53 protein-coding genes (1 of these 53 cut by a window edge) are annotated in these 56438 nt (G+C 60.6%); 25 read left to right on the forward strand and 28 right to left on the reverse strand.

Annotated elements, in window-relative coordinates:
- Positions 1–773 precede the first annotated feature (773 nt).
- The gene (locus ACIQV9_RS09345) at positions 774–1145 is read left to right on the forward strand and encodes a DUF6124 family protein (RefSeq protein ID WP_403100326.1); all 372 of its coding nucleotides are present in this window, start codon (positions 774–776) and stop codon (positions 1143–1145) included.
- 60 nt (positions 1146–1205) lie between these two features.
- Here ACIQV9_RS09345 and ACIQV9_RS09350 read toward each other — a convergent pair whose 3' ends face one another.
- From ACIQV9_RS09350 to ACIQV9_RS09360, 3 genes are all read right to left on the reverse strand, one after another.
- Positions 1206–1802, reverse strand: a complete 597-nt coding sequence (locus ACIQV9_RS09350) for a superoxide dismutase (RefSeq protein ID WP_010457614.1) — start codon at positions 1800–1802, stop codon at positions 1206–1208.
- Positions 1803–1978: 176 nt separating this feature from the next.
- On the reverse strand, positions 1979–2581 hold the full coding sequence (locus ACIQV9_RS09355) for a LysE/ArgO family amino acid transporter (RefSeq protein ID WP_403100329.1): 603 nt from the start codon (positions 2579–2581) through the stop codon (positions 1979–1981).
- A 6-nt stretch (positions 2582–2587) separates the two neighbouring features.
- Complete coding sequence (locus ACIQV9_RS09360; RefSeq protein WP_403100331.1) at positions 2588–2989, reverse strand: ACT domain-containing protein; 402 nt, start codon at positions 2987–2989, stop codon at positions 2588–2590.
- Positions 2990–3085: 96 nt separating this feature from the next.
- Here ACIQV9_RS09360 and ACIQV9_RS09365 point away from each other — a divergent pair, with 96 nt between their 5' ends.
- The 4 genes from ACIQV9_RS09365 to ACIQV9_RS09380 all read left to right on the forward strand — a co-directional run bounded on the left by ACIQV9_RS09365 (position 3086) and on the right by ACIQV9_RS09380 (position 7200).
- Positions 3086–3979 carry a LysR family transcriptional regulator ArgP gene (locus tag ACIQV9_RS09365; RefSeq protein WP_403100334.1) on the forward strand — a complete coding sequence of 298 codons (894 nt, stop codon included), beginning with the start codon at positions 3086–3088 and terminating at the stop codon, positions 3977–3979.
- A gap of 54 nt (positions 3980–4033) precedes the next feature.
- Positions 4034–5026 carry an NAD-dependent epimerase/dehydratase family protein gene (locus ACIQV9_RS09370; protein ID WP_403100338.1) on the forward strand — a complete coding sequence of 331 codons (993 nt, stop codon included), beginning with the start codon at positions 4034–4036 and terminating at the stop codon, positions 5024–5026.
- A 121-nt stretch (positions 5027–5147) separates the two neighbouring features.
- Complete coding sequence (locus ACIQV9_RS09375) at positions 5148–6026, forward strand: ATPase (RefSeq protein WP_403100343.1); 879 nt, start codon at positions 5148–5150, stop codon at positions 6024–6026.
- 325 nt (positions 6027–6351) lie between these two features.
- Positions 6352–7200 (forward strand): cache domain-containing protein, encoded by an 849-nt coding sequence (locus ACIQV9_RS09380; protein ID WP_403100345.1) that lies wholly within the window; start codon positions 6352–6354, stop codon positions 7198–7200.
- Positions 7201–7324: 124 nt separating this feature from the next.
- On the opposite strand, the gene ACIQV9_RS09385 is transcribed toward ACIQV9_RS09380, so the two are convergent.
- A complete protein-coding gene (locus ACIQV9_RS09385; RefSeq protein ID WP_403100348.1) occupies positions 7325–8842 on the reverse strand; it encodes an MDR family MFS transporter in 1518 nt (505 codons plus the stop codon).
- Between the two features lie 349 nt (positions 8843–9191).
- Positions 9192–10376, reverse strand: coding sequence for a 4-hydroxybenzoate 3-monooxygenase (pobA, locus tag ACIQV9_RS09390; protein ID WP_403100508.1), 1185 nt, complete (start codon positions 10374–10376; stop codon positions 9192–9194).
- Between the two features lie 188 nt (positions 10377–10564).
- Between pobA and ACIQV9_RS09395 the strand changes: the two genes are divergently transcribed.
- On the forward strand, positions 10565–11461 hold the full coding sequence (locus ACIQV9_RS09395) for a helix-turn-helix domain-containing protein (protein WP_403100351.1): 897 nt from the start codon (positions 10565–10567) through the stop codon (positions 11459–11461).
- 9 nt (positions 11462–11470) lie between these two features.
- Here ACIQV9_RS09395 and ACIQV9_RS09400 read toward each other — a convergent pair whose 3' ends face one another.
- Positions 11471–11647, reverse strand: a complete 177-nt coding sequence (locus ACIQV9_RS09400) for a hypothetical protein (protein WP_176457761.1) — start codon at positions 11645–11647, stop codon at positions 11471–11473.
- Between the two features lie 220 nt (positions 11648–11867).
- Complete coding sequence (locus ACIQV9_RS09405) at positions 11868–12773, reverse strand: LysR family transcriptional regulator (protein WP_403100353.1); 906 nt, start codon at positions 12771–12773, stop codon at positions 11868–11870.
- 115 nt (positions 12774–12888) lie between these two features.
- Between ACIQV9_RS09405 and ACIQV9_RS09410 the strand changes: the two genes are divergently transcribed.
- Both ACIQV9_RS09410 and ACIQV9_RS09415 read left to right on the forward strand, forming a co-directional pair.
- Positions 12889–13776, forward strand: coding sequence for an MBL fold metallo-hydrolase (locus tag ACIQV9_RS09410; RefSeq protein ID WP_403100356.1), 888 nt, complete (start codon positions 12889–12891; stop codon positions 13774–13776).
- 142 nt (positions 13777–13918) lie between these two features.
- Positions 13919–14533, forward strand: a complete 615-nt coding sequence (locus tag ACIQV9_RS09415) for an NAD(P)-dependent oxidoreductase (RefSeq protein WP_403100359.1) — start codon at positions 13919–13921, stop codon at positions 14531–14533.
- Between the two features lie 196 nt (positions 14534–14729).
- On the opposite strand, the gene ACIQV9_RS09420 is transcribed toward ACIQV9_RS09415, so the two are convergent.
- The gene (locus ACIQV9_RS09420) at positions 14730–15611 is read right to left on the reverse strand and encodes a LysR substrate-binding domain-containing protein (RefSeq protein WP_403100361.1); all 882 of its coding nucleotides are present in this window, start codon (positions 15609–15611) and stop codon (positions 14730–14732) included.
- A gap of 159 nt (positions 15612–15770) precedes the next feature.
- Here ACIQV9_RS09420 and ACIQV9_RS09425 point away from each other — a divergent pair, with 159 nt between their 5' ends.
- The 6 genes from ACIQV9_RS09425 (at position 15771) to ACIQV9_RS09450 (ending at position 23484) form a co-directional block, all read left to right on the forward strand.
- Positions 15771–17408, forward strand: coding sequence for a 5-guanidino-2-oxopentanoate decarboxylase (locus tag ACIQV9_RS09425; RefSeq protein ID WP_403100364.1), 1638 nt, complete (start codon positions 15771–15773; stop codon positions 17406–17408).
- Positions 17405–18853 carry an aldehyde dehydrogenase family protein gene (locus ACIQV9_RS09430; protein WP_403100367.1) on the forward strand — a complete coding sequence of 483 codons (1449 nt, stop codon included), beginning with the start codon at positions 17405–17407 and terminating at the stop codon, positions 18851–18853. Before ACIQV9_RS09425 ends, ACIQV9_RS09430 begins: the two co-directional genes overlap by 4 nt.
- A gap of 295 nt (positions 18854–19148) precedes the next feature.
- Complete coding sequence (locus ACIQV9_RS09435; RefSeq protein ID WP_403100370.1) at positions 19149–20252, forward strand: extracellular solute-binding protein; 1104 nt, start codon at positions 19149–19151, stop codon at positions 20250–20252.
- A 266-nt stretch (positions 20253–20518) separates the two neighbouring features.
- A complete protein-coding gene (locus tag ACIQV9_RS09440; protein ID WP_403100373.1) occupies positions 20519–21427 on the forward strand; it encodes an ABC transporter permease in 909 nt (302 codons plus the stop codon).
- A complete protein-coding gene (locus tag ACIQV9_RS09445; RefSeq protein WP_403100376.1) occupies positions 21424–22272 on the forward strand; it encodes an ABC transporter permease in 849 nt (282 codons plus the stop codon). Before ACIQV9_RS09440 ends, ACIQV9_RS09445 begins: the two co-directional genes overlap by 4 nt.
- Before the next feature lie 156 nt (positions 22273–22428).
- Positions 22429–23484 carry an ABC transporter ATP-binding protein gene (locus ACIQV9_RS09450; protein ID WP_403100379.1) on the forward strand — a complete coding sequence of 352 codons (1056 nt, stop codon included), beginning with the start codon at positions 22429–22431 and terminating at the stop codon, positions 23482–23484.
- Between the two features lie 125 nt (positions 23485–23609).
- On the opposite strand, the gene ACIQV9_RS09455 is transcribed toward ACIQV9_RS09450, so the two are convergent.
- Positions 23610–24539 (reverse strand): AraC family transcriptional regulator N-terminal domain-containing protein, encoded by a 930-nt coding sequence (locus ACIQV9_RS09455; RefSeq protein ID WP_403100382.1) that lies wholly within the window; start codon positions 24537–24539, stop codon positions 23610–23612.
- 335 nt (positions 24540–24874) lie between these two features.
- Between ACIQV9_RS09455 and ACIQV9_RS09460 the strand changes: the two genes are divergently transcribed.
- A complete protein-coding gene (locus ACIQV9_RS09460) occupies positions 24875–25228 on the forward strand; it encodes a putative quinol monooxygenase (RefSeq protein WP_403100384.1) in 354 nt (117 codons plus the stop codon).
- 41 nt (positions 25229–25269) lie between these two features.
- Positions 25270–25500 carry a hypothetical protein gene (locus ACIQV9_RS09465; RefSeq protein WP_403100387.1) on the forward strand — a complete coding sequence of 77 codons (231 nt, stop codon included), beginning with the start codon at positions 25270–25272 and terminating at the stop codon, positions 25498–25500.
- Here ACIQV9_RS09465 and ACIQV9_RS09470 read toward each other — a convergent pair whose 3' ends face one another.
- The 5 genes from ACIQV9_RS09470 to ACIQV9_RS09490 all read right to left on the reverse strand — a co-directional run bounded on the left by ACIQV9_RS09470 (position 25501) and on the right by ACIQV9_RS09490 (position 32778).
- Positions 25501–26130, reverse strand: a complete 630-nt coding sequence (locus tag ACIQV9_RS09470) for a flavin reductase family protein (protein ID WP_145311023.1) — start codon at positions 26128–26130, stop codon at positions 25501–25503.
- A 244-nt stretch (positions 26131–26374) separates the two neighbouring features.
- The gene (locus ACIQV9_RS09475; RefSeq protein WP_219095530.1) at positions 26375–27694 is read right to left on the reverse strand and encodes an MFS transporter; all 1320 of its coding nucleotides are present in this window, start codon (positions 27692–27694) and stop codon (positions 26375–26377) included.
- A gap of 305 nt (positions 27695–27999) precedes the next feature.
- Positions 28000–29331, reverse strand: a complete 1332-nt coding sequence (locus ACIQV9_RS09480; RefSeq protein WP_403100390.1) for a sigma-54-dependent transcriptional regulator — start codon at positions 29329–29331, stop codon at positions 28000–28002.
- Entirely contained in the window at positions 29325–31091 is a 1767-nt protein-coding gene (locus ACIQV9_RS09485) for an ATP-binding protein (RefSeq protein WP_403100392.1), read from the reverse strand. The genes ACIQV9_RS09480 and ACIQV9_RS09485 overlap by 7 nt, the downstream gene beginning before the upstream one ends.
- A gap of 163 nt (positions 31092–31254) precedes the next feature.
- Positions 31255–32778, reverse strand: coding sequence for a fumarate hydratase (locus ACIQV9_RS09490; RefSeq protein WP_131062231.1), 1524 nt, complete (start codon positions 32776–32778; stop codon positions 31255–31257).
- 493 nt (positions 32779–33271) lie between these two features.
- Here ACIQV9_RS09490 and ACIQV9_RS09495 point away from each other — a divergent pair, with 493 nt between their 5' ends.
- The 3 genes from ACIQV9_RS09495 to ACIQV9_RS09505 are packed head-to-tail and all read left to right on the forward strand — an operon-like array spanning position 33272 to position 36087.
- Positions 33272–34378, forward strand: coding sequence for a GGDEF domain-containing protein (locus tag ACIQV9_RS09495; RefSeq protein ID WP_403100396.1), 1107 nt, complete (start codon positions 33272–33274; stop codon positions 34376–34378).
- A complete protein-coding gene (locus ACIQV9_RS09500; protein WP_403100398.1) occupies positions 34371–35306 on the forward strand; it encodes an iron-sulfur-binding ferredoxin reductase in 936 nt (311 codons plus the stop codon). Before ACIQV9_RS09495 ends, ACIQV9_RS09500 begins: the two co-directional genes overlap by 8 nt.
- Positions 35307–35337: 31 nt before the next feature.
- Entirely contained in the window at positions 35338–36087 is a 750-nt protein-coding gene (locus ACIQV9_RS09505; protein WP_403100400.1) for an enoyl-CoA hydratase-related protein, read from the forward strand.
- A gap of 171 nt (positions 36088–36258) precedes the next feature.
- On the opposite strand, the gene pyk is transcribed toward ACIQV9_RS09505, so the two are convergent.
- Positions 36259–37710 (reverse strand): pyruvate kinase, encoded by a 1452-nt coding sequence (gene pyk, locus ACIQV9_RS09510; RefSeq protein WP_131062235.1) that lies wholly within the window; start codon positions 37708–37710, stop codon positions 36259–36261.
- 157 nt (positions 37711–37867) lie between these two features.
- Here pyk and ACIQV9_RS09515 point away from each other — a divergent pair, with 157 nt between their 5' ends.
- Both ACIQV9_RS09515 and ACIQV9_RS09520 read left to right on the forward strand, forming a co-directional pair.
- Positions 37868–38254, forward strand: coding sequence for a tol-pal system YbgF family protein (locus ACIQV9_RS09515; RefSeq protein WP_403100402.1), 387 nt, complete (start codon positions 37868–37870; stop codon positions 38252–38254).
- A 245-nt stretch (positions 38255–38499) separates the two neighbouring features.
- Complete coding sequence (locus ACIQV9_RS09520) at positions 38500–38859, forward strand: PilZ domain-containing protein (RefSeq protein ID WP_403100405.1); 360 nt, start codon at positions 38500–38502, stop codon at positions 38857–38859.
- A 145-nt stretch (positions 38860–39004) separates the two neighbouring features.
- Here ACIQV9_RS09520 and ACIQV9_RS09525 read toward each other — a convergent pair whose 3' ends face one another.
- The 8 genes from ACIQV9_RS09525 to ACIQV9_RS09560 all read right to left on the reverse strand — a co-directional run bounded on the left by ACIQV9_RS09525 (position 39005) and on the right by ACIQV9_RS09560 (position 46910).
- Complete coding sequence (locus tag ACIQV9_RS09525; RefSeq protein WP_403100408.1) at positions 39005–39388, reverse strand: DUF6124 family protein; 384 nt, start codon at positions 39386–39388, stop codon at positions 39005–39007.
- Between the two features lie 259 nt (positions 39389–39647).
- Positions 39648–39866: a hypothetical protein gene (locus tag ACIQV9_RS09530; protein WP_403100411.1), complete on the reverse strand. Its 219-nt coding sequence runs from the start codon at positions 39864–39866 to the stop codon at positions 39648–39650.
- 136 nt (positions 39867–40002) lie between these two features.
- Positions 40003–41334 (reverse strand): DUF58 domain-containing protein, encoded by a 1332-nt coding sequence (locus tag ACIQV9_RS09535; RefSeq protein WP_403100415.1) that lies wholly within the window; start codon positions 41332–41334, stop codon positions 40003–40005.
- Between the two features lie 187 nt (positions 41335–41521).
- Positions 41522–42523, reverse strand: a complete 1002-nt coding sequence (locus ACIQV9_RS09540; RefSeq protein WP_403100418.1) for an AAA family ATPase — start codon at positions 42521–42523, stop codon at positions 41522–41524.
- A complete protein-coding gene (locus tag ACIQV9_RS09545; RefSeq protein ID WP_403100420.1) occupies positions 42520–43683 on the reverse strand; it encodes a DUF4350 domain-containing protein in 1164 nt (387 codons plus the stop codon). The genes ACIQV9_RS09540 and ACIQV9_RS09545 overlap by 4 nt, the downstream gene beginning before the upstream one ends.
- The gene (locus tag ACIQV9_RS09550) at positions 43680–45224 is read right to left on the reverse strand and encodes a DUF4129 domain-containing protein (RefSeq protein WP_403100423.1); all 1545 of its coding nucleotides are present in this window, start codon (positions 45222–45224) and stop codon (positions 43680–43682) included. The genes ACIQV9_RS09545 and ACIQV9_RS09550 overlap by 4 nt, the downstream gene beginning before the upstream one ends.
- Positions 45211–46188, reverse strand: a complete 978-nt coding sequence (locus ACIQV9_RS09555; RefSeq protein ID WP_403100426.1) for a stage II sporulation protein M — start codon at positions 46186–46188, stop codon at positions 45211–45213. Before ACIQV9_RS09555 ends, ACIQV9_RS09550 begins: the two co-directional genes overlap by 14 nt.
- Positions 46185–46910 (reverse strand): RDD family protein, encoded by a 726-nt coding sequence (locus ACIQV9_RS09560; RefSeq protein ID WP_403100429.1) that lies wholly within the window; start codon positions 46908–46910, stop codon positions 46185–46187. The genes ACIQV9_RS09555 and ACIQV9_RS09560 overlap by 4 nt, the downstream gene beginning before the upstream one ends.
- 182 nt (positions 46911–47092) lie before the next feature.
- Here ACIQV9_RS09560 and sbcB point away from each other — a divergent pair, with 182 nt between their 5' ends.
- Positions 47093–48523: an exodeoxyribonuclease I gene (sbcB, locus tag ACIQV9_RS09565; RefSeq protein WP_403100431.1), complete on the forward strand. Its 1431-nt coding sequence runs from the start codon at positions 47093–47095 to the stop codon at positions 48521–48523.
- A 99-nt stretch (positions 48524–48622) separates the two neighbouring features.
- Here the strand turns inward: sbcB and mvaT are convergent, their stop codons facing one another.
- Positions 48623–49000, reverse strand: a complete 378-nt coding sequence (mvaT, locus tag ACIQV9_RS09570) for a histone-like nucleoid-structuring protein MvaT (RefSeq protein WP_007933316.1) — start codon at positions 48998–49000, stop codon at positions 48623–48625.
- A gap of 340 nt (positions 49001–49340) precedes the next feature.
- Here mvaT and purU point away from each other — a divergent pair, with 340 nt between their 5' ends.
- Entirely contained in the window at positions 49341–50189 is an 849-nt protein-coding gene (purU, locus tag ACIQV9_RS09575) for a formyltetrahydrofolate deformylase (protein WP_403100435.1), read from the forward strand.
- Between the two features lie 146 nt (positions 50190–50335).
- Positions 50336–50512 (forward strand): hypothetical protein, encoded by a 177-nt coding sequence (locus ACIQV9_RS09580; RefSeq protein WP_403100438.1) that lies wholly within the window; start codon positions 50336–50338, stop codon positions 50510–50512.
- On the opposite strand, the gene ACIQV9_RS09585 is transcribed toward ACIQV9_RS09580, so the two are convergent.
- The 4 genes from ACIQV9_RS09585 to ACIQV9_RS09600 form a co-directional block, all read right to left on the reverse strand.
- Positions 50499–51494: a YbhN family protein gene (locus tag ACIQV9_RS09585; protein ID WP_403100441.1), complete on the reverse strand. Its 996-nt coding sequence runs from the start codon at positions 51492–51494 to the stop codon at positions 50499–50501. The two genes, ACIQV9_RS09580 and ACIQV9_RS09585, sit on opposite strands and share 14 nt — an antisense overlap.
- Positions 51491–52267 (reverse strand): DUF2334 domain-containing protein, encoded by a 777-nt coding sequence (locus ACIQV9_RS09590; protein ID WP_403100444.1) that lies wholly within the window; start codon positions 52265–52267, stop codon positions 51491–51493. Before ACIQV9_RS09590 ends, ACIQV9_RS09585 begins: the two co-directional genes overlap by 4 nt.
- Positions 52260–53381 carry a glycosyltransferase family 4 protein gene (locus ACIQV9_RS09595; RefSeq protein WP_403100447.1) on the reverse strand — a complete coding sequence of 374 codons (1122 nt, stop codon included), beginning with the start codon at positions 53379–53381 and terminating at the stop codon, positions 52260–52262. The genes ACIQV9_RS09590 and ACIQV9_RS09595 overlap by 8 nt, the downstream gene beginning before the upstream one ends.
- 193 nt (positions 53382–53574) lie before the next feature.
- Positions 53575–55464, reverse strand: coding sequence for a methyl-accepting chemotaxis protein (locus tag ACIQV9_RS09600; RefSeq protein WP_403100450.1), 1890 nt, complete (start codon positions 55462–55464; stop codon positions 53575–53577).
- 188 nt (positions 55465–55652) lie between these two features.
- Here ACIQV9_RS09600 and ACIQV9_RS09605 point away from each other — a divergent pair, with 188 nt between their 5' ends.
- Positions 55653–56438, forward strand: partial view of a helicase HerA-like domain-containing protein gene (locus ACIQV9_RS09605; RefSeq protein ID WP_403100452.1) — the 5' portion only. 702 nt of this gene lie beyond the right edge of the window; the window shows 786 of its 1488 coding nt (coding positions 1–786); its start codon is at positions 55653–55655; its stop codon lies off the right edge, out of view.

Raw genomic sequence — 56438 nt, forward strand, 5'->3', positions numbered from 1 at the left:
GCGGCCTGACAGCCGACCAATCTCTAGGGTGTACACCAATTCCCTGTGGGAGCTGGCTTGCCAGCGATGGCGGCCTGACAGCCGACCAATCTCTAGGGTGTACACCAATTCCCTGCGGGAGCTGGCTTGCCAGCGATGGCGGCCTGACAGCCGACCAATCTCTAGGGTGTACACCAATTCTCTGTGGGAGCTGCCTTGCCAGCGATGGCGGCCTGACAGCCGACCAATCTCTAGGGTGTACACCAATTCCCTGTGGGAGCTGGCTTGCCAGCGATGGCGGCCTGACAGCCGACCAATCTCTAGCGGGTGTACACCAATTCCCTGCGGGAGCTGGCTTGCCAGCGATGGCGGCCTGACAGCCGACCAATCTCTTTCTGCTGCCCCCGATTGATCGTTCCCTACGCTCCGCGTGGGAATGCCGCCAGGGACGCTCCGCGTTCCATTTTTGTGTGTTGAAAGATGTGTAAGAAACACAGCGATTTCCCACGCATTTTTCAGGTTGCCGGGTAGGAAGCAGTCTCTCTAACCTCTGGCTGTCGCTGAAAACTCAGCGACCGGGTGTGAGAGCCCGGCAACTTATGGTCATCCAGTGTCTGTACACGCATAATCGCCGCCAGCTTACTCGGTGCCAGTATTTGCGTTATGGCGGCTGTGTGCGGGCGGACTTCGGTCCGGCCGGGTGTCCATAACCGGTCTTCTCACCTCGCACATAGCTGCCACCTCTTTGCCGTGTGAGAAGCGGCAAGTGGAGGCTCCAACGCTGGAGAAATTCAATGGACAAATTGATTCCCGACCCACCCGTTAACATCGCACCCGCCGCCGAAACCACCGAAGCCGAAGCGCTCCTCAGAGACCGCGAAGCCATAAAACGCGCCCTCGACTACTACCTCGATCCGCCGGACCCATACCTCGAAAAACCCCGTCGCCCCAGCACGATGTTCATGATCGCCCCGGACATGGACACGGAAAGCCTCCTCGCCCAGGCCTGCGAGTCATTGGCCTCCGCCAGCGTCATGGCCAGCGATTTCGCCACGAACCTCATCGGTCCGCAGCGCAACACCGTGATGGCGATCCAGCAGATCATCATGCTGGCGGAGTTAGCCGTGAACCGGGCATTGGATAACGTCGATCCGCAAGCGGCCTGACTTTCTCCAGCCCATAAAAAAACCCGGCGTAAAAGCCGGGTTTCTTGTCTGGCGTCGAGCTTAAGCCTTGAAGGTTTTGCCTTCGAATTGCTCAGCCACGAATTTCCAGTTGACCAGGTTCCAGAACGCTTCGACGTATTTCGGACGAACGTTGCGGTAGTCGATGTAGTAAGCGTGTTCCCAGACGTCGCAGGTCAGCAGCGGGGTGTCGCCGCTGGTCAGCGGGTTGCCGGCGCCGATGGTGCTGGCCAGAGCCAGGGAACCGTCAGCCTTTTTCACCAGCCAGCCCCAACCGGAACCGAAGGTGCCGATGGAGGTTTTGCTGAATTCTTCTTTGAACTTGTCGAACGAACCGAAAGAAGCGTTGATGGCTTCAGCCAGTGCGCCGGTTGGTTGACCACCGGCGTTTGGCGCCAGGCAGTTCCAGTAGAAAGTGTGGTTCCAGACCTGCGCGGCGTTGTTGAAGATGCCGCCCGAGGAAGATTTGACGATTTCTTCCAGGGTCTTGCCTTCGAACTCGGTGCCTGGCACCAGGTTGTTCAGGTTCACGACGTAGGTGTTGTGGTGCTTGTCGTGGTGGTATTCCAGAGTTTCCTTGGAAATGTGCGGCTGCAAGGCATCGTGTGCGTAAGGCAGCGGCGGCAATTCGAAAGCCATGATGATTCTCCTAATCAGGTCAGTTGCGGTGAGCGCAAGGCCGATCACGGGCGGCCAGACAAGCGCCGGGGAGTTTGTACTCTTTGCGGCGCATCGGATCGGATCATAGCACCGGGGGTGCGGCATAACCACGCAACAACTGTGTGGGATAGAGGTTCCAGAGCCTTTTGGAATAATTAGGGCGCGACGATTAATTGAAACGCCACGGCAAACATCATCACCGCCACCAGCAGGTCGAGAATCCGCCAGGTACTCGGCCGGGCCAGCCAGGGTGCCAACCATGCCGCGCCCAGTGCCAGGGTGAAAAACCACAACAACGATGCACTGGCTGCGCCCACGACATAAGCGCCGGGCTCGGTTTGTTGCGCGCCGAGGGAGCCGATCAACAACACCGTATCCAGATAAACGTGCGGGTTAAGTAACGTCACTGCCAAAGCACTGAGCATCACCGCACGCAGCGAGCGCACCGTCTGGTTTTCGCCTTGCTGCAGGCTTTGTTTCGAGCACGCCCGGCGTAACGCCTGACTGCCATACCAAATCAGAAACACCGCGCCGCCCCAGCGGGCAACCGCCAGCAATGTCGGGTTGTGCGCCAGTACCGTTGCGAGCCCGAATACCCCGGCAGCCACGAGCAAGGCATCGCAAACCACGCACAGTGCCGCCACCGGCAGGTGATGTTCGCGCCGAAGGCTCTGCGCCAGTACAAATGCATTCTGAGTGCCGATCGCCATGATCAGCCCCGCGGCCACCAGCAGGCCGTTCACATAGCTTTGCCACATAAGGTTTTACTCCGCGTTGGCTGCCAGATCCCGCAGGACTTGTACGGCGCGTTGGGCGTCGGCCTGACCGACAAATAAATGGTCGTGGTAATAACCGGCGATCACGTTGCAACTGATGCCGGCCTGGCCCAATGCCGTGGCGAAGGCCGCGGTGAGGCCGACGGCTTCGAGGGCTGAGTGCACGTTCAAGGTGATCCAGGCCGCGACGTAGTCGAAGCTGAAACCAGCCTGTTCCGCGTGGGAACGTTCCAGAATCACTGTCAGCCCTTCCTGCTCGCGAAAGCTGCCGACGATCTCAAGGCCAGCGGGCAACTTACCGTCGCGCAGGGTGCAGAACACGTATTCGCCGTCGTTGAGCTGCGGGCTCATGCTGCGCAGCAGTGTTGCCAATGAAGTTTCGCCAGCCATGTCGGTGATCCTTGTTCAAGAGTGCTTGCTGGCTATTCTCCGGTGCAACGCGGTATAAGAAAAACCAATCATGCTGATCGCTCATTAGGAAAACTGATGTTCGACTATAAATTGCTTTCTGCCCTGGCTGCGGTGGTGGAGCAGGCCGGTTTCGAGCGCGCCGCGCAGGTGCTGGGCTTGTCGCAATCGGCGATTTCCCAGCGCATCAAGTTACTGGAAGCGCGGGTCGGCCAGCCGGTGTTGGTGCGGGTCACACCGCCGGCGCCTACCGAAATTGGTCGGCGGCTGCTCAACCATGTCCAGCAAGTGCGATTGCTGGAGCGGGATCTCCAGACGCTGGTGCCCGCGCTGGACGAAGAAGGTCTGCCGGAACGCCTGCGCATCGCCCTGAACGCCGACAGCCTCGCCACGTGGTGGGCCGCAGCCGTCAGTGATTTCTGCGCCGAGCAACACCTGCTGCTGGATCTGGTCGTCGAAGACCAGACGGTCGGCCTCAAACGCATGCGCGCTGGCGAAGTGGCTGCGTGCATCTGCGCCAGTGAGCGCCCGGTAGCTGGCGCGCGCAGCGTGTTGTTGGGCGCCATGCGTTATCGAGCGCTGGCCAGCCCGGCGTTCATCGCGCGGCATTTTCCCGAAGGCGTGCGTGCTGAACTGCTGGCCAAAACCCCGGCGCTGGTGTTCGGCCCGGACGATTTCCTACAGCATCGCTACCTCGCGTCCCTCGGTGTCGATGGCGGTTTCGAACACCATTTATGCCCATCGTCTGAAGGCTTCATCCGCTTGACCGAAGCCGGACTTGGCTGGGGCCTGGTGCCCGAATTGCAGGTGCGCGAGCAGCTGGAACGCGGTGTATTGCAGGAGCTTTTGCCAGATAAGCCCATCGATGTGCCGTTGTACTGGCATCATTGGCGCAATGGCGGTCAGCTGCTGGGGTTGCTGACCGATCAATTGGTGCGTTCGTCGAAGCAATGGCTGGTGCCGTTGGACTGACGGGCAGCGTCAAGACTCACGCATTACGCAAAACGAAAGACATCGGAGCAATACATGAAGATTCTGGTTACCGGCGCAAGCGGCTTCATTGGCGGACGCTTTGCGCGTTTCGCCCTGGAGCAGGGCCTGGACGTGCGGGTCAATGGTCGCCGGGCCGAAAGCGTCGAACACCTGGTGCGCCGTGGCGCAGAGTTTATCCCGGGTGACTTGAGCGACCCGGAACTGGCGCGCGAGCTGTGCTCCGATGTCGAAGCGGTGGTGCATTGCGCCGGCGCGGTCGGTTTGTGGGGGCGTTATCAGGACTTTCATCAAGGCAACGTGCAGGTCACCGAAAACGTGGTCGAGGCCTGCCTGAAGCAGCGGGTCCGGCGCCTGGTGCATTTGTCGTCACCGTCGATCTACTTCGATGGCCGTGATCATCTGGGGTTGACCGAAGAACAGGTGCCTAAACGTTTCAAGCATCCCTACGCCGCCACCAAGTTTCTCGCCGAGCAAAAGGTCTTCGGTGCACAGGAATTCGGTCTCGAAACCCTGGCCCTGCGCCCGCGTTTCGTGACAGGAGCGGGGGACATGAGCATCTTCCCGCGGCTGCTGAAGATGCAGCGCAAGGGCCGCCTGGCGATCATCGGCAATGGCCTGAACAAGGTCGATTTCACCAGCGTGCAGAACCTCAATGAAGCGTTGCTCAGCAGTCTGCTGGCCAGCGGTTCGGCGCTGGGCAAGGCCTACAACATCAGCAACGGTACGCCGGTGCCGTTGTGGGATGTGGTCAATTACGTCATGCGCAAGATGGAAGTCCCACAAGTGACGCGCTACCGTTCCTACGGCCTGGCCTACAGCGTTGCCGCGCTCAACGAAGGGGTGTGCAAGTTGTGGCCGGGGCGTCCCGAGCCGACGCTGTCGCGACTGGGCATGCAGGTCATGAACAAAAACTTCACCCTGGACATCAGCCGCGCCCGGCAATATCTGGACTACGATCCGAAAGTCAGTCTCTGGACGGCCCTCGATGAATTCTGCGGCTGGTGGAAAGCCCAGGACATTCGCTGACTTTTGCAGTGACAAACCTGCCAGCACTGAACCGAGTTTGGCGTTGAGGGTCAATCGCTGCGGCAGTGGGGTTTATACTCGCCGCATACAGCCATCACCGCGTTCCACAAAGGTTGACTCAATGTCCATGCGTAACGATGCCAACGACGACTTCGACGATGTACCGAGCCTGCGTGCCGACGTCCTCGATGACGATGATTTTCCGACCACTACTCGCACCTCCGTGCATTCGCGGACGGCGCCGGTCGTCAAGGTCAAAAGCGCCAGCACCGGCCCTCTGTGGGCATTGGTCGGCGCCTTGTTCTTTGCGTTCGCCGGCCTTGCCTGGTGGAGCTTTCAGCAGATTTCGCTGATGGAACAGCAATTGGTGGCGACCCAGGAAAGTTTCGCGCGTATCAGTGAGGATGCGGCGGGGCGCTTGCAGGACATTTCCGGCAAGGTGGTCGCCAGCCAGACCAACGTCACCAGCGACAGCGAAGCCCTGAAGCTGCAAATCAAGCAACTGGAAAACCAACTGCAGGATCAAAGCAAGCAGCAGCAAGGTGTGGTCGGTCAGACCAGCGATCTGGACAAGCGTCTGGCACAAATGACCGCGCAAACCAGCGATCTGGACAAGCGCCTGGTGCAGATGACCGCCCAGAGCACCGAACACCAGACCGCCAACACGAAATTGCAGGCGCAGGTCAACGCCTTGAGCACCGAGTTGGCCGCGCTGAAAAGCGCCCCGGACGACACCAGCAAATTCGACGCCCAGCTCAAAAGCCTCGGCGCCGACATCGTCGCGCTGAAGAAACAGGGCAACCCGAGCGCCGCCATCGAGCGTCTGGAGCAAGACATGATCGTGCTCAAAAGCCAGCAAGACAACCGCCCGGCCGCTGCGCAAGGCGTCACCAATACCGCCGAGTTCGATGCCTTCCGCGGCCAGACCACCCGCAACATCAACACCCTTCAGGCGCAGATCCAGAATCTGCAGCAGCAACTCCGCGCCCGGGCGCAATAGCCCCGTTCGCTGCACACCTGTGGCGAAGGGCGCGCGCCTGTGGTGAGGGGGCTTGCCTGTGGCGAGGGGGCTTGCCCCCGTTGGGTGGCGAAGCCGCCCTAAGACCATTCTCCGCGGTCCTTCAGTTAATCCGAGTCGCCTGATTTACGACTGCTGCGCAGCCGAACGGGGCGATGCGGCGTTCCGACAAGCCCCCTCGCCACAGGTAAGCTCCCTAGCCACACAACCCCCGTCTGCCGCGTTGTCCTGCGCATCGCTGAATATTCGTACATATCCCCAACCCGTCTACGCTCTTGAAACACCGACAAGAACGAGGGGATGCGCTATGGGGGGGCTGCACAAGTTGGCCGTGCTGGGCGGGATGCTGTTGCTGTGTCTGGGGCAGGTTCAGGCGGCTACGGCGGAAAAGGATGACAGCCAGGCGGCCAAAGCCTTGCTGGAAAAAGCCCTAGCGTACTACCACGACAACGGCGACAAGGCCTTCGCGGCGTTCAGCCGTCAGGGCGAGTTTGTCGACAAGGATCGTTACGTCTTCGTGGTCGATACCAAGGGCGTGATGCTCGCCAGTGGCGGGCCGTCTTCGGCGTTGATCGGGCGTGATGTATCGGAAACGCTCGGGCCGGATTTGCAGAAGGCCTTCAAAGACGCCTTGAAAGTGCCGGAGGGCAATGGCATCCAGCAGGCCGAATATCGCTGGCAGAACTGGTCCGACGGCAAAGTCGAGCGCAAGCATGTGTTCTATCAGCGCGTTGGCCAGCGGATTCTGGCCGTGGGTTATTACTTGCCACGGGCGTCGGCGGAACAGGCGATGGCCTTGCTGAACAAAGCGGCGACGGATCTGGCCAAGGACGAGAAGGGCACGCTGACCGCGATCAATTCCCTCAAGGGCGGGTACTTGCAGGATGACCTGTACGTGTTCGTCGTCGACTTGAACACCCAGCGATACGTAGCCCATGGCACCAACCTGCGGCTGATCAATACCGACTTCGGCAAGATCAAGGACCCGGAAGGCAAGCCGGTGGGCGAGCCGATCCTGGCACTTATTGCCAAACAGGATTACGGCGAATACGAATACCGCTGGAAAAACCCGGTGACCGGCAAGGTGGAAGACAAGCATGCCTACCTGAAAAAGGTCGGGCATTTTCTCGTGGCGGTGGGGTATTACAGCCCTTGATGGTGATCGTTCCCACGCTCCGCGTGGGAATGCAGCCCGGGACGCTCTGCGTCCCAAAGAGCCGAACGCAGAGCGTCCGTTGAGGCATTCCCACGCGGAGCGTGGGAACGATCAGTCGGAGGAATCAGCGAACCTTATCCTCCCGCCCCCGCAACACCCTGTTCGGCATCGCAATCGCCGCCGCCAACCCCAGCAACGACACCGCCGCACTGACCATCAGCAAATGCCGAAAGGTCAGCAGCAACTCCGCGCGCAAGGCGTTCTGCGCCTCCCCTGGTGCAGCGTTCAAGCCATCCAGCAACACATTCCCCGAACGGCCCTCGGCGATCATCGACGAGCCGGCCAGGTGGGCGAAGCTTGAATCCTGCAGCAACGCCAGCAGCAGCGCCGACATCAACGCCACACCCACCGCGCCACCCAAGGAGCGGAACAGGTTGGTGGTGCTGGTGGCCACGCCGATATCCCGCTGTTCCACCGAGTTTTGCGTGCCGACCAATGAAGTCGGGAATTGCATGCCGCTGGCGATGCCGCTGAGCAACATAAACAGACTACTGAGCAAAAATGCCTGGGGCGGACTGAAGGCCATGCCGAGAATCGAAATCGGCATCAGCACCGCCCCCGTCAAGATCATCGGTTTGTAGCGCCCGGTCACCGACGTGCGGCGTCCGGCGAAATAAGCCCCGATCGGCAAGCCCATGGCCAGCGGCAACAGGTGCAGCGCGGCGCTGTCGGCCCCGGCGCCGGTGACGCTCTGGAAGCGCAGCGGCATGAGCACGATCAGCGAAATGGCCTGGAAACTGGTGAAGAAAATCGTGCACCAGCACAGGATCGCGTTGCGGTTGGCGAACAGGTGCATCGGCAGCAACGGCTCCCGCGCCCGGCGCTCATGCCAGACGAACAGCGCCAGCACCAGCACCGAACACCCGAGCAGACCCAGCACTTCGACGCTGCGCCATGAGTGGCCTTGACCGACTTCGGTGATGCCCAGCAGCAAGGCGGTCAAACCGATAATCATCAGCAACGTGCCGAGGTAGTCGATGATCGGTTGGCGTTGTGGCACGGGCAAACCCACCAGCGTGCGATTGGCCACCAGCCAGGCCCCGAGGCCCAGCGGCAGGTTGATCAAAAACACCCAACGCCAGGACAGGTATTCGGTCATGTAACCGCCGAGCACCGGGCCGGCGACACTGGCCACGGCGTACATGCTGCTGAAATAGCCCTGGTAGCGACCGCGCTCCCGGGGCGGGACGATGTCACCGATGATCGCCTGGCTGACCGAAATCATCCCGCCCGCGCCGATGCCCTGAATGATCCGCGCCAGCACCAGTTGCTCCATGCTCTGGGCCATGCCGCAGAACAGCGAGGCGAGGGTGAACAGCCCCATGCCGAACAGCATCAACTTGCGTCGCCCGTACAGATCGCCGAGTTTGCCGTAGATCGGCACCGCCACGGTCATCGCCACCATGTAGCCGGAAATCACCCAGGCCAGCAGGCTGACGTCCTTGAATTGCGCGGAGATGGCCGGCATTGAAACGGCGACGATGGTCTGGTCCAGTGCGCCGAGAAAGATCGCCAGCATCAGGGCGATCAACACGCTGCGAATGGCCGGTTTGGGCGTTACAGGCTGGTTGAGATTGGTCACGGCTGGAAACCTGCGGGCAGTGATTGACCCGCAAGGGGCAAGGCGAGCGGGGATGCTCGCCAGTGTATCAGGGCGTGTCATCCATTATTTCCCGCGTCGCGTTGCCGCCTGAAAGCGGGCCAGGCAAGGCGAAGTCCGAAGGTAAGGGTTGTTTCCTTGCCGAGGACTTCAACGCAGCATGGCCCGCTTTCAGGCGACAACCCGAAGGGCCGGGCGTGCTGTTGCGCAGGGCTGCGTTGCTCGGAGCTTATTTGGAATGACCAAACCGCGCTCCTCGCGCCTTGCCCTGCGCAACAGCACACCCGGCGCGACGCGGGAAATAATGGATGACACGCCCTCGGGTAGCAGGCTATTCGATAGCCTCGTAAGGAAGCCCGACGTAATTTTCTGCAATGGTTTTTCGACCAGCCTCGGAGTGCACGAAGTAGTCCAGTTCCGACTCGCAGATGCGCTGGCTGAAGGCGTCGTGATCGTCGAATTGGTGCAGCATTGAGGTCATCCACCAGGAAAACCGTTCGGCTTTCCAGACCCGGCGCAGGCAGATTTCGGAGTATTTCTCCAGCAAATCCACGCGCTCCTCGCGGTAAACCTTCTGCAAAATAGTGAACAAGGTGCTGACGTCGCTGGCCGCCAGGTTCAAACCTTTGGCGCCGGTGGGCGGGACGATGTGCGCGGCGTCGCCGACCAGGAACATCCGCCCGTACTGCATCGGCTCGACCACAAAACTACGCAGCGGCGCGATGCTCTTTTCGATGGACGGCCCGGTCACCAGGGAGTCGGCCAACGCAGCAGGCAGACGCGATTTGAGTTCATCCCAGAAGCGCTGATCCGGCCAGTCCTCGACCTTTTCGTCCGCCGGCACCTGCAGGTAATAACGCGTGCGAGTTGCCGAGCGCATGCTGCATAGGGCAAAGCCACGCTCGTGGCGGGCGTAGACCAGTTCTTCATGAACCGGCGGCGTATCGGCGAGAATCCCCAGCCAGCCGAATGGATAGACCCGCTCGAAGACCTTCAGGCACTCGGCGGGAATCGACTGTCGCGCCACGCCATGGAAGCCGTCGCAGCCGGCGATGTAGTCACAATCGAGGCGCCAGGTCTCGCCATCTTTCTCAAACGTCACGAACGGTTCTGCGGTTTTCATCCCGTGCGGTACGACGTTGCCAGCCTGATAAATCGTCTGCGCGCCAGCCTCCCGACGAGCGGCCATCAGGTCCCGGGTGACTTCGGTCTGGCCGTAGATCATCACGGTTTTGCCACCGGTCAGGGCTTGCAGATCGATGTGTACCCGGCGCCCGTCGAGGGCCAGTTCGAAGCCGCCATGGACCAGCCCTTCGGCGTCCATGCGCTGACCCACCCCTGCCTGACGCAACAGCTCTACCATGCCTTGTTCGAGGACACCGGCGCGGATTCGCCCGAGCACATAGTCCGGGGTCTGGCGTTCGAGAATCAGGGTGTCGATTCCGGCGTTATGCAGCAACTGGCCGAGTAGTAAACCGGAAGGGCCTGCGCCAATGATGGCAATTTGGGTTTTCAGCATTTTCATTGTTGTTATGACTCGCAAGCTTCACGCGACCAAGGCCGGTGAATGATTTTTATGGATCGAGTGCTTGCATTTTTCCCTTGCGGGTCTGTCAATTGAAGGTGAAAACTGAGCCGATACCTGTACATTCTGCCAATCGGTGCGATTATCGCCCGTAACCCTCTGAGGCCTGGATTGAAGTGATGAACAAGCCTGACCTGCCTTCGATTCCAGTGTTCAAGCTCTACGGTGAAAGCCTGGACTGGCCGACCCCCGACTTGCTGCACTGTGAAACCATTTCCAAACGCAGCCGCGAACATCAATGGGAAATCAAACCCCACCGTCATGCCGATTTGTGCCAGTTGCTCTTCGTATTCAAAGGTCAGGCAGAGCTTGAAATCGAAGGCAAAAACACGCAACTGACGGAACCGGCGATCCTGATACTGCCGCCGTTATCGGTGCATGGTTACCGGTTTTCCGAAGACGTCGAAGGATTCGTCGTAACCCTGGCCGCGCCGCTGGTGACCCATCTTCAGGCGCAACTGGGCAATTCGGTGAACGCGCTGGCCCAAGCCGAAAGTTACCCGGCGGGCAAGGATAGCGAGTACCTCAACAGCCTGTTCTCGGCATTGCAGGACGAATACACCGGCCACCAGCCGGCGCGCGAAATGCTTATGCATTCGCTGGTCAGCGTGATCATGGTGTGGGTCAGCCGTCAGGTGATGTCACGCCGCAATGCCAATCAGCGTCCGCATCGTGCCCGGGAATACCTCAACCGGTTTATCCAGCTGGTGGAAGAGACCTACCGCCAGCACGTCAAGGTCGAGGACCTGGCGCATCGGCTGGGAATCTCCGTTTCGCACCTCAACGGCACCTGCCGTGAGCTGGCGGGGCAACCGGCGTTGCAGATCATGCACGAGCGTCAATTGCTGGAGGCCAAGCGCTTGCTGACCTACACCAGCATGACCATTTACGAAATGTCCGACGTGTTGGGGTTTTCCGATCCGACCAACTTCACACGCCTTTTCCGGCGTCGGGTGGGGATCTCGCCCAAGGCTTTTCGCGACCGCTTGAAGGCCGATCAGGACAACGAGGCCTGACCGCCTTCGTTACCGAAGGGCGTTGAGGGTCGCGTTGTGGGGAATGCAGCGCTCGAAGTTACAACTCGCGTAGTCGCGAGGCAGTTGTCGCAACTGCTCGACACGCCAGGCGGCGGTGCCATACAGCGCCAGCGTCGCCGCGCAGGTGATGAATATGGCGAGGTATCTTCTTGTTTTGGTGTTCATGGCGTTGACCTCTGAACGAATACCCTTCGGTATTACTTTCAGCATAGGTCAGCGCGGGTGAGTTTCCAGTGACAGGGGCTGCGCATGTACCCCGGCATTCAGAACACTGATATCCCCCTGTAGGAGTGAGCCTGCTCGCGATAGCGATTGTCCATTCAACAACTATGTCGACTGAACCACCGCTATCGCGAGCAGGCTCACTCCCACATTTTTGATTCGGTTACAGGCCGATATCCCATGCCGGTTCTTCCGGGAACTTTAAAACAAGAAAATCCAGCATGCTGCGCAGCGCCGCCGGCATGTGCTTGCGTGAGGCGTACACTGCGTACACGCTCATCTGCCGTGGCTCGGCGTGTGGCAGCAGGCGGATCAGTTCGCCGCTGTGGATATGCACGCCGGCCTGATAACTGGGCAGCATCGCCACGCCCGCTCCGGCCATGGTCGCACGCAGCAAGGTGCTGGCTTCGTTGGCGCTGATGTTGCCCTGCACCGGCACCGACACCGGCTCGCCATCCTCCTCGAAATGCCAGAGGCTTTTACCGAAGTAGGAGTGGGTCAGGCAGTTGTGCTGGCTCAAGTCCTCGACCCGTTGCGGCGTCGGATGTTCGCTCAGGTAAGCGGGGGAGGCGCAGATCACCGAGCGGCAAACCGTCAGCCGCCGGGCGATCAGGTTCGGGTCCAGGTCGTTGCTGGTGCGGATCGCCAGGTCGATGCGCTCATCCACCAGGTTCACCGTGCGGTCGAGCATCTGCATGTCGATGCTCACACCGGGGTAGCGTTTGACGTAAGCCGCCATGGCGTCCGCCAATTGCGCCTGGCCGAACGAGGTACTGACGCTGATGCGCAGCAGGCCGCGTGGCGCCTCATCCGGCTCGCTGACAGCGGCTTGCATGTCGGTGGACAAGTCGAGCATCTGCCGACACCGGGGCAGGATTTCGCTGCCGGCGGCGGTCAGGCTCAGTTTGCGCGTGGTGCGGTGCATCAGGCGTGCACCGACCCAATCCTCCAGTTCCGCCAGGTACCGCGAAACCACTGGCCGTGACAGGTCCAGATGATCGGCGGCGGCCGACTGACTGCCGAGGTCGACTACCGAGACGAACACCCGCATTGCTTGTAGACGATCCATGATTTGCCCGCTTTCAGAAACAAACTATGTTCAAGCATCGCATTTTTTGTACTGAGTCATGCAACTAAGCTCTGTCCCCATCGCCAGACACGGCATTCGGACAACGGAGCAACAGATGATCGGCTTCACCTCTCTCAAGCGCATTTTGCTGGCCACCGCCACCCTCGGCTTCGCGGCCCACGCGGCGGCGGCATCGACCCTGACCCTGGACGTGTACAACCCGGGCGACAAGGCGATTTTCCCGGTGACCTCGGTTCTGGTCAGCGGCGAGAAAGAAGCAATTCTGGTCGACGCGCAATTTGGTAAATCCCAGGCCGAACAGGTGGTCGAGAAGATCCGCGCCAGCGGCAAGCAACTGACCACCATCTACATCAGCCACGGTGACCCGGATTACTACTTCGGCCTCGACACCCTGACCGCCGCGTTCCCGAACGCCAAGGTGCTCGCCTCGCAGCCAACCGTTGATCACATCAAGCACACCGTCGACGGCAAACTGGCGTTCTGGGGCCCGAAAATGGGCGCCGACGTGCCGGCCAAAACCATTGTGCCCGGCGTACTCAAGGGCGACAGCCTGATGCTCGAAGGGCAGAAATTGCAGGTGGTGGGACTGGACGGCAAACAGCCGGACCGGACCTTTGTCTGGATCCCGTCGCTCAAGGCCGTGGTCGGTGGTGTGGTCGTGGCAGAAAACATCCACGTGTGGATGGCTGACACGCAAACCGCGCAATCCCACGCCGATTGGCTGGCTACGCTGCGCTCCATCGAAACCCTGAAACCGAAAACCATCGTGCCGGGGCATTACCTGGGAGACAGCGCCCGTTCGCTGGCCGCCGTGCAGTTCACCGCCGATTACATCAAGGCCTTCGACGAAGAAACCCCAAGGGCCAAAGACTCCACCGCGCTGATCGCCGCGATGAAACAACGCTTCCCTACCCTGGGCGAAGAAAGCTCCCTGGAGCTGAGCGCCAAAGTCGCCAAGGGTGAGATGAAGTGGGGTGAATGAGTGATCGTTCCCATGCTCTGCGTGGGAATGTAGCCCGGGACGCTCTGCGTCCCCTCTAAAGCCGAACGCGGAGCGTCCGTTGAGGCATTCCCACGCAGAGCGTGGGAATGATCAGGTACAACCAAGCCAACTGGAGAACGTCATGAGCAAAATCGCAATCATCGGTGCCACCGGCCGTGCCGGCAGCCAACTGCTGGAAGAAGCCCTGCGTCGTGGTCACAGCGTCACTGCCATCGCCCGCGACACCTCGAAAATCGGCCCGCGTGCCGGTGTGGTCACCCGAAACGTCGATGCTCTTGATGCTGAGGCACTGCAAGCCGCCGTCGAAGGCCATGACGTGGTCATCAGCGCGGCGCACTTCGCGACCCTGCCTGCCAGTGCCGTGATCGGGCCGGTGAAGAAGGCCGGGGTGAAACGTCTGCTGGTGGTGGGCGGTGCGGGTTCGTTGTTGCTGCCGGATGGCACACGGGTGATCGACAGCGAAGGCTTTCCGGAGGAGTACAAGGCTGAGGCCAGTGCCGGGGCTTTGTTTCTGGAAAACCTGCGTCAGGAACAGGATCTGGACTGGACGTTCCTGTCCCCGTCGGCGGAGTTCGTCGAAGGTGAGCGCTCGGGGACATTTCGGCTTGGCAAGGATGATTTGCTGGTGAGCAGTGCTGGGCGGAGCTGGATTTCGTTCGCCGATTACGCGATTGCGCTGATCGATGAAGTGGAAGCGCCGAAGCATTCGCGGCAGCGGTTCACTGTCGGGTATTGAGTCCCTACTGAAAACCAATGTGGTAGCGAGCCTTTGTGGCGAGGGGGCTTGCCCCCGTTGGAGTGCGAAGCACTCCCCGGCATTCTTTCAGATACACCGCATTCACAGGTTTTACGACTGCTTCGCAGCCGAACGGGGGCAAGCCCCCTCGCCACAAAGGCTCGCTCCCAAAGGGTATTCGTCAAGCCGGCAGGGCTCAGCGCGACTGGGCCTGCTCCACCAACCACCCCATCAACTCGCGTAATTTCGGCGAAGGCCCGGGTTTTTCCGGGAATACCAGGTAATAGGCCAACCCGGTCTTTACCTTCAATTCAAACGGCATCACCAGCCGCCCGGCGCTCAGGTCGTCGCCAATCAGCGACCAGTCCCCAATCGCCACGCCAGTCCCCTGGGACGCCATCGACATCGCCAGGTCCAGGGTTTCGAAATGCTGGCCCTTGCCGACATTGCTCAAGCGCACATCGGCGCTGGCCAGCCAGGCTTTCCAGTCGCGTTCGTCACGGGTCGGATGCAACAGCATGTGTTGTTCCAGATCTTCCGGTGCCTGCAACGGCATCGGTCCTTCGAGATACGGCCGGGAGCAGACCGGCGTCAGTTGCTCATCGAACAGTCTGTGGGACGCCAGTGACGTCTCCGGTGGTACGCCATAAATCACCGCCGCATCGAACTGCTCGCGATGAAAATCCACGCCGTGTTTCACCGTGGTGGTCAATTCCACCGGCACATCCGGACGCTCCCTCTGCCACTGCACCAGGCGCGGCAACAACCAGCGCATCACGCACGTCGGCGCCTTGAGTTGCAGGGTTTCGCGCTTCTCGCCGATCTGCTCGACCGCCTCGTCGATCAAGCCGAAAATCTGCTGGACCCGTGGCAGCCATTCGCGGCCTTCAGCGGTCAGGCTCAAGCCCCGGGCCTGTCGGATAAACAATTCATAACCCAGATGTTCTTCCAGCCCGGCGATCTGCCGACTCACCGCGCCCTGGGTGATGTACAGCTGTTCGGCGGCCCGGGTGAAGTTGCAGCACTGCGCGGTGATCAGAAAAGTGTGCAGCGCCGGCAGGGGAGGCAATCGTTTCATTGGGATCCAAGGTATGACGTGAGGACATGGCTAGTATGACTTTTTATCCATTGTTGCGGCTACGTGTCGCCCGTTCCAATGAGGCCATCCCTGGACCTGCCCACGCATCATAAACACTGCGCAGGCCCGGCGTCTCAAACGAACAAGAAGGGCAAAGACATGGCGACGTGCGGCGAAGTATTGGTCAAGTTACTCGAAGATTACGGGGTCGAGCAGGTGTTCGGCATTCCCGGGGTTCATACCGTGGAGCTGTATCGCGGGCTGGCCCGTTCGAGCATCAACCACGTCACGCCGCGTCACGAACAGGGCGCCGGTTTCATGGCCGACGGTTATGCGCGCACCAGCGGCAAACCGGGTGTGTGCTTCATCATTACCGGCCCGGGCATGACCAACATCACCACCGCCATGGGCCAGGCCTACGCCGATTCGATCCCGATGCTGGTGGTCTCCAGCGTGCAATCGCGCAGCCAGTTGGGCGGCGGTCGCGGCAAGCTGCACGAGCTGCCGAACCAGAGCGCATTGGTCGGCGGCGTGGCGGCGTTCTCCCACACCTTGATGTCGGCGGCGGAGTTGCCGGGCGTGCTGGCCCGTGCGTTTGCACTGTTCCAGGCCGGTCGTCCGCGTCCGGTGCATATCGAAATTCCGTTGGACGTGCTGGTGGAAGAGGCCGATGACTTGCTCGCCAGTCTCCCGGTGAACATCGATCGCGCCGGTGCCTCGCCAAGCGCCATCAGCCGCATGACCGCGCTGCTGGCCGGCGCCAAGCGTCCACTGATTCTTGCCGGTGGCGGCGCCATCGATGCGGCCGCCGAGCTGACCGAGTTGGCCGAGCTGCTGGACGCACCCGTGGCCTTGACCATCAATGCCAAAGGCATGCTCGAATCCAGTCACCCGCTGCTGATCGGTTCGACCCAGAGCCTGGTCGCGACCCGTGCCCTGGTGGCCGAAGCCGACGTAGTACTGGCCATCGGCACCGAACTGGCCGAGACCGATTACGACGTCACCTTCGCTGGCGGTTTCGAGATTCCCGGCGTACTGCTGCGTGTGGACATCGACCCCGACCAGACCGTGCGCAATTACCCGCCGAAAGTCGCCCTGGTGGCGGACTCGCGCAACGCCGCGCAAGCCTTGCTCAGCGCGTTGTCGCACAAGTCGCTGGCCGAGCGCCGCAACGATTGGGGTCAGGTCCGTGCCGCGCGTTTGCGCGAAGACCTCGCCGCGACTTGGGATGCTCCGACCCTGGCCCAGACCCGCTTCCTCGAAACCGTGCTGCACGAATTGCCAGACGCGGTGTTCGTCGGCGATTCGACCCAACCGGTGTACACCGGCAACCTGACCTTCAACCCGGAACGCCCGCGCCGCTGGTTCAACTCGTCCACCGGTTACGGCACCCTCGGCTACGCCTTGCCGGCAGCAATCGGCGCCTGGCTCGGTGGCAGTGTTGAAAGCGGTGCGCGCCCTCCGGTGGTGTGCCTGATTGGTGACGGCGGCCTGCAATTCACCCTGCCGGAACTGGCCAGCGCCGTTGAAGCGCGCACTCCGGTGATCGTGCTGCTGTGGAATAACCAGGGCTACGAAGAGATCAAGAAGTACATGGTCAACCGCGCCATCGAACCGGTAGGCGTGGACATCTACACCCCGGACTTCATCGGTGTGGCCAAGGCGTTGGGCTGTGCGGCTGAAGCGGTCAACGGTGTCGAGCAGCTGCGCAGCGCACTGCGTACCGCCGCTGATCGCCAAGGCCCGACCCTGATTGAAATCGATCAGACGTCGTGGATGAAGGCGGTGTCGAAATGAGTTTTCCTACCACCCTCGACGGCCTCTACATCAACGGCCAATGGTCGGCCGGCAACGAACATCTGCGCGTGATCAACCCGGCCACCGAAGCCCTGTTGACCACCGTGAACGGCGGCGATGAACATGCAGTCGATCAAGCCGTCACTGCCGCGACTAACGCCTTCAAGGAATGGTCGAAAACCACCGGCACCGAGCGCGGCGCAATCCTGCGCAGAATCGCCGCCGGCGTGCAGGCCGGGCGTGAGCACTTGATGAGGTTGCAATCGAGCAACAACGGCAAGCCGCTATTCGAAGCAGCCATCGACGTCGATGACGTGATCGCGACGTTCGAATATTACGCCGGTCTGGCCGAAGGCCTCGATGCCAAGCAAGACAGCAACGTCGAGTTGCCCACCGACGACTTCAGCGCCCGCGTGCGCCGTGAACCGTGCGGTGTAGTGGGTCTGATCGTGCCGTGGAATTTTCCGATGGTCACCACCGCCTGGAAACTCGCCCCAGCCCTGGCCGCCGGTTGCTGCGTGGTGCTCAAACCGTCCGAAGTCACGCCGCTGCCGGAGCTGGAACTGGCGGCGATTATCGCTGAGGCCGGCTTGCCGGATGGTGTGTTCAACCTGGTCTGCGGCACGGGCCTGGCCGTCGGCGCGCCGCTGTCGGCCGACCCGCGTATCGCCAAAATCTCTTTCACCGGCAGCAATGCAGTCGGTGTGCAGGTCATGCAACGGGCGGCGGAAACCGTCAAAGGCGTGAGCCTGGAACTGGGCGGCAAATCCTCGCTGCTGGTGCTCAAGGACGCCGACGTCGAACTGGCGGTGGAAGTGGCCTGTGGCGGCGGTTTCTTCAACGCCGGGCAGATGTGCTCCGCCACCAGCCGCGTGCTGGTCGCTGATGAACTGGCGGATGAATTTTTATCGAAACTGAAAACTCGCGCCGAAGCCATTCGCGTCGCCGACCCGTTCGACCCTAACGTGGAAATGGGCGCCTTGGTCAATCAGGCGCAATACCAGCGTGTGCTCGGCCACATCGATCGCGGTTTGAGCGCGGGTGCCAGGCTGGTTTGCGGTGGTAATCGCCCTGCTGACCTGCCGCGCGGCTATTTTTTGCAGCCGACGATTTTCACCGAAGTGCCCCAGGGCAGTGCGCTGTGGTGTGAAGAGATTTTCGGGCCGGTGATCTGCGTGCGTAGTTTTGCTACCGAAGCCGAGGCCATTGCGGTGGCCAATGACAGCCAGTTCGGCCTGGTGGCCAGCGTGGTCACCCGCGACGCCGAAGCGGCGGACCGGGTCGCCAACGCCTTGCAGGCGGGGCTGGTGTGGATCAACGCGCCGCAGGTGATCTTCCCGCAGACCGCCTGGGGTGGCTACAAGCAGAGCAGCATCGGCCGCGAATTGGGGCCGTGGGGCTTGCAGGCTTTCCAGGAAATCAAACACGTGATTCGCGCCGTCTGACGCCTTTCACTGTAGGAGCGAGCCTGCTCGCGAAGGACGTCAACGATGACGCAAGGTGCCTGAGTGAACGCGGCGCCCGTGCGCCTTTCGCGAGCAGGCTCGCTCCTACATGAGGCATGCACTGTTGTCATGGCTTCGATGAGTTTTTATCGATAGTCAGGTGTTTTGCACGACCTCAGGATGAACTCGCTGGTTCAGCCAAGCCCCCGAAAATACGAGGGATAGCGCTGATCCGGCCGCGCGGATGCAACAGTTTCGACCTGCCTTATACCTACAAAAACAAAGGGAGTCCTTCATGGGCGAGCATGATCTGAACAGACGTCAATTCATCAAAACCGTGGGCGTGGCGTCGGTAGCCGCGGCGGCCATGAGTTTACCTTTCGTCAAGGCCAATGCCAGCGACACGCGCTTCCAGGGCAAAACCCTGCGCCTGCTGACCTGGTCCGATGACACCGGCCTGGCTGCACTGCGTAATATCGCAGCCACCTTCGAAGACAAATACGGCTGCAAGGTCATCGCTGACCGCACCGGCAGCACCTCGGAAATGGTCGCCAAGCTCAAGGCCGCCGGTGATCGTCCGCAGTACGACATCATCACCCTGGCCGGCGTCGGCGCGGAAGGCCTGGCTGCGGCCAACCTGCTGGAAAAACCCGACCTCAACCGCATTCCCAACCTGGTCGACGTGCCGGAGAAATACCGCACGGGCGCCAATGGTCACGGCATCGGTTACCTGCTGTGGTGCAACAGCCTCGTCTACAGCACCCGCACCATCAAGGAGGCACCGGACAGTTACGCTGCCCTGTGGGACGCCGAGCTGTCGCCGAACATCTTCCTGCCGCCGCCGAACTGGACCGAAGCGATGGACTTGATCATCATTGCCGCCAAACTGGCCGGTGGTGACGAGCACAACATCGAGCCGGGCTTCAAGAAACTCGCCGAGCTGAAAGATCGCGTGGTGACCCTGGGTGAAAACCCGAACCAGATCGCCGAGCTGTTCCGCACCGGTTCCCTGGACATGGGCGGCCTGTACGCGCCGGCCTTTTTCCCGAAACAGATCCGCGATCCGGCCTACGGCCTGGGCGCTACGTTCGGGATGAAGGAAGGTTTCTACACCGACCTGATGCTCTCGGTAATGCCGAAGAATCGTCCTGGCGATACCGATATGACCTACGCCTTCATCAACCACTCTCTGGACCCGCTGGTGCAGGGCAAGATGGCCGAGGACATCTACAACGGTCCGGTCAACAGCAAGGCGATCATCTCCGCCGAAGCGCGCAAGAGCCCGTACATCCTCACGCCGGAGCAGATTGCCGAGAAAGCGATCATGCACGACAACGCCTTCCTGGCCTCCGTGCATGACCAATGGATTCGTCGCTACACGGAAATCTTTTCTTCCTGATCGAGTGGCGAACACAAGTCTTTAAAGCACTGCAAATCCCTGTGGGAGGGGGCTTTTGTGGCGAGGGGGCTTGCCCCCGTTGGGACGCGAAGCGGCCCTGAATCCTGTCATCGCGGTGCATCAGGTGCACCGCGCGAGATGATTTACGACTGCTTCGCAGCCGAACGGGGGCAAGCCCCCTCGCCACAAAAGCCCGCTCCCACAGGGTTCGCGGTGATTTCGAAACTTGTGTCTGTCAGCTGCTTTCCATTGACGAGACCTTTGCTATGGAACACCAACCTCTGACTCATCCGGTCGACGCCGCTCCCGTGCGCGCGAAACGGGGTGTTTCGCCGACGACCCGTGCGTGGTTTTTCCTCTCGCCGTCGATGCTGTTTCTGGGCGTGCTGATTGCCGCCAGCCTGTTGGTGCTGCGCATGAGCGTGGGCACCAAAGGCGCGGAATGGACCGGGTTCAGCCTGGCCAGTTATGCCCAATTGCTGGAACCGTATTACCTCAAATCCTTGCTGCTGACCCTGCGCCTGGCCTTGATCAGCGCAGTGATCGCCGTCGTGCTGGCGATCCCGGTGGCCTACACCATGTCGCGGCTGACCTCGCCGTTCGTGCGACGGATCTTCCTCGCGGCGGTGCTGCTGCCGTTGCTGGTCAACCTGCTGCTGCAAAGCTACGGCTGGCTGGTGATTCTCGGCCCGGGCGGGATGCTCAATCAGGCACTGATGGGCCTGGGCCTGATCAAGCGCCCGATCATGCTGCTGTACAACCAGAACGGCGTGTTGATGGGGCTGGTGCAAACCGCGTTCCCGCTGGCCGTGCTGCCGATTGCCAGTGCCATGCGCGGCGTTGCGCGTACGTATGAAGAAGCCGCCGCCACCCTCGGTGCGAGTCGCTTCCAGGTGTTCCGCCAGGTGGTGCTGCCGATGAGCATGCCGGGGATCATTACTGGTGCGACGTTGGTGTTCGCCTACAACGCCAGCAGTTTCGTGGTGCCGTTGCTGCTTGGCGGCCGGCGCGTGCCGATGCTGGCGGTAATGGTGCATGACCAGATCGCCCCGCTGATGAACTGGCCTGCCGCCTCCGCTGCCGGCGTGGTGCTGATTGTCACCACGCTCGCGATCATGACCTTGTCCGAATTCATCACTGGCCGTCGTCGGCGCATGCTGGAGGCTTCCCAATGAGCACGTTGACCAAGAAGCGTTATGGGCTGTTGCCCGGCGAGACCGGCAAGTTTGCCGGCATCCTCTCGGGCTTCATCCTGCTGCTGGCGGTGTTGCCGATCCTGACCATGATTGTGATGTCGTTCAGCGGTGCGTCGAACCTCGACTTCCCGCCGAGCAGTTACAGCCTGCAATGGTACAAGGCCGCCTGGCACACCTTCGTATCGCCTGACTCCAGCGATGTGCTGAGCCTGGGCCAAGCCATGACCACCAGCCTGATGGTGGCGTGTCTGACCATGGTCTTCGCCACGATTGTGGCGGTGCCGGCGGCCTACGCGCTGACCCGTTGCGAGTTCCGTGGCAAGGCCGTGGCGCTGCAACTGATGTCGCTGCCGCTGGTGTTTCCGATGGTGGTGTTGGGGTTGGCATTGCTGCTGGTGTTCGACAGCCTGCCGTTCCAGATGACCACCTCGCGGCTGGTGATTGCCCACGTGATCCTGGCGCTGCCGTTTGTGGTGAAAAACTGCACGGCGGCGATGCTCTCCATCGGCAGCGAAGTCGAAGAGGCCGCGCAAATGCTCGGCGCCTCACCGCTGCGGGCGATTATCGATGTGGTGGTGCCGTTGATGAAGTCGGGGATTCTGGCGGGCATGCTGCTGGCGTTCATCGTCTCGTTCAACGAATTCACCGTGACCTATTTCCTCTACACCATCGACGTGATGACCGTGCCGATCTGGATGTACAGCCGCACCGTGTCATCGCTCGACCCCACCGTATTTTCGTTTGCCGTGCTGATCGTGCTGATCGACTTCGTCCTGATCTGGGCGTTGGAGAAGCTGGTCGGTGAAGGCGGCGTTTCGTTCTAGCTTCTGCCTGGAGGTGCCTGCGCTCGATCATGCTGCGTTAAAAGTCAGCTCAGAATGCTCATTGACTAAAGTCAACTCCGCTTCTTCGCAGACTTTTGCCTTGCCTGATCGTCGCTCGGCGACCTCCAGCCAGAACCTTATTTCTTGAGGTGCAACATGACTGGTCTGATTCTGGAAAACGTCGAGAAACATTACGGCTCGGCCTGCGCGGTAAAGGATGTAAACCTACATTTGCCCGAGGGCAAACTGGTGTGTTTCCTCGGCCCTTCGGGCTGCGGCAAAACCACCCTGCTGCGGATGATCGCGGGGCTCGAAACCCTCAGCGGCGGCGAGATTCGCCTGGACGGTGAAGACATCGGCCACACGCCTGCGCATCAGCGCAATTTCGGCATGGTGTTTCAGTCGCTGGCGCTGTTTCCGCACATGACGGTGGGGGAGAACATTGCCTATCCGCTGAAACTGCGCGGTGTCAGCAAAGCTGATCAGCAGGCGCGGGTAGTGGAGTTGCTGGAGCTGATTCAGCTGAGCGAGATGATTGATCGCCCGGTGGCCAAACTCTCCGGCGGTCAACGCCAGCGCGTGGCAATTGCCCGGGCGATTGCCAACCACCCGAAAATCCTCCTGCTGGATGAACCGCTGTCGGCGCTGGACGCCAAGTTGCGCGAGTCGATGCAGGTGGAAATCCGTCAACTGCAACAACGCTTGAACATCACCACCATCATGGTGACCCACGACCAGCGTGAAGCCATGACCATGGCCGATATCGTGGTGGTGTTGGGTGAGCATCGGGTGCAGCAGGTGGGCACGCCGATTGAAATCTATCGTCATCCGGCCAATGAATTTGTCGCGGATTTTATCGGCTCGGGCAACATCTTCCCGGCCACCGCACTGGGCAACGGCAGGGTTGGGTTGCCGGGTGGCGACGCGCTGGAAGTGCCAATCTGCAGCAGCATTGTGGTGGGGGAGAAGGTGAAGATGCTGATTCGCCCTGAAGACCTGCAACTGTCGCACCCGCAGGCGACGGCGGGGAACCGGTTGCTCGGTACGGTGACGTTTGTGCGGGATATCGGCGCGACGATTGAAACGACGGTGGAGTGTTCCGGGGTGTCGTTTACCGCGTTGAGCACGCCGTGTCAGGGGTTTGGGTTGAGCATTGGCAATCCGGTGTCGGTAACACTGCCGGCCGAGGCGTGCCGCGTACTCGGCGCCTGAAAACACCCACCGTACCTGTAGGAGCGAGGCTTGCCCGCGAAGGCCTCAACGCGGTGTATCTGAATGACCGCGTTATCGTTCTTCGCGGGCAAGCCTCGCTCCTACGGATTGTGTGTGAGGCTTGTTCACACACTCAACCGCAACCGCGCCAAATCCCTTAACGGCGGAGCCCCGAACAACCGGCTGTACTCCCGGCTGAATTGCGAAGGGCTTTCATACCCCACCCGATACCCCGCCGCTGACGCTTCCAGCCCTTCGGCCAGCATCAACCGCCGCGCTTCCTGCAAGCGCAGCTGTTTCTGATACTGCAACGGACTCATCGCCGTCATCGCCTTGAACCGGTGATGCAACGTCGACACGCTCAGGTTCACTTCCTTTGCCAGATCATCGATACGCAGCGGTTGCTCATAGTTGCCGTTCAGCCACTTGATCGCCTGGCTGATGCGGTGGCTCTGGCTATTGGCAATCGCAATCTCATACAGCCGATGGCCCTGCTGACTGCGCAACAACCGATAAAGAATCTCCCGACGAATCAGCGGCGCGAGCATGGCGATGTCTTTCGGGGTATCCAGCAAACGCGCCAGGCGCAACACGGCGTCGAGCATCGCCGTATCGATCCGTTCGACATACAAGCCGCGGCCGGTGGGGCGGGTCGGTACGCCCAAAGGGCCGGCATCGGCAATCAGCGCAGTGATTTCTGCCGGATCAATATCCAGTCGCACCGCGAGAATCGGCTCTTCAGACGTGACATTCACCACTCGTCCGCTCAAGGGCATCGAGACCGAGACCACCAGGTAGTTCAGCGGATCGTAATTGAAGAATTCGTCGGCCAGCCTGACCTCTTTACGGCCTTGCGCCATGATGCACAACGCCGGTTGGGCCAGCACCGGCGCAAAGTCATGGGACTTGCTGTGTTTGGACATGAACAGCGAACCGACGGCAGTCGCATAATTGCCATCATCCGTGGTGTTGCGACGGATGATCGCGGCCAGTTCTGCGCGCTGTTTCTCCATGTCGGCATCCAGCGGGGCTTGAAAGTGATCGAGCGACGACATGCAAGGCATCCTCGGTGGTGCGTTGGTAATGGGGCGAGCTTAAGTTTGTGCAAGACGTTGCGGTAGACACATCCTGCCTCAAGCTTGCCTGATTCTGCACGGGGTGAATTAACGGCGCTTCTATGGCAAGCCAGCCCAAGGAAAACTTGCTTGAACGCCGTGTTTCATCGTCAGGAGCGCTTTTACAGGTTGTTACAGGTTTATCGAAACGCCGCGCAGGATTGTGCAACAAGCCGGCAGGAATCGACTAACCGCGCTTCCACCGGCGCGCTTAACCTTTGATCCTGTCGCAGCCCGCCCCACGGCTGCCGCTCGACTACCTGGGAGGGTTGAACATGTCTACGCAGATCCCCGTCAGTCATATGGCTTTTGTCCGTGCCCGCGCCGGGCGTTCGGCGGAACTCGGTGCGCGCCTGAGCGCCTTGATCGAGCCATCCCGCAGCGCACCGGGTTGCCTGAGTTTTTCCCTGCAGCATTCGCAATGCGATCCGGAGTTGTGGCTGGTGTCCGGTTTCTGGACCCACCAGCAAGCGATGACCGCCTACTTCAGCACCCCGGCGATGGAGATTTTTGCCGAGCTGGTGCAGGAACTGGTGGTCAATAGCCTGGATTTTCATACCTTCAAGGACGTATCGGCCGACCAGGCGCGGGGGCAGTCCCGGTCGTGGGTACACAAAATGGCGGGTTGAGGGTTTAATGGCTCCATTCTCACTCAGCCAGGATCCGCGACATGGCACGTAAAGCCTTTGATCATTTCGAAGCTGTTTCCGCTGTAGTACCGGGCGACGGTGGTTACCACGCCGCAATCGCGGTCAAAGCCATCGGTGGCGCCGGTGCGCCACGTTTTCACAAAGTGCTTGAAGGGCAAATCTTCAAGACGGCCAACGAGGCTGATCTGGCCGCCGCCAAAGAGCTGACCCGCCTAAAAGACGTCAAAGAAGACGCCGACCTGCTCTGGTAATTACTTGACCGCCCCCGGGCGCCACATCTTGAACAATGCCTCTGGCCCCAGCTGAAAATAATCCGCTGGCCCGCCGCCGCGCAGAATCGGTTCTGCCGCGGCGGTATCGTACACCCCATCCTTCAACAGCCACTTGGCGATATGCACGGCGACCACTTCGCCCAGAATCAGCCAGCTCGGCACCACGTTCCCGTCCGCCCGCTGCAACTGAATGATCTGCGTGACCTTGCACTCGAAGGACACCGGGCTTTCGGCCACCCGTGGCACCTGAATGATTTTCGAGGCGACCGGGGTCAGGCCGGACAGCTCGAACTCGTTGACCTCGGGCGGGACCATGGCGCAGCTCTGGTTCATTTGCTCGGCCAGCGGGCGAGTGGCGAGGTTCCAGGCGAATTCACCGGTCTGCTCGATGTTGTTCAGGCTGTCTTTGCGCCCGACGCTGGAAAACCCGATGATCGGCGGGATGTAGTTGAAGGCGTTGAAGAAACTGTAAGGCGCCAGGTTCAAACGGCCGTTGGCATCCTGGGAGGAAATCCAGCCGATGGGGCGCGGGCCGACGATGGCGTTGAACGGGTCATGCGGCAGGCCGTGGCCGTTGGCGGGTTCGTAGAAGTGGATGTCGTCGGGCATGGGCGCGGGTTCCAGAAGCTTTATTCGTGGGCGCTCATAGTGCTGGGACGAACAGATAATTTCCAGCGATGAGGTCCCTGTAGGAGCGAGGCTTGCCCGCGAAAGCGATTTCCTGGCCAGCATTGATGTTGGCTGACACGACGCCTTCGCGGGCAAGCCTCGCTCCTACAGGGGGCTGCGTCGACAATGAAAACAGGGGCAGACCCGTTAAGGTCTGCCCCTGTTTTTTATTGCGCGGGCTGACTCAGTCCGTCTCGATCCGCGAATGCTTGCGGGTGTCTTTCATGGTGATGTACACCAGCAGCGACACGGCAATACACGCGGTCACATACCAGTAGTAACCGGTTTCCATGCCGATGCTCTTGAACCACAGCGCGATGTATTCAGCGGTGCCGCCGAAGATCGACACGGTCAGCGCATACGGCAGGCCGACGCCCAGTGCACGAATCTCGGTCGGGAACAGTTCGGCCTTCACCACGGCGTTGATCGAGGTATAGCCGCTGACGATGATCAGCGCCGCCATGATCAGGAAGAATGCCCCCCACCAGGATTGAATGGTGTGCAGGGTGGTCAGGATCGGCACGGTGAACAGCGTCCCGAGCACACCGAAGGCAATCAGGATCGGACGACGACCGACCTTGTCCGACAGCCCGCCGATGATCGGTTGCAGGCACATGAACAGGAACAGCGTGGCAGCGGAAATGGTGGTGGAGTCGGAGATGCTCATGCCGACCGTGTTCACCAGGTATTTCTGCATGTACGTGGTGTAGGTGTAGAACGCCAGGGTGCCGCCCATGGTCAGGCCGACCACGGTCATCAGTTCCTTGGGATGGCGCATCAAGGTGCGCATCGCGCTTTCCTTGGCCTTCACTTTCTTGGTGAACGACTCGGTTTCTTCCATGCCACGACGCAGGTACAGCGCGACAACGGCACACAGCGCGCCGATGGCGAACGGGATGCGCCAGCCCCAGGCGTACAGCTCTTCGGTGGTCAGGACTTGTTGCAGCACGATCAACACCGCCAACGCGATGAGCTGACCCGAAATCAGGGTCACGTACTGGAAGCTGGAGTAGAAGCCGCGACGTTCCTTGGTCGCCATCTCGCTGAGGTACGTCGCCGAGGTGCCGTACTCGCCGCCGACCGACAGGCCCTGCAGCAGGCGGGCGAAAATCAGCAGGATCGGTGCGCCGATGCCGATGGTTTCATAACCGGGGCTCAGGGCAATCAGCAGCGAGCCGAAACACATCAGATACACCGAAGCCATCAGTGCTTTCTTGCGACCGGCCTTGTCGGCGTACAGGCCCATCAGCCAGCCACCGATCGGGCGCATCAGGAAGCCCACGGCGAAGATCGCGGCGGTGTTCAGCAGTTGGGCGGTGGTGTCGCCTTTGGGGAAAAAGGACTTGGCGAAATACAGGGAGAAGGCAGCGTAGACGTACCAGTCGTACCACTCGACCATGTTGCCGACAGAGCCGCTGAAGATCGACTTGATGCGACTGGCGGTGGTTCTTTCTTTGGCGGGCACGGCAGCCGACCCAAGGGGCAGGGCGTTGGAGTTATCCATTGAAGGATCCTTCGTTTAATTGTTTTTGTGGAGCGCGTTGAAACGCAGCCTGCTTGGGCTATAGCAGGAGGTGTGCCAAAGGGAAGAGGGCCGGGCTAGAGGGGTTTCGAAAGTCGGGTGAGCGGAAATCCGCTTATGTTGGGTTGGGCGTGAGCGGAAAATTGCTTATCTGGCTTGTGGATTGATCGTTCCCACGCTCTGCGTGGGAATGCCTCTGCGGACGCTCCGCGTTCGGCTTTTTGGGACGCAGAGCGTCCCGGGCTGCATTCCCACGCGGACGGTTCGACGCCTCGACGTGGGAACGATCATTCACCCAGGAACATCTCCCGCGTCAGCCCATGGCGCTGCATCTTTTCATTGAAGGTCCGGCGCGGCAGTTGCAGTTCTTCCAGCACCGCTTTCACATCCCCCTTGTGCCGGGTCAACGCCGAGCGCAGGCAATGCGCTTCGAACGCTTCCGCCTGCGCCGCCAGCGACTGCCCGGGATCGATCCCGACCGGTTCCGGTTCACCCAACCCCAGCACCTGCCGCTCGGCCACGTTCGCCAGTTCACGCACATTACCCGGCCAGTCGTGGCTCAGCAGATGGCTCAACTGCGGGCCGCTCAACGGTGGAAACGTGCGGCCCAAACGCTCGGCGGCATTCTGTGCAAACGACTCGAACAGCAACGGAATGTCTTCACGCCGTTCTCGCAACGGCGGCAGCCGCAACTCGGCCACATTCAAGCGATACGCCAGATCTTCACGAAAACGCCCGGCCCGCGCCTCATCCAGCAGATCAGGCTTGGTCGCGGCGATGATCCGCAGATCCACGCGAATGCTCTGGTTCGAGCCCAACCGCTCCAGTTTCTGCTCCTGCAAGACCCGCAGCAATTTCACCTGCTGGGCCAGCGGCATGCTTTCGATTTCATCGAGAAACAGCGTGCCGCCATCGGCGTATTCAAGCTTGCCAATGCGTTTACCCGAGGCACCGGTGAACGCACCGCTCTCATGGCCAAACAATTCAGCCTCGAACAACTGCTCGGGAATCGCCGCGCAATTGAGCGCCACAAATGGCTTGTCCGCGCGTGGCCCGAAGTCGTGCAGGCAGCGGGCGACCAACTCTTTGCCGCTGCCGGTTTCACCCCGGATCAACACATTGACCGGCAATGCTGCCAGATCCAGCACCTGCCGACGCAACGTCTGCAAACCACGGGACACGCCCAACAGCGTCGCATCGAGTTTGGCGCGGTTGTCGGCCAGCTCATGCAAGGCGCGGTTTTCCAGCACCAGCCGGCGCTTGTCCAAGGCGCGGCGCAAACTGCTCAGCAGGGTTTCCGGGCTGAAGGGTTTTTCGAGGAAGTCATAGGCGCCGTCGCGCATCGCTTCGACCGCCATCGGCACATCGCCGTGGCCGGTCAGCAGAATCACCGGCAAGTCGGCATCGCGGCGCTGAACCTCGGCCAGCAACTCAAGGCCGGTCATGCCGGGCATGCGCACGTCGCTGAGGATCACGCCCGGGAAGTGGCCCGGCAATTGCGCCAGGCACTCATCGGCGCGGCTGAACAGCTGCACCTCGAAACCCGACAGGCTCAGCCATTGCTCGACGGCGCTGCGAATGCTGCTTTCGTCGTCGACCACCATTACTGAATTCAGCATGGGCCGTGGGCCTCCAGGTCGATGGGTAAAGTCACGGTGAACACCGCGCCGTTGGCGTGATTGTCGGCGCTCAGACGCCCGCCCGATTCGTGAACGATGGCAAACGATACCGCCAAGCCAAGGCCCAATCCATCACCCACCGGTTTGGTGGTGAAGAACGGATCGAACACGTTCGGCAGATGTTCTTCGGCGATGCCGCCGCCGTTGTCGGTGACGGTCAGGCGCCAAAGTTGTTCGTCGGCTTCGAGGCGGATTTCCAGGCGTTTGCAGGGTTTGTCCTGCATCGCATCCAAGGCGTTGCGCAGTAGATTGATCAACACCTGTTCCAGACGAATCGCATCGCCACGCACCCACGCCGGACGCGTCAGGTGCAGCACGGTGCTGACTTGCTCATCACGCAGACGCGCGTCGAGCAATTGCAGCGACTGGTCCACCACTGCCGCCAAATCCAGCCGTTCGCGCAAGCCGCTGGGGCTTTTGCGGGCGAAGGTTTTCAGGTGGCCGGTGAGGGCGGCCATGCGCGTCAGCATGTCGTCCACCGGTTTCAGCGCCTTGTAGGCGTCATCGACCCGGCCGTGATCGAGCAGCAGCCTCAGCGTAGCCAGTTGCATGCGCTGGGCCGTCAGCGGCTGATTGATTTCATGGGCGAGGGCGGCGGACATCTGGCCGAGGGCCGCGAGTTTGGCCGACTGCACCAGACCGTCCTGAGCGGTGCGCAGGTCGCGGGTGCGTTCTTCCACCAGCTGTTCGAGTTCTTCACGGCTGCGTTGGCGCATTTTCGCCAGGCGCCAGCGCTGATTGAGGAACAGCAATAGAAACACCAGCGCCAGCCACAACCCGGCAGCGGCGAGCGCGGCGTTGCGGCTGTCTTCGAAGGCGACTTGCGGGCGGCGCAGCAGGTGCAAGGTCCAGCCTTCAGTGCTCAGCGGCAGCGATTCCCACAGGTAATTGGCGGTGCCGTCAGGCCCGACGACCCGCGCCAGATCGCTGTTGTCGTCAAAGCGCTGCAGCGATTGATAGTCCAGCGGTGTCAGCGGTTGTTTGTCGTACTGGCGGGTGACCTTGAGCTCGGCGTGATCGCTGTCGCTCAAGGGTTTCAACAATCGATAGCGCCAGCCCGGCTGATTGGCGATGAAGATAATGCCGCGTGCATCGCTGACCAGCAGCGTGTCGCTGCCCTGACGCCATTCGCGCTCCAGTTCCGGAAACTCGAGCTTCACCACCATCGCCCCGAGGAACTCGCCGCTGTCGCTGGTCACCGCGCTGGACAGGAAATACCCCGGAATGCCACTGGTCACCCCCACCGCATAAAAGCGCCCGGTGCCCTGGGTGCGGGTCTGGCTGAAGTAGGGACGGAAACCGTAGTTGTGCCCGACGTAACTGCTGGGCAAACGCCAATTGCTGGCGGCCACGGCGAGGCCGGTGCGGTCGAGCAGTTCCAGGGTCGAGGACTGCGCAGCGCCGTTGATTTTTTCCAGCTTGCGGTTCAACGCGTCCTGTTGTTCGGTCGTTACCTGGCCATCGAGTGCGGCGCGCAACTCCGGGTCCAGCGCCAGCACGGCGGGCAGGGCGCGGTAGCGATCAATCAGGGTGTGCAGGGAGTTGGCGTAGAGCGCCAATTGCTGATTGGCGCGGGCGGCGTCTTCGACCAGGGCCTGGCGTTCGGTGTGACGCAGGGCAATCCCGGCCGCCAATGCGGCACCGGCGAGGATAAGGAGGGTGTATAGAGTTATGCGCAAAGAGCGAGAAGACTCAAACATGCCGGGGATTACACAAGTGTGCAGAGGGCGCGAACCATATCACGACGGTGTTGAGCATTCCCACGCTGAATTCCACCACTTTTTTGACATAGATATATAAAACAAATAAAAAAGGCGGCAAGAGCATAGCTCCTGTCGCCTTTTTATTTCGTCGTCGCAGCGCTTATTGCACTTCGACCGCCAGGCTTTCACTGATCTTTTGCTGCCAGATCGCCGGGCCGGTGATGTGAACCGACTCGCCCTTGCTGTCGACCGCAACGGTCACCGGCATGTCTTTCACATCGAACTCGTAGATCGCTTCCATCCCCAGTTCGGCGAAAGCCACCACGCGGGATTTCTTGATCGCTTGCGCCACCAGGTAAGCCGCGCCGCCCACTGCCATCAGGTAAACGGCTTTGTGGTCCTTGATCGCTTCGATCGCGGTCGGGCCGCGCTCGGATTTGCCGATCATGCCCAACAGGCCGGTTTGCTCGAGGATCTGACGGGTGAACTTGTCCATCCGCGTCGCGGTAGTCGGACCGGCAGGGCCCACCACTTCTTCGCGCACCGGATCGACCGGGCCGACGTAGTAGATGAAGCGACCCTTGAGGTCCACCGGCAGGGTTTCACCCTTGTTCAGCATCTCGACCATGCGCTTGTGCGCCGCGTCGCGACCGGTGAGCATCTTGCCGTTGAGCAGAACGGTTTCGCCCGGCTTCCAGCTCTGCACGTCTTCCGGGGTCAGGGTGTCGAGGTTGACGCGACGAGCCGACGGGCCGGCTTCCCAGACGATTTCCGGGTAGGCGTCCAGCGGTGGCGCTTCCAGGGACGCCGGTCCGGAACCGTCGAGCACGAAGTGCGCGTGACGGGTGGCGGCGCAGTTGGGGATCATGCACACCGGCAACGAAGCGGCGTGGGTCGGGTAATCCATGATCTTCACGTCGAGCACGGTGGTCAGGCCACCCAGGCCCTGGGCACCGATGCCCAGTTGGTTGACCTTCTCGAACAGCTCCAGACGCATCTCTTCGATACGGTTGGACGGGCCGCGTTTTTTCAGCTCGTGGATGTCGATGGATTCCATCAACACTTCCTTGGCCATCACCGCGGCTTTCTCGGCCGTGCCACCGATGCCGATGCCGAGCATGCCCGGTGGGCACCAGCCGGCGCCCATGGTCGGAACGGTCTTCAGCACCCAGTCGACGATCGAGTCGGACGGGTTGAGCATGGCCATTTTCGACTTGTTCTCGGAACCGCCGCCCTTGGCCGCCACGTCCACTTCCACGGTGTTACCCGGAACGATGGAGTAGTGGATAACGGCCGGGGTGTTGTCCTTGGTGTTTTTACGAGCGCCCGCCGGGTCGGCGAGGATCGAGGCACGCAGGACGTTTTCCGGCAGGTTGTAAGCCCGGCGCACGCCTTCGTTGATCATGTCGTCCAGGCCCATGGTGGCGCCATCCCAACGCACGTCCATGCCCACGCGGACGAAGACGGTGACGATGCCGGTGTCCTGGCAGATCGGGCGGTGGCCGGTGGCACACATGCGCGAGTTGATCAGGATTTGCGCCATCGAATCGCGAGCTGCCGGCGATTCTTCGCGCAGGTAGGCCTCGTGCATCGCCTGGATGAAGTCAACGGGGTGGTAATAGGAAATGAATTGCAGGGCGTCGGCAACGCTCTGAATCAGGTCGTCTTGCTTGATCACGGTCATGAGTCGCGCTCCTCTAAAAGACGGGAACATTCAATAAGGTGCTTGCAGCTTGGGTGCATCGGTCGGTTGCAAGCACCTTTCAAGGCACGCCGGGGCTGCTGGCGCGACGCTAAAAAGGCGCGGCAGTATACCGCGCCTCGGTGGCGGGCACACCCGCCGACAGTCAATCGTTGGTCTTATAACACCGCGATCCCTGTAGCAGCTGGCGAAGCCTGCGTTCGGCGGCGCAGCCGTCGTGAAACCTGTGTTTAAGGTCTGCCTGATACACCGAGGTGCCCGATTTCACGACTGCTGCGCCGCCGAACGCAGGCTTCGCCAGCTGCTACAGGGACCATGGCAAGCACCAGGATCCAGGTGAAAATCGAACATGCTTTTGACGCCAGTTTTCTGCCCCGAAAATTGAATGGTCATTTATCAGACACCCCACTAAAGTGGCATTCGGTCTGTAGAGTAGGACACTCGATCAGCCTCCTTTCGCACGGTGAGTCAACGATTGACCCATAACGCCATCCAACGGCTTTTGCTCAAACGCTTTGCCCTCGCAGCCGGCACCTACGCCCTGGCCTTGGTATTGCTGTGGCTGGCATTTTTCACCGGGCATTACGATGAACCGCTGGCCAGCGTGGCCATTGGCAGTGCGCTGGTGGTCATCACCCAAGCGACGTTGTTCGCGGTGTTTTACAGCGGCTGCAACCTGCGGTTTTCCGACCCGAGCCTGACCGAAGCGCAGGTGTTGATGGGCCTGGGTTGGCAGACATGGCTGATCGCCAATCTGGATGAGGCGCGCGGTGCGTTCCTGGTGTTCTACCTGTTGATCATGTTGTTCGGGCTGTTCCATCTTTCGCGCCGTGCGTTTGTGCGGTGCGCGTTGTTGGTGTTTTTCAGTTTCAGTGCGATCACGCTGTGGGAGGGCTACCACTTCCAGTTGCACGACCCGGCGCTCGCCGCGTTGCAGGTGTGCGTGCTGCTTATCGTATTGGTGTGGCTGGAGCTTTATGCGCGTTACGTCCAGGCCTCGCGTCAACGTATGCGCCAACGCCGGTTTGCCTTGCAGGCGCATCAGGACACCCTGCGCGGGATGATGCGCCAGCTCGAAGACCTGGTCGCCACCGACGAACTCACCGGGCTGTTCAACCGCCGGCATTTCCTGCGCCTGGCCTCCCGCGAGCTGAACGCGATGGAGGCGGGCGTGGTGCATGGCCTGGCGTTGATCGACCTCGATCACTTCAAACGGATCAACGATGTGCACGGCCACGCGGCGGGCGATCAGGTGTTGCAAGCCTTCGCCGCCGTGGCCATGGCCTGCCTGCGCGACGGCGATGTGTTGGCCCGTTATGGCGGCGAAGAATTCGTGGTGCTGCTGCCCGACTGCAATGCCGAACGCCTGACGTCCTGTTGCGAGCGGCTGCGCATTGCCTTCACCGATGTCGAGTTGATCGGTCTCAACGTCGCCCACCTCAGCTTGTCCGCCGGCATGACCTTGCTGGAGCTGGGCGATGATCTCGACGACGCCTTGCAGCGCGCCGATCAGGCGCTTTACCGCGCCAAGCGTGACGGTCGAAATCGCTGCGCGGCAGCGTGGGAGAACGTCGATGCCTGAGTTGCGCGTCGGCGAGCGCCACTGGTCGGTGGCGCCGGGCAGCAACCTGCTCGATGCCTTGAATCAGAACGGCGTGGCCGTGCCTTACAGTTGCCGCGCCGGCAGTTGCCATGCGTGCCTGGTGCAATGCGTTCAAGGCTTGCCCAGCGACAGCCGTCCCGATGCCTTGAGCGCCGATCAACGTCGGCAAGGCTGGCGACTGGCGTGTCAGTGTCAGGTGGTCGAGGACTTGCAGGTGCATACCTTCGATCCGAACGTCGACGGCCGCCCGGCGCAAGTCGCTGCTGTCGATTGGTTGAGCGCCAGCGTGTTGCGTTTGCGCCTGACCACCGAGCGACCACTGCGCTACAGCGCCGGGCAGCATCTGGTGTTGTGGGCCGGCAACGTGGCGCGGCCTTACTCCTTGGCGAGCCTGCCGGAAGAAGACCGCTTTCTGGAATTCCACCTCGATTGCCGCCAGCCGGGGGAATTCAGCGACGCGGCCCGCCAGCTGAAAATCGGCGACCCGATCCGCCTCGGCGAATTGCGCGGCGGAGCGCTGCATTACGATCCGGACTGGAACACCCGGCCACTGTGGCTGATGGCCGCCGGTACGGGGTTGGGGCCGTTGTTCGGTGTGTTGCGCGAAGCGTTGCGTCAGGATCACCAAGGCGCCATTCGCGTCATTCACCTCGCCCATGACGCTAGCGAGCATTACCTGGCCAAACCCCTGCATGCCATGTGCGACGTGCGTGAAAACCTCAGCATTGAATTCTGGACCCCGGCCGAGTTGCCGCAGGCGTTGGCGCAACTGCGGCTTGTTTCCCGGCAAACCCTGGCCTTAGTCTGCGGAGCCCCCGACAGTGTCGACGCCTTTGCCCGACGTTTGTACCTGGCCGGATTGCCGCGCAACCAACTGCTGGCGGATGTCTTTGTTCCCCGTGGTTGAGCGCTGATCGTTTAACGACGCGAGACTCGCCATGACCGATGCCATCCAGCTTGAACGCGAACGCGGCCTGCTGACCCTGCGCCTGAACCGCCCCGACAAGAAAAACGCCCTGACCCGCGCCATGTACAACCACTTGGCCGAAGCGCTGAAACAGGCCGACACCGACCCCGAAATCAACGCCGTGCTAATCACCGGCAGCGCCGAGTGCTTCACCGCCGGCAACGACATCGCCGACTTCATCCAGCAACCGCCGGGCAACCTCGACAGCCCGGTGTTTCACTTCATGCTCAACTTGCTGGAGTGCCGCAAACCGGTGATCGCCGCCGTGGCCGGTGCGGCGGTGGGAATTGGCACGACGATGTTGCTGCATTGCGATCTGGTGTATGTCAGCCGTGATGCGCGGTTGCGAATGCCGTTCGTGAATCTTGGGTTGTGCCCGGAGTTCGGCTCCAGCCTTCTCTTGCCGCGACTGCTCGGGCACGCAAAAGCAGCGGAGTTGCTTCTGCTCGGCGAAAGCTTCAGCGGAGAACAGGCCGCCGCTTGGGGCATAGCCACCGAAGCGTTGGCCAGCGGAGAAGCGGCGTTGGCCAAGGCGCGGGAGATGGCGTTGCGGTTTGAGTCATTGCCACCGGAAGCGGTGCGGATCAGCAAGCAATTGATGAAAGCCCCGGACCGGGAATTGCTGCGTAAGGTGATCGAAGAAGAGGGCGCGTTGTTCACCCAGCGGTTGCGCTCGCCTGAGGCGATGGCGGCGTTGTCGGCCTTTATCAGCCGACACTGACGCCGATCGTTCCCACGCTCTGCGTGGGAATGCAGTCCGGGACGCTCCGCGTCCCATCAAGAGCCGAACGCGGAGCGTCCGTAGAGGCATTCCCACGCGGAGCGTGGGAACGATCACCAAAAAGCCCCGCCATTCTCATGGCGGGGCTTTTGTTTTTCAGCAGCCGATCAATCAGACCATCGGGTCGCCAACGTGCAGGATTTTCATCCCGTTGGTGCCGCCGATGGTGTGGTAGCTGTCGCCCTTGGTCAGGATGACCCAGTCGCCTTTCTCCACGACGCCGCGTTTGAGCAACTCGTCGATCGCGGCCTGGCTGACTTGCTCAGGCGGCAGCGATGCCGGGTCGAACGGTACGGTGTAGACGCCGCGGAACATGGCCGCGCGGGCCTGGGTTTCGCGGTGCGGGGAGAACGCGTAGATCGGCACCGAGGAACGGATGCGCGACATGATCAACGGCGTGTAGCCACTTTCGGTCAGGGCGATGATCGCCTTCACGCCCGGGAAGTGGTTGGCGGTGTACATGGCGGCCAGGGCGATGCTCTGGTCGCAGCTTTCGAAGACCTTGCCGATGCGGTGGCTGGAGGTCTTGCTGGTCGGGTGCTTTTCAGCGCCGACACAGATGCGCGCCATCGCTTGCACGGCTTCCAGCGGATACAGACCAGCGGCGGATTCGGCGGACAGCATCACGGCGTCGGTGTAGTCGAGCACGGCGTTGGCCACGTCGGACACTTCGGCGCGGGTTGGCATCGGGTTCTGGATCATCGACTCCATCATCTGGGTCGCCACGATCACAGCCTTGTTGTGGCGGCGAGCGTGCAGAATGATTTTCTTCTGAATGCCTACCAGCTCGGCGTCGCCGATTTCCACACCGAGGTCACCACGGGCCACCATGACGGCGTCGGAGGCTTTGATCAGTGCATCAAGGGTGTCGTCATCGGCCACGGCTTCGGCGCGTTCGATCTTCGCCACCAGCCAGGCAGTACCGCCGGCTTCGTCGCGCAGTTGACGGGCGTATTCCATGTCGGCGGCGTCACGCGGGAAAGACACCGCGAGGTAGTCGACCTGCATTTCGGCGGCGAGCTTGATGTCGGCCTTGTCTTTCTCGGTCAGGGCCGGCGCCGTCAGGCCACCGCCGCGACGGTTGATGCCTTTATGGTCGGACAGCGGGCCGCCGATCAGCACGGTGCAGTTCAGTTCGGTGGCGGTGGCGGTATCGACGCGCATCACCACGCGACCGTCGTCGAGCAGCAGCTCGTCGCCCACGCCGCAGTCTTTCACCAGGTCCGGGTAGTCGATGCCGACCACTTGCTGGTTGCCTTCGGTCAGAGGATGGCTGGTGGAGAAGGTGAATTGATCACCGATCTTCAGCTCGATCTTCTTGTTGGCGAATTTGGCGATACGGATTTTCGGGCCTTGCAAGTCACCCAGCAGGGCAACGAAACGACCATGCTTGGCCGCGAGGTCACGCACCAGCTTCGCGCGAGCCTTGTGCTCGTCGGGGGTGCCGTGGGAGAAGTTCAGGCGGGCGACGTCCAGGCCAGCCAGAATCAGCTGTTCGAGAACTTCCGGCGAGTTACTGGCCGGGCCAAGGGTAGCGACGATTTTGGTACGACGGACGGACATGCAAAGACTCCTGAGTTCAAGCGCTGAGTGAGGCTACTATGGTCCGAAGTTGTAGTCATTGTTCATATGCACTACTTATTCGTTTATATCTTTAACCGAACATTCCTGAAGATTTCTGCTCACGGGTCGATACAGAGCTCAAGACAGGAGAACCCCCATGCGATTCGTGCCCATTGCCGCCCTTGCCCTTAGCGTCCTCAGCGTCACGGGCTGCACCCGTTGGTCGATGAACCACCATTTGAACCTCGCCTACAGCGCCTACGATCGCGGCAATTGCGAGCAAGTCATGCTCGAACTGTCGAAAGTCGAGCGCTCCAGCCGTGCGCGGCCTTATGTGTGGCCGGAAGTGTCGATGATGCGCGGCCAGTGCCTGGAACGGCAGAAGCTGTTCATCGATGCGGCGCAGACTTATCAGTTCATCATGGCGTCGTACCCGCAAAGCGAATACGCCTACCGCGCCCGCGCCCGTCTGGAAACCTTGCAGAGTCTGGGCCATTACCCGACTCGCAGCGCCGCAGCAGCGGTGCGCCCGACGCAGTTCTGATGGCAGGTGTCATGCAAAGGATGGCTGCCCGGCGGTGGTGAGCTATAGTCCAAGAGATCGGTTCTAGAGCCTCGCCTCCAGACCGAGGTCATACCTGTGATCGGCAGGAGTAAGCGTCAGCGGTTTCGTGGACTGACGCACCGTGATCGGGGAGAGCGCGCCAGGCTTTTTCAACAAGAGCAAAAACGGCACGTTCCGAAGCATTAGTGCGGCCCTGCTTAAGGGCCTTGCTGGGCCAATTGCGCATGTTTACCGACCGCCGGATCGAGCGGCATCAATTGCCGTATTTTCTGAAAGTGTTCAACAGCGTCACCGACAAACCCATCGGCTTTCTGGGCAATGTGTCCGCCGACGGGCTGATGCTCATCAGCCAGTTGCCCATGATGGTGGGCGTCGACTTTGACCTGCGTTTGAAAATCCCCGCCAGCGACGGTTGCCTACAGGTCATTGACCTGACGGCCTGTTGTTTGTGGTGCCACGAAGACGAAACCCCCCACCATTACGACGCCGGGTTCAGCCTGCAACGGCCACCGCCGGAGTATGGGCAATTGGTGGAGGCGCTGACGCAGTACTTCAGTTTTCAGCCGTTGCCTGCATCGGCCTGAAGCCTGCGGTGTCTCCAGCATCGCCATCGCGGGCAAGCCCGCCCCCACAGGTTTCGAGTTGAACGCAGGTTTTGTGTTCACCGATTAACCCTGTGGGAGCGGGCTTGCCCGCGAAGGCGTCAGTCCAGGCGCCTGCTATTCAGGCTCAGGTCACCTTGATTGCCTTCTCGTTATCCAGCGACCGCTCCACCAGCATCAACCCCAACTCACTCATCCGGTAAATCGCCATCGCCAAATGCCGCGGCTTGTCGTCCAGGCTTTCCGCCAAGTCGAGTAGCAGAATGCTGACGGTCGAGAATGTTTCGTAGGTCTCGATGGTCAAGGCTTCGGGGTTGGCATCAGGGACAACGGTGAACATCTTCATGGCGCGTTCCTCGGTGGTGCGTTCGTTAGCAAAGCACAATTTGGTGTTTTTTTGAGCAAGATGGTGGTTCAGCGCTTTTTGGGCGGCGGCATGAAGTTTTTTTGGATCGAAAGTGGCATAGGGTGAGCACGTAGACTCGGAAAGGTCAGGTGTAGCCTTCGACATTGGGTTAACTCCTTGTTGGATCGCTCATGAATAGCGATAGGAGAACCTTAATCGGGGTGACTCTCGCCCGCAGTCAGTCGAGGGCACCGCAGGTTGTAGGCAGAAGCACCTGATTATGTAGCCGTTGTACGGCTTCTTATATATACGTGTAGGACCAGGGTAGATGCAGGGTTTGCCCATGAGCATTGGCCACAGCAAAGCGAGTCTCTCCACTGCATCATTTTTCTATTCGGGCAAAGGGACTACAAAACTGGAACACCTATTCTCCTTTGAAGTCAGTTGACAGAGAGAGAAGAGCCAACGAGATAAACTCTTGATTTTGATCCAGTGTTTCTAATGCATCTCTTAAGTGGCCTGCGACATCGATCGCACCACGCTTCTCAGCCCAGATAGTGAGCTCATCTATAGCCGCACCCAACGCTAATTGGTTCTGGTTGATCTTGATAAGCACTGACGCGAATAGATATTTATCGTCCATGATTTGTTCCTTGCTAGCTATTTGGTGTTTCGGATTTTCTTTGAAAGTACTAATTTCAGCTTTGCTGCATTGCTGAGGCCGGACGTCGTCACCTTTTTTATAGCTAAGGTTATGGCGCCTTTTACGATTATCGCTATTACATAGCGCCTTCTTTCTTCCACCCCAAATACCGCGTCACCAACTCGGCCCCCAACTCTGAGGGCCGGGCATCCACCACCGGCACTCCGTGAGCACTCAACTGCTCATGGAGTTGCGCCCGGTCATTCAAGTAATCCACCGTCCCGCAATAGGCCAGCGCCTCCGGCAAGGTTTGCACCGGCGCGTGCCGCAAACCGTCGAGCAAGTCTTCGCGCAGACTCGCCACCAGCACCCGATGCAGTTTGCTCAGGCGTTTGACGGCGGTGAGCAGTTCTTCGTCGTCTTCGTCGCGCAGGTTGGTGACCAGCACCACCAGCGCCCGGCGTTTTTGTCGGGCCAGTAGCTGCGTGACGGCAGCCTGGTAGTCGGCGGGGCGTTGGGTGCTGTCCAGGTCATAAACGGTATTGAGCAGGACCTTGAGTTGATCGGTGCCTTTGACCGGGGCGAGGTAGTGCGCTCGATCACTGGCGAAGGTGCTCAGGCCTACCGCATCGCCCTGGCGCAGGGCGATGTAGCTGAGCAGCAGGCAGGCATTGAGTGCGTGATCGAAATGGGCGAGTTCGCCGTCCTGGCTGCGCATGCGGCGGCCGCAATCGAGCATGAAGATGATCTGCTGGTCGCGCTCGTCCTGGTACTCGCGGGCGATGGGTGTGCGTTGGCGGGCGGTGGCTTTCCAGTCGATCTGACGCAGGCTGTCGCCTTCGCGGAATTCGCGCAGTTGATGGAATTCCAGACCCAGGCCACGACGTTGGCGCTGGCGCACGCCGAGTTGGCTGAGCCAGTTATCCACCGCCAGCAGTTCACCGCCGTAAAGACGGGCGAAGTCGGGGTAGACGCGGGTGCTGTCAGTCACGTCAAGAAGGCGTTTGTCGGACCATAAACCCAAGGGGCTCGGCAGGCTGATTTCGCAGTGTTCGAAGGTGAAGTGGCCGCGCTTGAGGGGGCGCAATCGATAGCCGACCTGGCTCTGCTGGCCGGGTTGCAGTTCCACCGAAAGCGGCAGGTTTTCGAAGCTGACGCCTTCTGGAACATGGTCGAAAATCTGTATGTTCAGGGGTTGAGCAAAGTCATGTTCGACCTCCAGTCGCACTTCGCTCCATCGACCGAGCGCCAGGCTGCCGGGCATTTGTCGCTGGAGGCGCGGCGAGGGCAAACGCTTGAGGCGAATGGCGTCGAGAACGGCCAGAACCAGCAGCGCTAACAACAATCCCCAGTTGATCGAAAACAGGGTTGAGGGAACGTCGAACTGCAGCGCCCGCAACGTGCCCAGCACGATGCCGATGGCCAGCAGGATGGCGAGCCAGATCAACATCAGGCGCGAGGGTTTCATGGTGTCGCGATTCCTTGGTCAGGGCTGCATTCAATCATCTGGCACAGTACCTTTGTGGCGAGCGGGCTTGCCCGCGTTGGAGTGCGAAGCACTCCCAAAAACTTCCAAGCCTTTTTACGACTGCTTCGCAGCCGAACGGGGGCGAGCCCCCTCGCCACAGGCGCATCGTTTGCCGAAGTAGTGGGTTTCACAACCGTGGCGCCGGTACTTGATCGAGCAACTGCTTGAGCACCTGATCGATGTCCAGCCCCTCGATGTCGAACTCGGGGGCGATCCGTACACGATGGCGCAGCACCGCCAGGGCGCAGCCTTTGATGTCATCCGGAATCACGAAGTCGCCACCGCGCAACAAGGCCCGGGCACGGGCGCAGCGCACCAACGCAATGGAGGCGCGTGGCCCGGCGCCGAGGGTCAGGCCTGGCCAGGTGCGGGTGGTACGGGCCAGGCGCACGGCGTAATCGAGGACCTGATCGTCCAGCGGCAGATCGCTGGCAATGCGCTGCAAGGCCAGCACGTCCTTGGCTTGCAACACGGTGCGCAACGGCTGCACGTCGAGCATGTCGGCGCGGGTCGAGCGGCTGACCTGGCGGACCATGTCCAGTTCTTGCTCGGCGTCGGGGTAGTCCATGCGCACCTTGAGCATGAAGCGGTCGAGCTCGGCTTCGGGCAGTGGATACGTGCCTTCCTGTTCGATCGGGTTTTGCGTGGCGAGCACCATGAACGGTTGCACGATGGGCAGGGCGCGGCCTTCCAGGGTGACCTGGCGTTCCTGCATGGCTTCAAGCAACGCAGCCTGGGTTTTCGCCGGCGCACGGTTGATCTCGTCGGCCAGCAGCAGGTTGGTGAACAGCGGACCCTTGCGCAGTTTGAACTGCTCGGTGTTCAGGTCGTAGACCGCGTGCCCGGTGACGTCGCTGGGCATCAGGTCCGGGGTGAACTGGATGCGCGCAAACTCGCCGCCGAAGCAGCGGGCGAGGGCTCGCACCAGCAGCGTTTTACCCAGGCCCGGCACGCCTTCGAGCAGCACATGGCCGCCGGCAATCAGTGCGGTGAGGACGTCGTCGATCACGCTGTTCTGGCCGATCACGGCTTTCTGCAACTCATTGCGCACGGCCTGGGCCAACTGACTGGCGCGCTGGCGTTGCTGGGCGGCGTGGGTCGCGCTGCCGGGCTCGATCTGTTGACTCATAGCGTGTTCCTCAAGGTTTGCAGGTGGGCGACCTGACGGCTGAACTCGGCGCTGGACAGCCGCTGTTTCGGTCGCGGGCTCATCGCCTGGCTGATGGCGCGTGTGGGTTGGCCGGTCAGGCGCGCGAGCACCAGCCATTGCTCGGCAACGCCGAGTTGTTCGAAACCGGGATGACGACGCCGCACACGCCGCAGGATGTCTTGTTGCAAGGCTTGCAGCAGGTGCTGCTGCCCGTTGCGGCGCAACATGAAATCGGCGCTGGCGCGCAGGTGTTCCTGAAGTTGACGGCGGCCTTTCGACGCCGGTTCCAGCAGCGGACCCTGGCGCACCCCGACATGCCAGAGCGCAAGACCGATCAGGGCGATGAGGGCGACCAATGCCTGAGGAAAGTTGCGCAGCAGCAAGGTCAGCAGACTGTCGTGATCGGTATTGAACAGTAAAGTCACGCTCGTGTCGGCGGTCAGGTACCAGAGCAGCCAGGCGTTGTCGTATTGGTCTATGGCCGGGGTTTTCCACAGGTCGGCGTCGGTGACCACGATGATCGAACCGAGCCCGTGGTTCAGCTGCATCATGTGCGTGGCCTTGCCACTGTTGGCCCAGGCTTGCGCGAGGTTTTTCGGGTCTTCGAGATGGAACGCGGTATCGAAACTGGCGTAGGCCGGCGCGTTCTCGTCTTCCAGGTACAGCTTGGTCAGTTTGGGGAACGGATCGTCGAGGATGTCCGGCGGCGGCTCCTTGAGGTCTTTGCTCAGCGACTGATGCACTTGCACGCGATCGAGCAGCAGGTCATTGCTCTGGTCGGTCTTTTCATCCCACAGCGACTGGGCGACAAACAACAGGCGCCCGCCGGCCCGGGTCCAGTTCATCACCTGATCAATCTGGCGCGGCGTCATGTTGTAGCGATCGCCGAGCAACAACAGGCTGTGCTGATGCGGATCGAGGCTGGGCAGCACATCAAGGCTGTTGGCATGGCCGACGGTCAGACCCTGTTTACGCAGGTAATGCTCGGCGGCCAGATAGGGATTGGCCTGGGCTTCGGGGGTGGGGCCGTGATCGATTTCGGCCTGATACGGCGTGGCCTTCAGGTACAGATAAACACTCAGGGCGCCTACCAGCACGGTGATGAACACACCGACCGAAAGCCACAAGCGCCGGCTCAACGGGCCGCTCCCGGGCCGAACAAGGTTCGCCAGCCATCACAGAGTTCCTGTTGCAAATGCGCGGGGGGCAGGCGATGCCCGTAAGCCATGTTCTGCCAGTGCCCGGTCAAGCTTTTGCTGAAGGCGAGCAAGGCCGGTTGGTGCAGTTGCTCGACGCGTTGCAGCACCTCGCCTTCGGTGTCGGCGGGTTTCAGTGCCATATTGTGGTCGTGCAACAAATGGCTGAGCAGGGCGCGATAGAGCAATCCGAGGGCCGCGCGCGGGTTGGTTTGCCAGAGGCTTTCAGCGCTGGCGGCAATGTCGGCGGGCAGGGTTTCGCGGCTCAGGTCCAGACCGAACGCTTGTTGCGGTAACGGACGCGCGGCTCTTCGGTTCAACACCGGCCGACGGCTGACGAATGCCTGCAACCAGTCGCGGTAACGCCAGATCAGCAAGCCGACGCCGCCGATTATCGCACCCCACAGCAGCACCTCAATCAGGTTGGCGAGAAAGGTGAAACGCTGGCTGTCGAGCAGACTGGCCAACGCCTTCAGCCATTCAGCTGTTTTCCCGTCGTCCGGGGTTTTGGTGTTGGGTCTGTCTTCGCCAAATCGATAGCGGGTCACCGTTTCCTTGTTCTTGAACGGGGGCTGATCGAGGATTTTTTTGATGCTGTCCCTGGAGTCCTGGCTGGTCAGCGGTTGGTCCAGCAGACGTGGGCTGTCCGGAGTAATGACCGGCTCGTCGGCCCAGACGTTTTGAGCAGTCGGCAGCAGCAGGAATGCGGCCAGCAGCAGGGTGACCGCCGTGGTGGTGAGGCGTTGGCGCAATCGGCGGAACACCAGTTCGATGTCCCAGGCTTCCAGCACCGTGCGCCGATTCAGATAAAGGCTGAAACCGCAGGCCACGTAGATCGGTTCCCAGACAATGAGCACCAGCACGTAAAAAACATTGGTCAGGTGTTCCAGCCAGCGCCAGTCCTGAGTGGCGGCGGTGATAAGGGTCTGCCAGCTCCAGTCGAGTTCAATCTGCTGTGGCAGGAACATGTAGAACAGCACCATCAGACCGATCCACAGCGCACTTTCCAGATGTACGCCAATGATCGTCAACCACTGCGCGGCACCGGCGTTGCGCTGCAGCAGCACCCGCAAGCGCTGTTGTCGTTCATCACCCTCCAGGCCTTCGAGTTGCACCACCGGCATCAGAAAACTGCGGCTCAGGCTCAGTCGTCGCCAGGTCAGGCTGGCGAGCAGTTGCGGCTTGAGCAGGCGCGGCCATTGGCGCAGCGCCTGTTTCAAGGTGGGCGTTTCACCGAACATGGCTTTGGACAGGATGTACAACGGCAAGCGCTCGAACGCCGGCTTCAACCACCAGAAGATAAACACGGCGAGGGAGGGTGAATCCCACAGGAAAACGCTGAGCAGCGCGAAGATCGGCAAGGTGATGATGGCCCAGCTGGTCATCAGCAATCGTCGGTGGCGCTGGCTCAGCAGCACGCCCAGGTCCATGGCTTCCCAGGAGGTGCGCGGGCGGATCACGACCGTGGCGTCACTCAGGCGCATGGCGGGTCCGTCCGGCAAACAGCAGGTAAGTCGCCACCAACAACCAGAGCGTCGCGCCGACCAGGTATTTGGTCATGGGGGTCGGCGCGGTCATCGACGACCAGTAGGCTTCGATAAACGCGGCAATCAGCAGAAACAGCATGACGCCGCAGATCAGCAACACGCTTTTGCGCGCGGCCAGTCGCAACGCTTCGGCACGGGGCAGGCGTCCCGGTGCGATCAACGACCATCCCAGTTGCAGGCCGGCGGCACCGGCCAGGGCAATGGCGCTCAGTTCGAACGCGCCGTGACCGATCACGAAGGACCAGAAGGTTTGCCCGAAACCGATGTGCGTCAGGTGCCCGGCCACCGCCCCGATCATCAAACCATTGAACAGCAGGAAAAACGCGCTGCCCAGACCAAACAGCAAACCGCTGGCAAAGGTCTGAAAGGCGATGCCGATGTTGTGCATGATGTAGTAACCGAACATCACCCAGTCTTCACTGGCGGCGCGTTCCGCCGAGCGCCCCAAATGGCCGGCGACCGGGTCGTACATGCTCTGCATCTCGCTGACCTGCTCGGCTGGGATCAGGTTGTAGACCAGGTCCGGGAACAGATACACCAGCAGCGCGAAACCGATCAGGCTGCCAAAAAACATCAGGCTGGCGGCGAGTACGAAGCGCCATTGTTCGCGCACCAGCCGCGGAAATCCGGCAAGGATAAAGCTCAGAATGTTGGCGCCCAGTCGACTGCGATGTCGGTAAAGCTGTTGATGCCCGCGCAGCACCTGTTGCTGCAACGAGTCGATCAGGAAACTGCTGTAGCCGCGTTCCTGAGCCAGTGCCAGCTGTTGGCAGAGCCGCCGATAGTCTTTCGGGAAGCTGGCAATGCCGGAGGCTTTCTTGCCGCGCTCCAGCTGTTCGAGCACCAGGGAAAATCGCGCCCACTCGGCCTTGTGGCGATTTTCGAAAAGGCTTTGCTTCATGCGGGCCCCAACAAGCCACGAGCGATGGCGTTAAGTTCCGCCACGGCGCGCGGCGCGGGAACCTGCAACGGTTGGGCAAGGATGGACGCGAGTTCATGGCTCCGCGCCTCGGAAAGTTCGCCCTGGCGCTCGGCGAACCCGAGGATGGCGCGTTGCTCAGGTAGCGTGAGGGCAAAGGCCGGGCGCCGAGGCTGAACGTCGGGCAGTTGCGGTCGGGTCAACGGTTGTTCGCGGTAGATGACCAGCGTGCCGGCAGCCAGATCACCGAGGCGTTTGAAGGAAGGGTGTTGCAGGCAACTGATGGCGCCGAGGAAGTAGCCAAAAGGCAACAGGTCGACGAATCGCAGCAGGTTACGCAACAGCGAGGCGGACCAGCCGATCGGGGTGCCGTCGTCATGTACCACGCGCAACCCCATCCATTGTTTGCCCGGCGAGCGGCCCTGATTGAGCACCTCGAACAGCACCATGTACCACCAGCTCACTCCGAACAGCAGGATCGAGCCCAGCCCTGCGCCGAGTTTTCCGAGAAACGCCAACACGATAAACAGCACGCCGAGAATCAGCCCGCGCAGCCCGAGGTCGATGGCGAAGGCCAGCGCACGGACCATCAATCCGGCCGGGCGCAGTGGCAAGTCGATGCCTTCGGGCGTTTCGACTTGATACCGCGTGTCCAGTGGCGGGGGCAGCGTCGCTTTCCTTGGCAGTGCTGTGGTCTCGAGCATGGGCAACCTTGATGTGGCCTGTTCGGGATTCGATGTCCGTCCGATGCTAGCAGCCTCTCGGGGGGAAACGACATAACTATGTAGTGCACGTTACGTAACGAGACCTGATTGAATGACAAGTTACTGGCCGGGGCGGGATGTGAACGCCTAGACTTTGCCGATCTTCAGTTCAGGAACAGCCCGTGACCTCGATTTTCTGGTACGACTACGAAACCACTGGCATCAATCCCCGGTGCGACCGCCCGCTGCAGGTCGCGGGGATTCGCACCGACTTTGATCTCAATGAGATCGACGAGCCGGTCAACCTCTTCTGTCAGCCCAGCGACGACATCCTGCCGCATCCGGCGGCCTGCGCGATCACCGGTATTACGCCCGGCCAACTGGCCGAACACGGTTTGAGCGAAGCCGACTTCATGACCCGGGTGCACGCTCAACTGGCGGCGCCGGGTACGTGCGGCGCGGGTTACAACACGTTGCGCTTCGATGACGAGATGACCCGTTACAGCCTGTACCGAAACTTTTTCGACCCGTATGCGCGCGAGTGGCAGGGCGGCAACAGCCGCTGGGATCTGATTGATGTGGTGCGTGCGGCATTTGCCTTGCGCCCCGATGGCCTCGTCTGGCCAACCGATGATGATGGGCGGGTGACGCTCAAGCTCGAACGGCTGACCGCCGCCAATGGCATTGACCACGGCAATGCCCACGAGGCGCTGTCGGACGTTCGCGCCACCATCGCTCTTGCTCGGCTTATTCGCGAGAAGCAGCCGAAGTTGTATGACTGGCTGTTTCAGTTACGCAGCAAACAAAAGGTGATGGATCAGATTCGGCTGTTACAACCGATGGTGCATATTTCCGGGCGATTCTCGGCGGCTCGCAGTTATGTGGGGGTCGTGCTGCCACTGGCCTGGCATCCGCGCAACAAAAACGCCCTGATTGTCTGTGACCTGCATCTGGATCCCCAGGGGTTGCTTGATCTGGACGCAGAGACTTTGCGTCAGCGGCTGTACACCCGCCGTGATGACCTAGCCGACGGCGAATTACCGGTGCCGCTCAAGCTTATTCATATCAACAAGTGCCCGGTGGTGGCGCCGCTGTCGGTACTTCGTCCTGACGATCAGCAACGCCTGGGGCTGGACATGGTGCTTTATCAGGATCGCGTACTGCGGCTAAGTGACGCACAACAAGTTTGGCAAGATAAAGTGTTGGCGATTTATACCCGCGAAGATTTCACCTCGAGTCAGGATCCCGAGCAACAGTTATACGACGGTTTTATCGGTGATCGGGACCGTCGGCTATGTGAGCAAGTCAGGGCCGCCGACCCTGCCCAATTATCACAACAGCAATGGCCTTTCGATGACGAACGTTTACCTGAATTATTGTTTCGTTATCGCGCACGCAACTTCCCCGATACGTTGAATTTCGAGGAGCAAGAGCGCTGGCGAATATTCTGTCAGCAACGTTTGTCGGTCTCCGAGTGGGGGGCACCAAATACCCTTGAAAGTTTCGTAGAAGCCGCAGCCCAATTGAACGTTACTGCTACATCGTTTCAGCGAGAGGTGCTGAATGAATGGCAGAATTATGTCCAGGGATTACGCAAACGTTTGAATCTTTGAAAACGAAAAATGCCCGGGCTGTATTCCAGGCATAAAAAAACGCCAGCATCAGCTGGCGTTATTTTTTGTCGCGGATAAGTCTTTGACAACCTATTGGGCTTAGCCCAGCAGGGTAGCCCAGCCTTCAACCACGTCACCGCCCCACTTGGCTTTCCACTCTTTCAGAGTCTTGTGGTTGCCACCTTTGGTTTCGATGACTTCGCCGTTGTGCGGGTTTTTGTATTGTTTAACTTTGCGAGCACGCTTGGTGCCAGTAGTTTTTACTGCGCCGCCGCGTGGTGCTTTGGTCTTGGACTCTGGGTCCAGCAAGGCGATGATGTCACGCAGGGACTTGGAGTATTCGCCCATCAGGGTGCGCAGTTTGCCTTCGAATTCCAGCTCGGTTTGCAGTTTGTCGTCTTGGGACAGGTTCTTCAAACGGGCTTGCAGCTCTTTGATAGCTTCTTCGGTGGCGCGATATTCGTTGATCAAGGACATGAGGACTACCTTATGTTGGGCGCTGGATGGCAGGGTGACAGTGCCGCAATAATAGTCAGGGTGTTTCATCAAGTAAACATTTAACCGGTGTTTTATTTAAATTAGTTGCGATGAATAGGGCGCAAATTGAACGCAGAGTTAAAAGTGTGATGCAGTCAACACAGATATTCACAATTGAATGCTTGAAGATTGACTACAAGATCACCATCGCGCGGGCGCCAAGGTGCTGCCGGAACCTGCTCCACTGGCCCGCATGCAAGGTAATGTGTCATCAATACTGCAGTTTTGCTGCGCACTCGCTAGAATGGCGGCCTTTGCGAAGTTCTGGAGTTTCCCCCTCATGCGCACTTTTCGGCTGGTGATTGCTTGCCCGGACCGCGTCGGCATCGTTGCTAAAGTCAGTAACTTTCTGGCGTCACATAATGGCTGGATCACTGAAGCGAGCCATCACTCTGACAATCAGAATGGCTGGTTCTTCATGCGTCACGAAATTCGTGCCGATTCGCTGCCTTTCGGTATTGAAGCCTTTCGCGAAGCGTTTGCACCCATTGCCGAAGAGTTCTCGATGAACTGGCGCATTACCGACACCGCGCAGAAAAAGCGCGTTGTGTTGATGGCCAGCCGTGAGTCCCACTGCCTGGCTGACTTGTTGCACCGTTGGCACAGTGACGAACTGGACTGCGAAATTTCCTGTGTGATTTCCAACCACGACGATTTGCGCAGCATGGTCGAGTGGCACGGCATTCCTTATTACCACGTACCGGTCAATCCACAGGACAAAGAGCCGGCCTTCGCCGAAGTCTCGCGTCTGGTGAAACAGCACGATGCCGAAGTGGTGGTACTTGCCCGTTACATGCAAATCCTGCCGCCCGCGTTGTGCAGCGAATATGCGCACAAGGTCATCAACATTCACCACAGCTTCCTGCCGTCGTTCGTCGGCGCCAAGCCGTATCACCAGGCCTCGATGCGTGGCGTGAAGTTGATCGGCGCAACCTGCCATTACGTGACCGAAGAGCTGGATGCCGGTCCGATCATCGAGCAGGATGTGGTGCGCGTCAGCCACAGCGACAGCATCGAAGACATGGTGCGTTTCGGCCGTGACGTCGAGAAGATGGTGCTGGCCCGCGGTCTGCGTTATCACCTGGAAGACCGGGTGCTGGTGCATGGCAACAAGACCGTGGTGTTCTGATAGCCTGTTTCTGATCGTTCCCACGCTCCGCGTGGGAACGCCTCGAGGGACGCTCCGCGTTCCAACTCGCGAAAGGGACGCGGAGCGTCCCGGGCTTCATTCCCACGCAGAGCGTGGGAATGATCTGGTTAAGAGAGGACATGACCATGGCCGATCCACTCGACAAAGCCACGTCCAAGGCCCCTGCCACATTGGGGGAGGGCTGCTTGAGTCGCTACGACCCGGATGACATGAGCCCCGAAGACGGCACGGAGTTTCCCGGTGCCGCCGAGTTGTGGGAGCAGTTGCAGCAAGAACCCGAAGACACGCCTAAGCCTGTTTGAACTTCATCAGTTTCTTGAGCAGCGGCCGCCCCAGCATCAGCAAAAACACCGGGCCACCCACCACCAGGTAGAAGTAATACGTCACCGCCCGCCAGATCAGAATCGCCGCCGCCGCGGTGGATTTCCCCACCATGGGGGCCAACAGCGCCGCCGAGGTCAACTCTGCCGCACCCGCGCCGCCCGGCAGCAGGCTGAATTGCCCGGCACTCAGCGACAGCATCTGGATCAGAAAGCACCAGGCCCACTGCAAGTCTGCCCCGAGCCCGCGCAACGCCAGATACAGCACGCTATACCGCAGGAGCCAATGCACGCAGGTCAGGGCAAACACCTTGATCAACGTCAGAACGGGCAATTTCAGCGTGTCAGTGAACGCCGCCAGGAAATGCAGGAGCTTGCGTGCCCAGCGCAGGCGCGTAGTGCCTTTGACGTTGAGGCGAACGAGCAAACGCCCGCTCAGGCGAATCAGCAATCGATGGTAGCGCGCCACCACCACGCAGCTGAGCAACCCGCCGAACATCGAGATGGCGCTGACGATCAGCAGCCATTCCAGGCGTTCGCTGAGGTGCTGGAACAACGCATAAATCAGAATCCCGATCAACGCGCAGAGAAAAAACAGCAGGTCGCTGAGTTGGTCCATGGCGAACACCGCGCTGCCCCTTGCCGGGCGCACGCCGTTGCGCGCGAGCAGCGCCATGATGGTCAGCGGGCCGCCACTGCCGCCGGGTGTGGCGCAGTAGGCGAACTCGGCGGCCATCACCACGCCGAGGCTTTTCACTCGGCCGACCTTGTCGCATTGATCACCCAGCAGCAGGCGCAAGCGCAGGGTGTTCACCACCCAGCACAGCAAGATCATGCCGAACATGATCAGCAATTCATTCAACGGGAAATTTTGCAGCCGCGACCATGTCTGGTTGCCGCCCAGCAACAACGGAATCAGCACCGCGGCGAGCAGGGCGATAAACAGTAGAATTCCCCGGCTCATGCGGCGCGACCGAGACGATCACTGCGCAAAGAGAGCCACTGGGCCTTGGTCATCGGCACTCGCCCCTCATCGAGCAAGCGCTTGAGGGTTTGCAGCCAGTAATTGCGCGAAAATCCATGGCGCATGTCCACCGGGTGCAGGCCAAGTCGAATCACCGGTGCTTGCCGCCAACGCTGTTCACGCTGATCGCTGACGAGTTTCGACAGGCCCCGGCGCCAGGCGCTGCGCGCACTCCAGACCAGCCCGGGCGCATCGATGGCAGTGAAATCCGGCAGCCGATAGAGATGCTGTGAATCGCTGGTGTAGCCCAGCGGTAACTGGCGTAACGCCTGCCGAGTGCCGTCGCTCATCAACCAGGCCGGGGCGACGAAGCCTTCCAGCGGCCATTGATAGCGATGGAACACTTCGATTCCCGCACGCAGGCGGGCGAGGGCGGCGGCTTGCGACAGGTTGTAGAACTCGCCTTCGTGGGTGTAAATCCGACGCATGAACCAGTCTCTGGGATTGCTGGGAGGGGGGGATTCATCGCAATGAAAGTAGCCGTGCAATGCCAGTTCGTCACCTCGGGCGACCCGGCTGGTCAGCCACCGACGAAACCCGGGATGCTCGTCCAGGTCGTTATGCTTGTGGAAATTTGGCACCACCAGCCAGGTCATCGGCACCTCGCCCAAGGCATCGACGGCTTCGACAAAAGGCTGATAATCGGCCCAGGTCTGCGGCGCAACGTCGTGCAGCACGAGTAACAGGCTGGGCGGGTTCATGGGATCAACCATTGGCGATCAGCGGCCAGTGGCTGCCGAGCACGGCGTGATAGTGCCCCAGCAGGCTGTTGACCACGGTGTCCCAGGCGTAATGCTGTTCAACATGGCTGCGGGCGCGTTTGCCCAGGGCGGCGCTGCCCTGACTGAACAACTCACGAACAGCGTTGGCCATAGCCAGGGGATTGTTCGGCGCGCAGAGCAAACCGCATTGATCGGTGACGATTTCCTCGAAGGCCCCGGCTGCCACCGCCACGACCGGAATGCCGCTGGCCATGGCTTCGAGGATCACCAGGCCGAAGGTTTCCTGATCGCCGGCATGCAGCAGTGCGTCGGCGCTGGCCATTAACCGCGCAACTTGCGTGGCCGGGCAGAACTCATCAACGACGGTCACATTGTCCGGCACCGCGGCGGGCATCGACGAGCCGACTAGAAGCAAGTGATAACGAGGCCCCAGGCGTTTCATGCAACTGAGCAGGACCGGCAGGTTCTTTTCCTTGGAACCCCGGCCGGCGAAGATCAGCAGATGGGTGTTTTCATCGATGCCCAGTTCGGCCCGCAGGCCGCTGTCCCTTGCTTCGGGATTGAACGTTTGAAGGTCGACGCCCAACGGCTGCACAAACACATTCTTCACGCCAAGACCGATCAATTTGTCGGCCATGACCTGACTCGGCGCCAGCACCCGGTCGAAGTTGCCATATAGCTTGCTCACATAGGCCTCGACATTCGGGGTCACCCAATTGCCCATACGGTTGCTGACCAGCAGTGGCAGGTCCGAGTGGTAAAACCCGATCACCGGCACATCCAATTGCCGGCGCGCGTCCAGAGCGGCCCAGGCGGTGAGGTAAGGGTCGCCGACTTCGATCAGATCGGGCTGTAAGTCTTGCAGGACATTTCGCCATGGCGCCAGGCGGAGGGGAAAACGATAACCCTTGCCGAAGGGCAGGGCTGGGGCAGGAACTGTATAGACGCCATCCTGTTCACTCAGGTGTGCCCCCGGAATCAGCAAACTGTGGCGAATGCCTGGCTTGATGCCCAGGCGACGGTGCTTGGCATCCAGATACGTGCGCACGCCACCGCTGGCCGGGGCGTAGAACATGGTTATGTCCGCGATATGCACAGTGAGCATCCCTCCAGTCCGTTGTTCTCCCTTGGTTGACCTTAATGAAGGATAGATGTTCGGTTGGGGTTTTGTGGCGGGGGGATCCGGCGAGGTTTTTGCGGTGTGTTACAGACCGCCTTCGCGGGCAAGCCTCGCTCCTACAAGGATTCGTGTGAACCTGTAGGAGCGAGGCTTGCCCGCGAAGAGGCCGGTTCAGACACTAAATACGGAAACTACCTACCAATTGCTTAAGGCGAGCCGCCTGCTGCTCCAGATCCGAACACGCCCGCAACGTCGACTGCAAGTTCTCCACGCCTTCCTGGTTCAGCGTATTGATCTCGGTAATGTCGACATTGATCGACTCCACCACCGCCGTCTGTTCCTCGGTCGCCGTCGCCACCGACTGGTTCATCCCGTCAATCTCACCGATACGCAACGTCACGCTGTTCAAGCGCTCGCCCGCGAGGTTGGCGATTTCGACGCTGTCCTGGCTGTGGCGCTGGCTGTCGCTCATGGTGCTGACGGATTCACGGGCGCCGACTTGCAGCTCCTCGATCATGGTCTGCACCTGTTGCGCCGATTCTTGAGTGCGATGCGCCAGGTTGCGAACCTCGTCAGCCACCACGGCAAAACCACGTCCAGCTTCACCGGCACGTGCCGCTTCGATGGCCGCGTTCAGCGCCAGCAGGTTGGTTTGCTGGGAGATGCTGGTGATCACTTCAAGAATCTGCCCGATGTTCACGGTTTTGCTGTTCAGCGATTCGATGTTGGTGCTCGAGGCGCTGAGCATGCTCGACAGCTGATTCATCGCGACAATGCTGCGATCCACCACTTGCTGACCATCTTCGGCCAGGCTGCGGGCATCGCTGGCCTGACTGGATGCTTGCGCTGCGTTACGGGCGATTTCCTGAGCAGCGGCACCGAGCTGGTTGATCGCCGCGGCCACGCTGCTGGTGCGCGAAGCCTGTTGGTCGGAGTTGAACATCGACGAATTCGACGCGGCGACCACACGCAAGGCAACCTCGTTGACCTGGCCGGTGGCCGAGGACACTTCACGGATCGAACCGTGAATCCGTTCCACAAAACGGTTGAACGCGGTGCCGAGGACGCCGAATTCGTCGTTGTTGACGATGGTCAGACGTTTGGTGAGGTCGCCTTCACCGTCGGCGATGTCTTCCATGGCGCGGGTCATGACGTGCAGCGGCTGGATCAGGATGCGGATCAACATGCCCAGCAGGGCGATGATGATCGCTACGGCGATGATGGTCGCGACGACCGCCGAGGCGCGGAATTCGCTGAGCATCGAGAAGGCTTTGTCTTTATCGACCGACAGGCCGATGTACCAGTTGACCGATGGCAGGCCTTTGATCGCGGTGAAGGTGACGATGCGGGTTTTGCCGTCCACCTCCACTTCACTGAAGTCGCTGCTGATGCGTGGGGTGCTTTTCGGGAACGCCTCGCTCAGGGACTTCATCACCAGGGCTTTGTCCGGGTGCACCAGGATCTTGCCGTCGGCGCTGACCAGAAACGCGTAACCCATGCCGCCGAAGTCGCGGGCGCTGAGGGTGTCGATCAGGGTTTGCAGGCTCAGGTCGCCGCCTACCACGCCGACGCTTTGCCCGGCCTTTTTCGAGGCGGTGGCGATCGAGATGATGGTTTGGCCGGTCGCCGCGTCGATGTAGGGTTCGGTCAGGGTGGCGGTGCTGCTGCTTTCGGCGCCTTTGTACCAAGGGCGAACCCGTGGGTCGAAGCCATCGGGCATCTTCGCATCCGGGCGGATGGTGAAGTGGCCGGTGGCATCGCCCAGGTAGGACGCCATGAAGGTCGACGTCAGGGCTTTCTGCTCAAGCAGACTGGCGACGTTGGACTGTTCAGGATTGACGGCTATGTTTTGAGCGAGGTTGTCGATCAGCAGGATTCGGCCGGCCAGCCAGGTCTGGATGCTGTTGGCAGTGACGTCTCCCATCTCATTGAGGTAACTGTCCAGGTCTTCGCGAATGGCGTTGCGCTGCAGGTAGTCGTTGTACAGTGTGAACGAGGCGAAGGCGGCAATGACGATGAGGGCGGCGGCAAGCAAAATTTTATGGCTGAAGCGCAGGTTTTTGTTCATGGCTTGGGGGTCCGCTAAGGTCTTAATGTCCTGAGCGTGCTTTTATAAAGGCACGCAAAATGGGCAATGTTGAAAAAAAGCTGATATTTCCATCCTTTCCTTAGGGAATTACCGACGCTATTTTCGGATTGGTCTCACAACAATTTGTATCGGCCGTGCAGGATCAAAGATTAACCATGGGTGACAAAATGCCTGACTCATTGCAACTCGTTATCGGCGCCGACCTTGCCGGCCAGCCTATCGCCCAGGCCATGCGCCTGGCGAACCGTCACGGTCTGGTCGCGGGCGCTACCGGGACCGGTAAAACCGTCACGTTGCAGCGTCTGGCCGAAGCCTTCAGCGATGCTGGCGTGGCGGTGTTTGCGGCAGACATCAAGGGCGACCTGTGTGGCCTTGGCGCCGCCGGCAACCCGCAGGGCAAGGTCGCCGAGCGGATCGCCGGGATGCCGTGGCTCAACCACAAGCCTGCGGCTTATCCGGTCACCCTGTGGGACATTCACGGTCAGTCCGGTCATCCATTGCGCACCACCTTGAGCGAAATGGGGCCGTTGCTGATAGGCAGCCTGCTGGAGTTGACCGACAGTCAGCAGTCGGCGCTCTATGCCGCGTTCAAGGTGGCGGACCGCGAAGGGCTGTTGCTGCTTGACCTCAAGGATCTGAAGGCGCTGCTCAATCACCTGCGTGACAACCCTGAATTGTTGGGGGACGACGCGGCGTTGATGACCACCGGTTCCAGTCAGGCGCTGTTGCGGCGTCTGGCGACCCTGGAACAACAAGGCGCCGAAGCGCTGTTCGGTGAGCCGGCGCTGCAACTCGAAGACATTCTGCAACCAACGGCTGACGGCCGTGGGCGCATCCATTTGCTGGATGCCAGTCGTCTGGTCCACGAAGCGCCGAAGGTGTATGCGACGTTCCTGCTGTGGTTGCTGGCCGAGTTGTTCGAGCAACTGCCGGAGCGGGGCGATTCGGACAAA

It is taken from the genome of Pseudomonas sp. NPDC099000, from assembly GCF_044759925.1.
Taxonomy (GTDB): Bacteria; Pseudomonadota; Gammaproteobacteria; order Pseudomonadales; family Pseudomonadaceae; genus Aquipseudomonas.

Bases quoted from the DNA above. Each gene is read 5' to 3' on its own strand.
- ACIQV9_RS09400 (WP_176457761.1), bottom strand. From the start codon at position 11,647: ATGAACACCAAAACAAGAAGATACCTCGCCATATTCATCACCTGCGCG.
- ACIQV9_RS09600 (WP_403100450.1), bottom strand. From the start codon at position 55,464: ATGAACAAAAACCTGCGCTTCAGCCATAAAATTTTGCTTGCCGCCGCC.
- purU (WP_403100435.1), top strand. From the start codon at position 49,341: ATGCGCACTTTTCGGCTGGTGATTGCTTGCCCGGACCGCGTCGGCATC.
- ACIQV9_RS09515 (WP_403100402.1), top strand. From the start codon at position 37,868: ATGCGATTCGTGCCCATTGCCGCCCTTGCCCTTAGCGTCCTCAGCGTC.
- ACIQV9_RS09420 (WP_403100361.1), bottom strand. From the start codon at position 15,611: ATGAAACGATTGCCTCCCCTGCCGGCGCTGCACACTTTTCTGATCACC.
- ACIQV9_RS09360 (WP_403100331.1), bottom strand. From the start codon at position 2,989: ATGGCTGGCGAAACTTCATTGGCAACACTGCTGCGCAGCATGAGCCCG.
- ACIQV9_RS09550 (WP_403100423.1), bottom strand. From the start codon at position 45,224: ATGCGCCTGAGTGACGCCACGGTCGTGATCCGCCCGCGCACCTCCTGG.
- ACIQV9_RS09370 (WP_403100338.1), top strand. From the start codon at position 4,034: ATGAAGATTCTGGTTACCGGCGCAAGCGGCTTCATTGGCGGACGCTTT.
- ACIQV9_RS09450 (WP_403100379.1), top strand. From the start codon at position 22,429: ATGACTGGTCTGATTCTGGAAAACGTCGAGAAACATTACGGCTCGGCC.
- ACIQV9_RS09435 (WP_403100370.1), top strand. From the start codon at position 19,149: ATGGGCGAGCATGATCTGAACAGACGTCAATTCATCAAAACCGTGGGC.
- ACIQV9_RS09530 (WP_403100411.1), bottom strand. From the start codon at position 39,866: ATGGACGATAAATATCTATTCGCGTCAGTGCTTATCAAGATCAACCAG.
- ACIQV9_RS09535 (WP_403100415.1), bottom strand. From the start codon at position 41,334: ATGAAACCCTCGCGCCTGATGTTGATCTGGCTCGCCATCCTGCTGGCC.
- ACIQV9_RS09455 (WP_403100382.1), bottom strand. From the start codon at position 24,539: ATGTCGTCGCTCGATCACTTTCAAGCCCCGCTGGATGCCGACATGGAG.
- ACIQV9_RS09525 (WP_403100408.1), bottom strand. From the start codon at position 39,388: ATGTCGAAGGCTACACCTGACCTTTCCGAGTCTACGTGCTCACCCTAT.
- ACIQV9_RS09540 (WP_403100418.1), bottom strand. From the start codon at position 42,523: ATGAGTCAACAGATCGAGCCCGGCAGCGCGACCCACGCCGCCCAGCAA.
- ACIQV9_RS09345 (WP_403100326.1), top strand. From the start codon at position 774: ATGGACAAATTGATTCCCGACCCACCCGTTAACATCGCACCCGCCGCC.
- ACIQV9_RS09380 (WP_403100345.1), top strand. From the start codon at position 6,352: ATGGGGGGGCTGCACAAGTTGGCCGTGCTGGGCGGGATGCTGTTGCTG.
- mvaT (WP_007933316.1), bottom strand. From the start codon at position 49,000: ATGTCCTTGATCAACGAATATCGCGCCACCGAAGAAGCTATCAAAGAG.
- ACIQV9_RS09460 (WP_403100384.1), top strand. From the start codon at position 24,875: ATGTCTACGCAGATCCCCGTCAGTCATATGGCTTTTGTCCGTGCCCGC.
- ACIQV9_RS09470 (WP_145311023.1), bottom strand. From the start codon at position 26,130: ATGCCCGACGACATCCACTTCTACGAACCCGCCAACGGCCACGGCCTG.
- ACIQV9_RS09520 (WP_403100405.1), top strand. From the start codon at position 38,500: ATGTTTACCGACCGCCGGATCGAGCGGCATCAATTGCCGTATTTTCTG.
- ACIQV9_RS09405 (WP_403100353.1), bottom strand. From the start codon at position 12,773: ATGGATCGTCTACAAGCAATGCGGGTGTTCGTCTCGGTAGTCGACCTC.
- ACIQV9_RS09560 (WP_403100429.1), bottom strand. From the start codon at position 46,910: ATGCTCGAGACCACAGCACTGCCAAGGAAAGCGACGCTGCCCCCGCCA.
- ACIQV9_RS09440 (WP_403100373.1), top strand. From the start codon at position 20,519: ATGGAACACCAACCTCTGACTCATCCGGTCGACGCCGCTCCCGTGCGC.
- ACIQV9_RS09485 (WP_403100392.1), bottom strand. From the start codon at position 31,091: ATGTTTGAGTCTTCTCGCTCTTTGCGCATAACTCTATACACCCTCCTT.
- ACIQV9_RS09445 (WP_403100376.1), top strand. From the start codon at position 21,424: ATGAGCACGTTGACCAAGAAGCGTTATGGGCTGTTGCCCGGCGAGACC.
- ACIQV9_RS09555 (WP_403100426.1), bottom strand. From the start codon at position 46,188: ATGAAGCAAAGCCTTTTCGAAAATCGCCACAAGGCCGAGTGGGCGCGA.
- ACIQV9_RS09430 (WP_403100367.1), top strand. From the start codon at position 17,405: ATGAGTTTTCCTACCACCCTCGACGGCCTCTACATCAACGGCCAATGG.
- ACIQV9_RS09465 (WP_403100387.1), top strand. From the start codon at position 25,270: ATGGCACGTAAAGCCTTTGATCATTTCGAAGCTGTTTCCGCTGTAGTA.
- ACIQV9_RS09505 (WP_403100400.1), top strand. From the start codon at position 35,338: ATGACCGATGCCATCCAGCTTGAACGCGAACGCGGCCTGCTGACCCTG.
- pyk (WP_131062235.1), bottom strand. From the start codon at position 37,710: ATGTCCGTCCGTCGTACCAAAATCGTCGCTACCCTTGGCCCGGCCAGT.
- ACIQV9_RS09375 (WP_403100343.1), top strand. From the start codon at position 5,148: ATGTCCATGCGTAACGATGCCAACGACGACTTCGACGATGTACCGAGC.
- ACIQV9_RS09395 (WP_403100351.1), top strand. From the start codon at position 10,565: ATGAACAAGCCTGACCTGCCTTCGATTCCAGTGTTCAAGCTCTACGGT.
- ACIQV9_RS09475 (WP_219095530.1), bottom strand. From the start codon at position 27,694: ATGGATAACTCCAACGCCCTGCCCCTTGGGTCGGCTGCCGTGCCCGCC.
- ACIQV9_RS09350 (WP_010457614.1), bottom strand. From the start codon at position 1,802: ATGGCTTTCGAATTGCCGCCGCTGCCTTACGCACACGATGCCTTGCAG.
- ACIQV9_RS09425 (WP_403100364.1), top strand. From the start codon at position 15,771: ATGGCGACGTGCGGCGAAGTATTGGTCAAGTTACTCGAAGATTACGGG.
- ACIQV9_RS09590 (WP_403100444.1), bottom strand. From the start codon at position 52,267: ATGGTTGATCCCATGAACCCGCCCAGCCTGTTACTCGTGCTGCACGAC.
- ACIQV9_RS09365 (WP_403100334.1), top strand. From the start codon at position 3,086: ATGTTCGACTATAAATTGCTTTCTGCCCTGGCTGCGGTGGTGGAGCAG.
- ACIQV9_RS09580 (WP_403100438.1), top strand. From the start codon at position 50,336: ATGGCCGATCCACTCGACAAAGCCACGTCCAAGGCCCCTGCCACATTG.
- ACIQV9_RS09355 (WP_403100329.1), bottom strand. From the start codon at position 2,581: ATGTGGCAAAGCTATGTGAACGGCCTGCTGGTGGCCGCGGGGCTGATC.
- ACIQV9_RS09595 (WP_403100447.1), bottom strand. From the start codon at position 53,381: ATGCTCACTGTGCATATCGCGGACATAACCATGTTCTACGCCCCGGCC.
- ACIQV9_RS09500 (WP_403100398.1), top strand. From the start codon at position 34,371: ATGCCTGAGTTGCGCGTCGGCGAGCGCCACTGGTCGGTGGCGCCGGGC.
- ACIQV9_RS09410 (WP_403100356.1), top strand. From the start codon at position 12,889: ATGATCGGCTTCACCTCTCTCAAGCGCATTTTGCTGGCCACCGCCACC.
- ACIQV9_RS09585 (WP_403100441.1), bottom strand. From the start codon at position 51,494: ATGAGCCGGGGAATTCTACTGTTTATCGCCCTGCTCGCCGCGGTGCTG.
- ACIQV9_RS09490 (WP_131062231.1), bottom strand. From the start codon at position 32,778: ATGACCGTGATCAAGCAAGACGACCTGATTCAGAGCGTTGCCGACGCC.
- ACIQV9_RS09480 (WP_403100390.1), bottom strand. From the start codon at position 29,331: ATGCTGAATTCAGTAATGGTGGTCGACGACGAAAGCAGCATTCGCAGC.
- ACIQV9_RS09415 (WP_403100359.1), top strand. From the start codon at position 13,919: ATGAGCAAAATCGCAATCATCGGTGCCACCGGCCGTGCCGGCAGCCAA.